The sequence below is a fragment of the Levilactobacillus yiduensis genome (genome assembly GCF_024718525.1).
In the GTDB taxonomy this organism is placed as follows: domain Bacteria; phylum Bacillota; class Bacilli; order Lactobacillales; family Lactobacillaceae; genus Levilactobacillus; species Levilactobacillus yiduensis.
Window position 1 is genome coordinate 115,343 of record NZ_JAMXAZ010000006.1, and the last position, 44,302, is coordinate 159,644.

The window sequence follows — 44,302 nt, forward strand, 5'->3', positions numbered from 1 at the left end:
ACCGCTTTGTCAGCTTCAACGCTCAATAGGTTTTCACCCTTCTTCACGTCATCGCCAACAGCTGGTAATTTGGCAAACTTGATGGTCCCTAATTCGTCTTGGCCTTCAGTGGTCAAACCGATCCGTGTCCCATCGTTCACTGCTTTGGTCCAGAAATACTTTACCATTTCACTCATGCTAAATAATCTCCTTCTACTTAAACGATTCGTTACGACTAAACATGTAACTCTTATAATGATACCGCATTGACATGATTAAGCCAATACCTATCAGGTTCCCAATTAAAGCGGACCCCCCTTGACTGACAAACGGCAATGGAATCCCAGTCAATGGTAACAGCCCAATGCTCATCCCAATGTTTTCAAACACGTGGAATAAGATCATCATGATGACCCCGGTCGAAATGTAGGCGTAGAACACGTTTTTCGTGTCGAACGTGACCCGAATCATTTGGTAGATCAATAAGAAATACAGGAAAATCAGGACACATCCGCCGATGAAACCGAAGTTTTCCCCAATAACGGAGAAAATCATATCGGATTCTCGCACGGGTACGTAGACGTGCGATACGTTGAAGCCGGTCCCGAAGATGCCTCCGGACCCAATGGCCTTCATACTTTGCCACAACTGATACCCGGTATCGGACGTATCTTGTGAGGGGTGTAACCAAGTGTCGACCCGGGAGAATTGGTAGGCCTGAAAGCCGACCTTTTCCAAAATCTTCCGCCCGGCATCAGTGGTCACCAGCGCTAACGCGGTCCCCCCAACGACGGCAATGGCACTAAACGCGGGGGCGATGATCTTCCAGGTGATTCCGGAAACCAAAATGACCCCACCCACGATGGCGAAGAACACCAGCATGGTCCCAAAGTCATTTTGCAACTTCAAGAGTAACGCCACTGGCAACGTCCACAAGATCAGCTTGCCGATCAACACCCAGTCGGTCCGAACGGTGTGAATCGGATTGGCGTTGTTGTGTTCGGTCACGACCCGCGCCAGCATCAAAATGAAGGCCGGCTTCATAACTTCTGACGGTTGGAAGGTCAACGAGCCAATCGCAAACCAGCTCCGCGCACCGGTGTTAACGTAGTACGCACGACTGTAGAAGATCAACACGGCCGCTAACAGGAAGATCCCCAAGCCGTATAGCAACGGGGCCACCTTCCACAGTTGTTCCGAATCAAATTGCATGATGATAACGATGGCGACGGTCCCAATGATGTACCATGCCAATTGGGAGACCACGGCCGACGTAATGCTGGTCGCACTACTATCGTGGGTCGCCGCCACGTAGATCGACGCAAGACCAATCAACGCCAACATGAGGACACAAAAGATGATGCCCCAGTCGATTCGTGATTCCGTCTCGCCTCGCCGTTCTGTCGCATTCTTTGCCACAATGATTGCTCCTTAATTCAAACTAAGATTTGTCCTAAGCCTAGTATAAAGGCCGAAGTGAAATTCGACGTTTCGCTCCGGCCAACTTTACTAAAATTTATTAACCGCGATGCAGGTGGTAGTCCTTCAACAGGAGTTCGACCCCTTCGTCAACGGTCTTGACGCGGTACACATCCCCGTCGTTCAGTTGCGCTTCCAACCGGTCTTCAACCGGGGTGACCGTCCCAATGGTTTCGTCACCGATCTTCAGCACGGACATGTTGCCGCCGTCTGGGAGCTTTTGCTCGTCAATGGTTACCTGTACAGATTTTTCTCGTTTGCTCATGCCAACTCTCCTTTATTTGTTAGATGACTCTTCATCTAAGTTCATCGCCTGGCGATAGGCCTTTTCTGCCGCCACGTTACGACGCAAGGTAAAGTGATCCGGAACCGGATCGACCCCACCGTGGACAAATGGCTGACAGCGCAAGATACGGGCAATGCCCATGAGGCCGCCCTTAATCGCGCCATGCTTGGCCAAGGCCTGCAACATGTAATTGGAACAGGTCGGATAGTACCGGCAAGTGGGCGGAAATAACGGTGAGATCCACCGCTGATAACCGCGCACCAGCCAAGTCAACAGTTGCCGCATCGTCAGGCCTCCCTTTCAATGAACCGTCTCAAACGCTTAGTTATTTTCTTTAGCCGTCTTGGTGTCCATGTGTTCCAGCAAGACACCGGCCCCTTTGGCCACGTTGTCCAATGGGTCTTCGGAAATGATGACGGGCACGGTCAACCGTTCGGAGAACAGCTTGTCGATGCCATCGAGCAAGGCGCCCCCACCGGTCAACATGATGCCACGATCAATGATGTCAGCGGCCAATTCTGGCGGTGTCGTTTCCAATACGGCCATGGCAGCGGACACGATTTGTTCCACAGAATCATGAATGGCGACTTCCACTTCGGCGGCGTTGATCGTCGTGGTGGTTGGCATCCCACTAACGGAGTCCCGACCCCGAACTTCCATGGTCTTTTCTTCGTTCCCAGGTTCTGGGTAGGCGGTCCCAATCTTGATCTTGATTGTTTCAGCAGTCCGCTCCCCAATAATCAGGTTGTGGTTATGCTTTAAGTAGTTCACGATTTCAGAGTTCATCCGGTCACCGGCCACCCGAATTGAGCGACTAGAAACGATGTCCCCTAAGGACAGAATGGCGATGTCAGAAGTCCCACCACCCATGTCAATAACCATGTTACCACTAGGCTTGAAGATATCCATGCCGGCACCCAAAGCAGCGACTTTTGGTTCAGCTTCCAAATAAACCTTCGCGCCACCGGACTTTTCAGCGGCCTGAATGATTGCCTTGCGTTCGATTTCAGTAATGTTCGTTGGTGCACAGATCATAATGTTTGGTTTGGATAAGAAGCCCTTTACACTTAATTTATTGATGAAATAGGAGAGCATGGCTTCGGTGATATCGAAATCAGAAATGACCCCATCCTTCAACGGACGAATTGCCCGGATATTACCAGGAGTCCGACCCACCATCCGGTAGGCTTCAGAGCCCACTGCTAATACCTTGTCAGTCTTCGTGTCGATTGCCACGACTGATGGTTCATTTAATACGATTCCTTTGCCGACCACGTAGATTAAAACGTTTGCCGTACCTAGGTCAATGCCAATGTCTTTCGCCATACTTATGCGTCCTCCTGAATTTTAATGCCAATTTTCAACATTTCATTATACCATAAACCGCGTGAACTCTAAACGGTTTCTCCACCGCTCCTGTAAAACTTCTCTTTACGTTGCTAAACTGACTTGTCGTGGCGACACTGATAGGCGCTGGTCGCCTTGCCGTTGCGTGAAATTCTAGGCTGGAACGCTGGGGAAGGCCGGCCCGAGCCAAAACCCGGTCTCGGCCCTTGCTTTGAGCCGAAGAACACGTCTCAAAGTCACCAATTTGCCAGCTGAGCCTAGATTTCACTTCACTCTCGGCTACAACTGGTATGTGTAACCAATCGCTAGTTTAAGCTCTAACGTCTTCTACATCTTTAGTTGCCCCGATACTGAGCGCTAACCACCATTTTCAAAGAAGTTATCCATGACACATTGATAGCTGGCCGCCTGCCGTTCGCTAGATATGAGTCGGAACGCGGTGGGCGCCGGGTCGAGCCACAGAGCGGTCTCGACCCTCAACTCGGAGCCGACAACCCACGTCTCCAAGTTGCCAGTTTTCTAACCGGCCAGAACCACCGCTAAGAAAACTCCCACGGCTGAACTCATATCTAGCGAACTCTCGGCTACGGTGGTGCATGTCAGCAGTATTTGGCTTACCTCATCCATTTCATCTGTCGGAGCCAGCTAGACGTGTAGCCAGCTGTGTCGATCCAGTTAGCTGCCGTTGTTTGCCAGGTTACTGGATGGGACGACTTGAAAGACTGGCGAGCTGTGCCAGGCTTCCAAGCGAGCCGGAAGCCCGCTCCTCGGCTGGAGGCGTTCCCCATAGCAGGCGGAACGTTTAGCTGGCGTAGGCGACCACGAATTTCTTGTGGAGATAAGAAAAAGGCGGCAATTGCTGCCACCTTCCAGTGAGTTAGTTATTTACGTGTGCGTTCTTCAGTACCACGGTGTCATCATCAGCCACGGTGACCCGTTTGACTTCGGCACCCAGGGCCGTTAACTTCTTGTGGAAGTCGTAGTAACCCCGATCCAGGTACTTCAGATTAGTTACTTGGGTGTAACCGTCAGCTACCAAACCTGCCAGCACTAGAGCTGCTGCTGCTCGTAAGTCCGTTGCAGCCACTTCAGCGCCGTTGAAATCAGTTGGACCGTGCATAACGACCGTCCGCCCGTTGACCTGGTACTTGGCGTTCATCCGCCGCAGTTCTTCCAGGTGCATGAAACGGTTTTCAAAGACGGTTTCTGTCATCGTACTGGTGCCTTCAGCAGCCAGCTGCAAAACCGTCATTTGTGGTTGCATATCCGTTGGGAAACCAGGATATGGCAACGTTTTAACGTCGGTTGCCTGTAATTTATCTGGGCCAATGACACGAATACCATTAGGCTCGTCAGTCACTTGGGCACCCATTTCTTGTAATTTGGAGATCAATGGCTTGTTGTGTTCCACGATACCGTCTTGAATCAAGACATTACCGTGCGTCAACGCAGCGCCGACCATGAAAGTACCAGCTTCGATACGGTCTTGAACCACACTGTGTTCCGTCCCGTGCATCTCTGACACACCGTCGATCCGCAACGTTTCCGTCCCGGCACCGCGAACGTGGGCGCCCATCTTGTTGAGGATGTTAGCCAAGTCCACGATTTCCGGTTCACGGGCAACGTTATCGATCACGGTCGTCCCCTTCGCCAGGCAAGCTGCCATCAGGATGTTTTGCGTCGCGCCCACACTTGGGAAATCTAAGTAGATATGGGCCCCTTTGAGCTGGTCAGCGAAAGCTTCAATGTACCCGTCGTGTTGTTCGATACGGGCACCCAGTGCTTCCAGGCCCTTTAAGTGTAAATCAATGGGCCGTGTGCCAATCGCACAGCCACCGGGTAAGGCAACCCGCGCATGGCCTAACCGCGCCAACAGTGGTCCCATGACCACGATGGACGCACGCATCTTAGACACGTACTCAAACGGCGCTTCACTAGAAAGTTGTTTAGTCGCGTCAATCGTGACTTCTCGTTTGGCCTCATCAAAATCAACGGACAAATTCAAGAAGCGTAAGACTTTATTCATCGTATACACATCAGACAAAACCGGAACATTTGCTAAGTGAGTGATGCCCTCTTCGCCCAGAATCGACGCTGCCAGGATTGGCAGGACGGCATTTTTGGCCCCTTCAATATGGACCACACCAGTTAAGCGGTTCCCACCATGAACAATAATTTTTTCCATGGGATACCTCCAAAGATTTTTATGGGTCTAACGTAACAGATAGCCCAGATTACGAACGTTATCGATGAAGTCCAAAAAGAACGAACTGCAAGCGAATCCAACTGCGACCGACAGCATCACGATTAAGACGCGTGATTGCCGCGGATAAAACGTCATCAATCGCTCAATGTGTAACGCAGAGATAGCCCAAAAGGCTAACCCGATGAAGAACAAGTGACTAATGATGGTCAGAATTCCCTGTAATCCAATGAGTGACATTCGCTCAATCCTTTCTAAACATTCTCACTAACTATAGCATAATTTTTCAGCCTTGTCCCCGAGATTCCCATAAAATCGGCGTTTGTAATATTACAAATGCCCTGATTCACTGTTTAAACCACCCAGTGGATTAGTTAAATCACCGTGATAACTGATAAGCCATTTATTTAACATGGGCAAAAACAACTGCTCACCCCGCACCACACCAGGCTTACCTGACGCTCACGGCTTGTCGTCATTTACCCCCTAATGCCGCCGGCAGACTATTAGTGAAGTATCCCAACTAAACCCGAAAATTAATTGATGGCCGTCGCTCGACCAAAAAAGATTGATATTGCGCTAATCCCTTGTCGCTCTAGTCATTTCAACGATTATGTTTAAATTTTCGTCAAATTTAAACATGAATGTCCTTATTTTTGACCCAACGCCCAGTGACACAATTCTTTCGGGTAAACTGGAAGTTCAACTCTGCAATTATAGTTGTATTGCTGGCTGTCGTACCGTCACGTGAGATTCTGGGCCGGAATCCTAGGGAAGGACTGGTCTGGGTTCGAGCCCGGTCTCGGTCCTTGCGTTAGCCGAAAAAGACGTCCCAGATTCCCCGGCTAAGCCTAGATTTCATCTCACTATCGGCTACCGGACATCAATGTCAGCGCAATCCGGTTGTAAACCGTTGGCCCAGCGACACCAATAATTACTGGCGTACCTGCCCTCAGAAAAATCGCTTCTGCCACACGTGCTGACGAATACCCATCGCTAGCCGCCACGGACAACCGACCACCGTAGCCGAGAGTCCGCTAGAGATGCGTTCAGCTGTGGGAGTTCCCTTAGCGGTGCGATTTTCAGCGCTTAGGGAACTGACACCTTGGAGACGCGGGTTGCCGGCCCCAAGGTGAGGTCCAAGACCGCTTTTGGGCTTGGACCGGCGCCCTCAGCGTTCCAACGCATCTCTAGCGGACGGTAAGGCGGCAGCTAGCAGAACCTGGTTTAGGTTTACAATCCTAAAAAAAACGACCGCCCACCCGCAAGGTGAACGGTCGCCAGAAACACGCGAACGTATTTTAAATTTAGTGCTTAGCCACGTTGATCCGGTTGATTGCTCGCCGCAACGCTACCTCAGCCCGTGCAAGGGAATCGGCATCGTGCGCAGCTTGCGCCTTTTCAATCGTTGCTTTGGCACGTTCCCGGGCACTTTCAGCCCGATTGACGTCAATATCGTCTTGACGTTCCGCACTGTCTGCAACAATGGTCGCCACGTTGTCAGAGAATTCCAAGAAACCACCGTTGACGGCGATCTTATCTTCGTTTTCACCTAACTTGACCCGCGTCTCATCGACCTCCAGAGAAGCGATGAGGGGCACGTGGTTATACATAATCCCAAGTTCACCAATGGTCGTCTTCACAACTAATAAGTCGCTCTTACCTTCGTAAACTTGGCCATCAGGGGTAACGATACTAACAGATAACACTGATTGATTATCAGCCAATTAGAATCCCTCCCTAGTTGTTGGCAACGGCGTCATTCATTTGCTTAGCCTTCGCAACGGCATCTTCAATCGCGCCACAGTTCCGGAAAGCGTCTTCTGGAAGGTCATCATACTTACCTTCAAGGATTTCCTTGAAGCTCCGAATGGTGTCTTCCAACTTGACGTACTTCCCATCCATCCCCGTAAACTGAGAAGCCACGGAGAATGGTTGTGACAGGAAGAATTGGATCCGCCGTGCACGGTTAACGATTGTTTGTTCTTCGTCGGATAATTCATCCATCCCTAAGATAGAGATGATATCTTGCAATTCATGGTACCGTTGCAAGACGTGTTGAACTTCCGTCGCCACATCGTAGTGTTCTTGACCAATAATTTCTGGGGCCAAAGCCGTTGAAGTCGAAGCCAAGGGGTCCACGGCTGGGTAAATCCCTTGTTGCGTCAAGGAACGTTCCAAGTTAGTCGTGGCATCCAAATGGGCGAAAGTCGTGGCAGGCGCAGGGTCGGTGTAGTCATCGGCAGGCACGTAAACGGCTTGGATAGAGGTGATTGACCCCTTCTTCGTCGACGTGATCCGTTCCTGTAACTGACCCATTTCAGTAGCCAACGTTGGCTGGTAACCAACGGCTGAAGGAATCCGCCCCAACAGGGCAGAAACTTCAGAACCGGCTTGCGTGAACCGGAAAATGTTATCGATGAATAACAGCACGTCTTGGCCCTTAACATCACGGAAGTATTCCGCAATCGTCAAACCGGTCAAGGCAACCCGCATCCGGGCACCAGGAGGTTCGTTCATTTGACCATAAACCATGGCCGTTTGCTTCAGAACCCCGGACCCCTTCATTTCCCAGTACATATCGTTACCTTCACGAGTCCGTTCACCAACACCGGTGAAGACGGAAATCCCGTTATGGCCTTGGGCAATATTATGAATTAATTCTTGAATTAAAACGGTCTTACCAACACCGGCACCACCGAACAACCCAATCTTCCCACCACGAACATAAGGTTCGAGTAAGTCAATGACCTTGATACCCGTTTCCAGGATTTCAGTCGTAGGGTTTAATTCGTCATACTTTGGTGCATCACGGTGAATTGGCATCCGTTTTGCGTCTGGTCCAAATTCGGCACCGCCGTCAATTGGATTTCCGAGAACGTTGAACACCCGACCCAGTGTGTCGTCACCGACAGGAACAGAAATAGAAGCACCAGTGTTTTCTACTTCCAGTCCCCGACGAAGACCATCGGTACCGTCCATGGCAATGGTCCGCATAACCCCGTCACCTAATTCCAAGGCAACTTCGGTTACAAGGACACTACCATCATCTTTTTTGATGTTCAGGGCGGTGTTGATGTCAGGTAATTCATCATTCAACGGGAATTCAACGTCGACAACAGGTCCGATAACTTGAACAATTTTACCAGCACTCATTATTCGTTAATTCCTCCCGTCATTAATTATTTAAGGCTTCTTGCCCACCAGTAATTTCGGTGATTTCAGTCGTGATCTGTGCTTGACGTGCACGGTTGTAGTGCAGTTGCAACGTCGCGATTAAATCATCAGCATTATCAGTGGCAGACTGCATCGCGTTGGTACTTGATGCATGTTCGGCCGTCTTTGCGTCCAAGATCGCACCGTAGACCAGGCTTTCCGCGTATTGCGGCAAAACGACTTGGAGCACCGCTTCATCAGAAGGCTCCGTGTCGTATTCGGCGGTCAACGGTGTTGCTTGCGTATCCTTTGCCGCGTCAGTCGTCATCGTTTCCTTGTCGACTGGCAACATCTTTTCTGCCCGGAAGCGGGAAGAAATTCGGTTAACAAAATGGTTGTAGCAAACGAAGAGTTCATCGAAGACTTCGTTGTTAAACATCGTGGTGACAGTCTTAACGATTTCCCGAACTTCATTGAATTCAGGCACATCGCTGACCCCACGATATTCGTAAGCCACGTTGACACCCCGGTGCTTGTAGAAATCAGCGCCGGTACCCCCAACGGCTAACACCATGTAGTCGTCTTGGTTTGGTGTCCGTTCGTTAATGAACGCATTTGCATCCCGTAAGACACTGCTATTGTAGCTCCCAACCATTCCGCGATCGGAGGTGATCACTAAATATGCGGTTTTCTTTACTGGACGGTTCGACTGTAGGCTACTTGAGGAATTATCATCCAATAGATGAGACTGCGAAAGATGCATGACGACAGCCTTAACTTTAGAAACATAGTCTTGGTAGCCGACTGCTTGTTTCTGAATCTTATTTAACTTCGCCGTCGAAACCATGTGCATGGCCGCCGTAATTTGGCGGGTCGCTTTCGTGGAATTAATCCGACGTTGAACGTCATGAATTGATTCAGCCATTATTTCTCACCATCCTTCCTTCAAGTATCTTAATCAGCCGCGTTAGCCGAGTCATCGGCCTTGGCAGTTGGTTGGAAAGTCGTGTCGAATTCAGCGATTGCCTTTTCCAGAGAGTCGCCTTCTGGCAAGTTCCCAGTCTTGGTAATCGTGTCTTCGAGGTCTTGGTGACTAGCGTCCATGTAATCAAACAGTTCGTTTTGGTAACGTAAGACGTCAGCCACTTCCAGCTTGTCCAAATGACCATGAGTCAAGGCAAACAAGATGATAACTTCCTTAGCAACGGGAACGGATTCATGCAAGCCTTGCTTTAAGACTTCCACGGTCCGGGCCCCACGTGCTAACCGCGCTTGGGTAGCGGCATCCAAATCAGAGCCAAATTGCGCGAAGGATTCCAGTTCACGGTAGGCAGATAAGTCCAACCGCAACGTCCCGGCAACCTTCTTCATGGCTTTGATCTGAGCGTCCCCACCAACCCGAGATACGGAAGTCCCGGCATCCATGGCTGGCCGAATACCTGAATAGAAGGAATCACTGTTCAGGAAGATTTGACCATCGGTGATGGAAATAACGTTGGTTGGAATGTAGGCAGAAACGTCACCGGCCTTGGTTTCAATGACAGGTAAGGCCGTCATCGAACCGCCACCAAGTTCATCGTTCAACTTAGCTGCCCGTTCCAATAAACGAGAGTGGGTGTAGAAAATATCACCAGGGTAAGCTTCACGACCTGGCGCACGCCGCAGAATCAAGGAAAGTTCACGATAAGCATCGGCTTGCTTGGTTAAATCATCATAGACGATCAACACGTGCTTGCCGTTGAACATGAACTCTTCACCCATCGCTGCACCGGCATAAGGCGCGATGTACAACATTGGGGCTGGTTCGGAAGGACTGGCGGTAACGACGATCGTGTAGTCCATGGCGCCGAATTTCTCCAGCGTTTGAACTTGTGACCGCACCGTTGAAGCCTTCTGACCAATTGCGACGTAGATACAAATCATATCTTGGTCTTTTTGGTTAATGATCGTGTCAATGGCGATTGAGGACTTCCCAGTCTTCCGGTCACCAATGATCAATTCACGTTGGCCACGACCGATTGGAACTAAGGCATCAATGGCCTTGATCCCGGTTTGCAGAGGTTCGCTAACCCCTTGCCGGTCCATAACCCCTGGTGCTTTATGTTCAATTGGCCGCGTCTTGTCCGTGGAAATGTCCCCTTTACCGTCAATTGGTTGACCTAATGGGTTAACAACCCGGCCAATTAATTGATCGCCAACGGGAACTTCCATGATTCGGCCAGTCCGCTTAACTGTATCGCCTTCAGTGATTCCAGTGAAATCACCCAAGATAACGATACCAACATCACTGGCTTCGAGGTTTTGGACCATTCCATAAACCCCGTTGTCAAATAACAGCAACTCACCTTGCAAAGCGTTGTTCAGACCGTGGGCCCGAGCGACACCATCACCAACGTAAGTAACCGTACCAGTTTCTTCAACTGAGATTTCATCCTTGTAGCTTTCTAATTGTTGTTTAATTAGAGCACTGATTTCCTCAGCTTTAATGCTCATGAAAGTTTCACCTCTTTATCACCGAATTCGTTATGCTAGCAGTTGCTGCCGTAAACGATTAATTTTAGTTCGTAGGCTACCATCGAGGACCGTGTCTGCGGCCTTGATAATAACACCACCAATCACAGCAGGGTCAACCTTGCTGCTCAAGATGACCTTCTTTGCCCCAACGCGCTTGGCGTAGACGGTCTCGATCTGTGACTTCTGTTCAGCCGTCAATTCGACTGCCGTCGTCACTTCAGCATAGACCGTGTCGTGGACATCGTCATACAGCTTTTGGAAAGCATCGATAATATCGACAAGGTTTTCCATCCGGCCGTAATCGTAGGTCATTTGAATCAGGTTTTTGATATACGGTGAAGCTTGCTTCAACAAAGGTTGGAGCAAAGCTTCGCGTTCAGCAACCTGCAGGCTAGCGTCTGAGAGCATCGTGCTCAACTGTGGGTTGTCCTGGAAGATACGCCGAAGTTCCACTAACTCTGTGTAGCCTGACTCCAGTTGGTCTTTTTCGGACAACAAATCAAATAATGCTTTGGAGTAGCGCTTTGCTACCGTTGCCCTATTAAGACTCATGTTGCTTCCCCAACCCTTCGATATAAGAATCAATTAATGCCTTTTGGTCGTCACCTTTTAATTCTCGTTGAATGATCTTGGAAGCAATCTCAATAGATAGGTCCGCCACATCGTTACGGGCATTGGACAGCGCGTCTTGACGCTCCTGTTCGATATCCTTTTGGGCATTTTGCTTCATCGTTTGAACATCCGCTTGGGCCTGCGTCACGATTTGTTCGCGTTGTTGTTGACCGTTAGTCTTCGCATCGCTCACAATCGTTTGGGCTTCAGAACGAGAATTTGCCAAAGCTGCTTGGCGCTTTTGCACCAGGTCGGCAGCATCGTTACGGGACTTTTCGGCGGAATCAATATCATTACTGATTTTGTCGGCCCGATCCTGCATCATCTTCGTGACTGGACCCCACGCTACAACCTTAATGATCCACATCAACAGTAAGAACGTGACGATGTAGAACAGAGAATCTCCAAAGTAAAGCGACTGACCAATTACTAAATGTGAGAGCATCTATTGACACCTCCTTTTGCTATCAGATATTTAAAACTAAACCGGTTCATTGTTACTACTTGTTCATAACCATCAAAGCAACAACGAAGGAAATGATAGGCATGGCTTCAACCAGCCCAACACCGATAAACATGTTCGTCCGTAATTGACCTGATAATTCAGGTTGACGAACCATACCTTCTAGCATCTTGGAAATAACGATACCATCACCGATACCCCCACCGACGGCGGCACCAAACATAGCAATACCAGCTGCAATAGCTCCCATAATCTTTGTTTCCTCCTTAAATTAGATAAAACTTATTCCTCGACTTCTAGCTTTTGAGAAATATAAACTGATGACAACGTGACGAAAACGAACGCTTGGATAGCTCCCAAGAACGCTGAGAACCCTTGCCAAGCCATTTCGATTGGCACCGCAACGATCATCGTCGCGATACCGTGTGAAGCTGCCAGATCCCAGATTACCCCTAATAGCATTTCACCAGAGAAGATAACCCCGAAGATACGGAGACCCAACGTCAGAAAGTTCGTGAATTCCTCAAAGATACTGATCGGAAGCCAGAACACGAAAGGTTTCAGGTAGTTTGTGAAGTGACGCTTATACCCTAATTTCCAAACGCCAGCAAACTGAGCAATCATCATGGTCATTAACGAGAACGTTAATGTGGTCATTGGGTCAGACGTTGGACTACGAACGATCGTCGCACCCCCACGCGTGGCCACTTGGATGAATAACCCCAATTCGTTAGACAGAAAGAGAAATAGGAATAACGTGAATCCCCACAAACCAAACTTACCGACATCGCCGGCTGGAATGGACCCCTTCAAAATTCCGTTGGTAAAATCAATCAGCCATTCCAAGAAGTTTTGCCCCTTGGTAGGCTTCATGGCTAATTTCCTGGAAGTGAAAAAAATAACTGCCACCATCAGCACAAATACGACTAGGCCGGATACAACGTTGGCAGTACTAAAAGTCAGTCCCAGAAATTGAAAGGTTGAAACTGGTTCACCATTCACCGAATATCACCTCTTTTCCACACTATATGAACGCATTTTCTCTGTTAAATTCCTCACTTATGTCAGGTATTTCTCAAGAAAAGCGGAATAGTGAACGAAGCGAGCGCTCCATTCAAATACACTGGAAATGATACCACCAATCCAGATAAAAGACAAAACAATTTTTCACAGGATAAACATTCCTGTGAGTAAGATTAAAATCCAGTTTTTAAAAGGATTGTTATCGTTTTCACAGTATATATGCGTGCGCACTCGCTATGATAAAATTTTTAGTCGATCAGGACCAGGTCTTGCCCCAGAAATCATTGACAGATCCACTGAGCAAGCGCTGGTTCTAACCGTCTAAAATGACGCTGAGCAGACGCCCATCGGTCACCTTGCACCATTCACCCAATGCTGAGAACAAAGCGACCAGCGGCGTCTATAACGGGCCTTGATGGCAGCTTAGTTGAGCCTGTTACCTGATAAACTCAACGAACTGATGGTCACCGGGACCAGCGCAGTTAAGTCATCTCACCCACCTGACATGGCGGTGACACAGTCTTTTTCCTAACAAAGAAGAGACTCGACCGCAGTGGCCGAATCTCTTTAACGTTTACTTCGTTCCAAACAACCGGTCACCGGCATCGCCGAGACCTGGCACAATGTACCCGTCTTCGTTCAGGTGATCATCTAACGCTGCCGTGTAAATATCAACGTCAGGTTGGGCTTCACGTAAAGCCTTGACCCCTTCTGGTGCGGAAACTAAACAAACGAACTTCATGTTCTTCGGATCAGCACCACGCTTTTCCAAAGCTTCGATGGCCATCATTGCTGACCCACCGGTGGCCAACATTGGGTCAACGATGAAGATTTGCCGTTGGTCAATGTCAGAAGGCATTTTTACGAAATATTCATGAGGCTGTAAGGTCTTCTCATCACGGTACATCCCGATGTGACCGACTTTAGCAGCTGGGATCAATTCCAAAATACCATCAACCATACCGATACCGGCACGTAAGATTGGTACAATGGCGACCTTTTTACCAGAGAGTTCCTTGGCAGTCATCTTTCCCATTGGTGTTTCGATTTCCTTATCTTTCAAAGGCATATCGCGCGAAACTTCGTAGGCCATTAAGGTCGAGATTTCGTTGACAACCTCCCGAAAACTGCGGGTCCCACAGTCTTTGTTCCGGATAATCGTCAGTTTGTGTTGAATCAACGGGTGGTCAAGTACTTGAAACTTCCCCATGAATGAGCGCTCCTTTATGATTTCTTACAATTGTACCATGAATTTCCGCTACCAAAACGGTTAATTTCAAATGAAAACGTTTTTACAACAAATTTTTTAGTCCAACGCTGATAAAGGGTGGGCACTGGTCAGCTCGTGGACCCGTTGCCGCACGTCTTCCAAGACTTTGTCATCAGTTGGGTTCAGTAACGTCTTAACGATCAAGCGTGCCACTTCGCGGGATTCATCAGCGTTGAAACCACGTGTCGTGATTGCTGGCGTCCCTAAGCGGATTCCTGACGTTTTGAACGGACTCAACGTTTCGTTCGGGATGGCTTCCTTGTTGGTCGTGATCATCACGCTGTCCAACAATTCTTGGGCTTGCTTCCCATTAAGATCGGTGGCTGACAGGTCAAGCGTCATCAAGTGGTTGTCCGTGCCGTCAGAAACGACCCGAACCTTTGGCAACTGGTTGAATTCGTCCGCCATCGCCTGGGCGTTGGCAATAATTTGCTTGCCGTAGTCGGTGAATTCCGGCTGAAGGTCTTCGAAGAATGCGGCGGCCTTACCGGCAATCACGTGTTCCAACGGCCCACCTTGCGTGCCGGGGAAGACCGCTGAGTTGATGCGCTTGGCATTTTCCGCTTGGGATAAGATCATCCCACCCCGCGGTCCACGCAACGTCTTGTGCGTCGTCGTGGTGACCACGTCAGCGATACCCACGGGACTAGGATGCAGACCCGCAGCGACTAAGCCGGCGATGTGCGCCATGTCGACCATCAAGTAAGCGCCAACTTCATCCGCAATGTCGCGGAAGGCATGCCAATCAATGATTCGTGAGTACGCTGATGCCCCAGCCACGATCAGTTGTGGCTTGACTTTAAGCGCCAAGTCACGAATCATGTCGTAGTCCAGGAGTTCCGTGTCCGGATTCAACGCGTAACTGTACGCATTGTACAATTTACCAGAGAAATTAACCTTAGCGCCGTGAGTCAAATGGCCCCCGGCATCCAGGCCCATCCCCAGAATAGTGTCGCCAGGCTTCAAAAATGCCGCATAGACGGCTTGGTTCGCCTGAGAACCGGAGTGTGGTTGGACGTTAGCGTATTCGGCGTTAAACAGCTTCTTAGCGCGGTCAATGGCCAGTTGCTCCACCACGTCGATGTACTGCGTGCCACCGTAGTAGCGTTTTCCCGGATACCCTTCGGCATACTTGTTGGTCAACACGGAGCCCTGAGCCGTGCGCACGGCTTCGCTGACGATGTTTTCCGAAGCAATTAATTCAATCGTTTCTTCCTGACGGTCTTCTTCTTTGGCGATAGCGCCCCATAATTCTGGATCTTTTTCTTTGAAATTCACTGGCAATTCCCCCTGAACTGTAATTGGTCCTATTTTACCAAATTTTTCACCTCAGTGGGACTACTTCGCATTATTTATTATTTTATAAAACGTACGGTGGGCCGTGCTGGCCGCCTACCGTCCACCAAATATGGGTCGTACCGCTGTGGACGGACGGGGTGAGCCAGGGAACGGTCTCGACGCCTCACGGCTACGTGGCAATTCACCTACTCAATGCAGATAAACGCCGTCATTTCAGCGATAATCCTGCTACCTTGTGGGTAATCACTGATGTTACCGACCAGCGACGATCCGAGATGGCTGTTGCGATGACAGCGATGTTAGCTGAGGACAGAAAAAAGAGAGTGGACTAAAAGGCGGTTAGCTGGCGAGCATTAAGGCTGATAAACGAATAATCCCGGGCTTGGATTGTTTATTTATCAGTTTTAAGCGGAACCAGCTGCCTTTTGGCCCAGGTTTCAACACCAGATATTCGGAGACACAAAAGGCCCGAGACTTTTGTCCCAGGCCCCCAAATCAATGCTTATTTTTCAAAATGTTGTTGGCCAGCTGACTTATTCAACCGGTTCATGTAAGCCGCACCTAGGCCTTCTGCCGCGAAGCCTTGGGCCAGGATACCGGTCACGGGTGATTCCAGGTCAAAATGCCGCAACCCAGCAAACAGCCGGTGACTGGCACTGGCCATATCGGCCCCCAGTGAGAAGGCTTCGGCGTTTGCTGGTAAGGTTTCATTGGCCAGCGTGCGGTCCAACGCCATCACACCGATGGTTCCGGACTGCTCGGCTGCCCATGCGAGTGCTGCGGGCCAATCCGCCTCGTCATCGACGATCGTGACCTGGGCGTTGGGCGCGTAATGCTTGTATTTCATCCCTGGTGCCTTAGGAATCTCGCCCTTGCCGACCTTGTGGTGGTTGGACTGAACCTGCCCAATCACGGCGGCCAGTTGTTCTTCAGTCACGCCACCCGGACGCAGAATCGTCGGAATGTCCGTGGACATGTCCAGGACCGTGGATTCAACCCCCACCTTGGTGGGACCATCGTCTAAAATGCCGGCAATCTTACCATTTAAATCATGATAGACGTGCTTGGCCAGCGTTGGGCTGGGCTTGCCTGAGGTGTTGGCGGATGGCCCGACTAACGGAACTCCCGCCGCCTTGATCAGGTCTAACGTGACCTGGTTAGCGGGGTTCCGAAAGGCCGCCGTGTCCAAGCCCCCGGTGACGGCCTTCGAAAAGGCACCCGGTTGGAGCTTGAAAATCAGCGTCAGCGGGCCAGGCCAAAACGCCTTGATCAGCGCTTCGGCCTTGGCGGACAGCGGTTGGGCATATTTCTTGACCGTGTCTTCGCCAGTGACGTGGACGATCAACGGATTGTCGCTGGGGCGACCCTTGGCCAAATAGACCTGCTTGACCGCCGCTTCATTGGTCGCGTCGGCGCCTAAGCCATAGACCGTCTCCGTGGGAAAGGCCACGAGTTGGCCGGCCTGGATAGCCGCGGCCGCCGCAGCGATTTCAGTTGGTTGAAAAATTTTGGTTTCCATATCGATTTCTCTAATCTCCCATCTAAATTCACAATTGCACGCGGACCATGCGATCATGGCCGTTGATGTCCGCCTTGATGGTCACCGTCGCTTGAGGAAAGGCCGTGGCAAATAACTGCCGCACGGCTGGTCCCTGCTGGTACCCAATCTCCGCAAAGAACTGCCCGTGTGTCGTCAGGTAATCCCCCAACAACTGGGCGAAGCGTTGGTAAAACGCCAGACCGTGGTTGGCCGCAAATAAGGCTGTCGCCGGTTCAAAGCGTTTGACCGAATCGTCCATCACCGCCAGTTCACTCCGGTCGATGTAGGGCGGATTGGACACGATGACGTCAAACCGCTGCCCGGCCACCGGTGTCAAGAGGTCACCCACCGCAAAAGTTACGGGGGTGTCGAGTGCCTGGGCATTATCCTGGGCCACCGCAATGGCCGCCGCCGAAATGTCCGTGGCGGTCACGTCCCAAGTCGGTCGCTCCGCCTTTAACGTCAACGCAATCGCTCCACTCCCGGTACCCACGTCTAACACGCGCTGCGACGTTGCCGGCAGCTGTAGCAGCCACTCGACGAGCTCCTCGGTCTCGGGCCGAGGAATCAACGTGGCCGGCGTGACGCGAAACTCGCGACCGTAAAATGGCGCGTGCCCCAAGACGTACTGGGCGGGCTCACCGTCACAGACCCGGTCAATTTGCCGGTGGTACGTCGCCAGTTGGTCACCGGCCAGCGTTTCTCGGTAGTGTTGGACCAGTTGGGTAAAGGACCAGCCTTGCCCTTCCTGCATCAAGTAGGCGGCAACGCTGGTCTCTTGGCCGGCCGCCGTCAGTTGGTGCTCGGCAGCCTTTATCGCCATCAAAATGGTGGTCTTAGCCATTGTTCTTTAAGTCTTCTAGCTTGGCCGCTTGATCGGATAGAATCAGGGCATCAATGATGTCGTCTAATTCCCCGTTCATGACGCGATCCAGCTTGTTCAATGTCAAGCCGATTCGGTGATCCGTTACCCGGTTTTGCGGGTAGTTGTAAGTCCGGATCCGTTCGGAACGATCCCCGGTCCCCACGGCAGACTTCCGTTCGGCGTTGTAGGCGTCTTCTTCTTGTTGTTTATAGTAGTCGTAGACCCGGGCCCGTAAAATGGTCATGGCCTTGGCCCGGTTTTGTTGCTGTGACCGTTCATCTTGCATGGCCACGACGATTCCGGTTGGCAAGTGGGTCATCCGCACGGCCGAAGAGGTCTTGTTGATGTGTTGTCCACCGGCACCAGAGGAACGGTAAACGTCGGTCCGAATGTCCTTGGGATCGATATCAATGTCCACGTCCTCTTCTTCCGGCATCACGCCGACCGTCGCGGTACTGGTGTGGACCCGACCGGCAGATTCCGTCGCTGGCACCCGTTGAACCCGGTGCGCACCGTTTTCGTACTTCAGCTTGGAGTAGACTTTGTCCCCGGTGATCATCAAGACGATTTCCTTGAACCCACCAACTTCAGTGGCGTTTTCATCGACGATTTCGATCTTCCAGCCTTGGCGTTCGGCGTACTTGGAGTACATGCTAAAGAGGTCAGCCGCAAATAAGCTGGCTTCATCCCCACCAGCAGCCCCGTGAATTTCCATGATGATGTTCTTGTCATCGTTGGGGTCTTTCGGCAACAGTAAGACCTTAATGTCGTCTTCGAGCTTTTCCTTTTGGGCCGTTAAGTCCTTGAGCTCTTCTTTGACCATGGCGTCCATGTCATCGTCAAGCTTTTCACGCAGCATTTCGTCGTCATCGGCGATTTGCTTGGTCACGTCTTGGTACTGGTGGTATTTGTCCACCGTTTCGCGCAGCTCCCCTTCTTCTTTGGACAGCTTCATGAATTTCTGCGTGTCCGCGATGACTTCGGGGTCACTGATCAATTCATTGAGCTCGTCGTAGCGGTCGGCCACGGCTTGGAGCTTGTCAAACATTTCATCCATTCGATTTAACCTCGTTTCAAAATTAACTTGCGTCAGGCAAAACGGTTCAACGACCGCCTTGCAAAATGTGTTGTCGCGTTGTCTTATTTTGGCCGCGACTTACCAATCTGGTCCAATGGTGGGTTGAAATAATGGCGCCGGCACACGGGGTAATACGCCTCGTTGCCGCCAATCTGAACCTGTTCACCCTCGTAAACGGGTTGGTTGTCGTGGAACCGCAGATTCATGATGGCCTTCTTGGTGCAAAACCAGCAAATGGTCTTCATTTCTTCGATCTTATCCGCATATAACAGGAGGTACTTGGACCCTTCAAACAGTTCGTTCTTGAAATCATTCTTTAACCCAAAGGTCATGACTGGAATGTGCAGCTCATCGACCACCTTGGCCAATTGGAACACGTGTGCCTTGGTCATGAACTGGGCCTCGTCGATCAACACACAGTTGGCCTGCGCATCAATGCGTTGTACCTCATCGTAGAGATTGGTTTCTTTAAAAATGGGATGAGCCGTCCGCTTCAAGCCAATGCGACTTGAGACGTGGCCGACCCCATCTCTGGTATCCAAGCCACTGGTCATAATGATGACCCGCTTGCCCTGTTCCTCATAGTTATGGGCGACCTTCAAGATTTCAATGGTCTTCCCGCTATTCATTGCGCCGTACCGAAAAAATAGCTGCGCCACGTTGCTCCCACCTTTTTGACAGTTTCTATCTATTATAGCCGATTACGCTGGAAAATTCGACTGTCGCGGCCAATTGGTGATAGATTTTTCTGCGAAACCGTTACCAGTCTGGTAGTGTCCTGATATTGGCAACCATGGCGGTACTGGTCGCCTTGCCGTTCGCAAAATAGGCATCGGAACGCGGTGGGAAGGACCGGTCTGAGCCAAAGGGCGGTCTCAGCCCTCGCTGGGAACCGTAGCCCGCGTTTCCCAGACGCCATTTTCTAAGAAGAACACTTAGAAAATCCCACGGCTGAACGCCTATTTTGCTTCACTCTCGGCTACACTTATTTTTATCAACAATATTGTTTTAGTACTTGCCCGCCAACAAATCAGGCAGTAGTCGCGATTGCAGGTGGCTGTCAGCATAATCCGTACATGAGACCTACCAAGACAATCAACAAGCTTCGGCACACTTGCAACTACTGTTACCTCAGTGGCTATACTAAATGGCAGGCGCAACGGGCTAGCGGCTAGTCGCTGACAACGACCTATGTAGCCGAGAGTTCGCCAAATATGGGTTCAGCCGTGGGAGTTACCTTGCCAGTGATTTCTGCTGGTTAGGTAACTGGCGTCTTTGAGACGTGGTCTTTCGGCTCAAAGTCGAGGCGTCGAGACCGCCCTTTGGCTCGACCCGTCCGCCCACCGCGTTCCGACCCATATTTGGCGGACGGTAGGTGGTAGATAACCTCCACCTCGTCAGCTGACCAACCCAACTCCTTGCGATTTGGGAAAGTTCAAGCAGAGTCCTCCCCTTAATGCCGAAAAAATGCTAAAATTAGGGCTTGAATATTATGGAACCCGACATTAAAAAATCTTGTCGCGATTAAGGAGCGAATTGCATGTCATTCAGAAGCGGCGTTGCCACCTTCGCGGGGAAATCCTCTTACTGGTTTCTCCACACGTTTCTACACGGGGGAAGTTCTCTCCCCGGAAAAATTACGTTAAAACTCGATCCCAACATTTTGCGGACCTTGGGCGCCAAGTATGACGTCATCGTGATCACGGGAACCAACGGAAAGACGTTGACCACGGCGTTAACGGTCTCCGTGCTCCGTGAAAAGTATCCCGATATCTTGACGAATCCCACTGGTTCCAACATGGAACAGGGAATCGTCACCACTTTCTTGAACGCCAAGAACCCGAAGACTGGCCGGCCACTGGCGGTACTGGAAGTCGATGAGGCCAACGTCATTAAGGTGACCCAATACATTGAACCGAAAGCTTTTGTCTTTACGAATATTTTCCGGGACCAAATGGACCGCTACGGTGAAATTTACACCACTTACCAAAAAATTCTTGACGGGGTGGCCCTGGCGCCTAACGCAACCATTATTGCCAACGGTGACTCCCCAATTTTTCATTCCAAGGAATTGCCAAATCCAATTCAGTACTACGGCTTTGACGACCAGCCCGACGGCGACTTCAAGGCCAAGCCCAACACGGATGGCGTGCTGTGCCCCAACTGTGAGCACATTTTGCACTACCATTCCCTGACCTACAGCAATCAAGGCAAGTATTTCTGCCCGAACTGTGGCTTCTCACGGCCGGAGCTAACTTACCGGTTGACCAAGTTGGGCGAGCAGACGCCAACGTCTTCGAAATTTGAAATCGACGGTCACCCCTTCAAGATTCAGGTCGGTGGGACCTACAACATCTACAACGCCCTAGCTGCTTACGCGGTGGGTCGTTTCATGGACGTGACGCCGGAACAGGTCAGTGACGCCTTCAACGCCAACCAACAAGTCTTTGGTCGCCAAGAGGTCATCAACGTGGACGGCAAGCGGGTCACCATCATCTTGGTCAAGAACCCCGTGGGATTAGACCAGGTGTTGCACATGATTGGCACGGACACGCACCCATTTTCTCTGGTGGGCCTGCTCAACGCCAACTACGCGGACGGTATCGATACCAGTTGGATCTGGGATGGCGACTTTGAACAGTTGGCCGACCGGGACATTCCGACCGTCATCACCGGGGGCGAGCGTTACAAGGACATCACGTTCCGGCTGAAGGTCGCGGGAATTCCCGACGACCGCCACATTGTGGAACCGAACCTGGAAAAGGTCGTGGACGAGATCAAGAAGGTCTCGACCGACCGCGTTTACGTGCTGGCGACCTACACCGCCATGCTGCAGATGCGTAAAATTTTAGCTGATAAAGGCTACGTCAAGGAGGGTCTCGGTCTATGAGTTACGAATTAAACGTCGCCCACCTGTACGGCGACCTGATGAACACTTACGGTGACGTCGGAAATATTCTGGCGTTGAACTACTATGCCAAGCAAATGGACGTTACCTTAAACGTGAAGGTTGTCAGCCTCGAGGAAGACTTCCACGCTGACGACTATGATCTGGCCTTCTTTGGCGGTGGCCAAGACTTTGAACAGACCATCGTCTCCCAAGATATCCAGACCAAAAAGGCTGAGTTGATCAAATTCATCGAATCCGACGGTCCCCTATTGGCCATCTGTGGCGGTTTCCAGCTGTTAGGCCATTACTATATTGGCGCTGACGGCGAAAAATTACCCGGCATCGGTGCATTGGACCACTATACGCTGGCCCAAGACCACAACCGCTTCATCGGTGACATCGTCATCAAGAACCAGGAGACCGGTGAGACCTACCACGGGTTTGAAAACCACCAGGGATTGACTTACCTGGGCAAGAGCGAACGACCACTGGGTAACGTCGTCTCAGGCAAGGGTAATAACGGCGAGGACGGTACGGAAGGGGCAATTTACAAGAACGTTTATTGTTCTTACTTCCACGGCCCAATTCTGACGCGTAACGGCGACATCGCCAAGCACCTGTTAGTGGCCGCTTTGAAGCGGAAATACCCGGACGCCGACTTCAGCCAGCAAGAGGCACTGCCGATTCCGGCAACGTTCTAAATAAGCTGGCATCAGTAGGCATACCAATCTTAAACTTAAAGAAAGTTCCAACCACCTTCGTCTAAATCACTGACGATAGTGATTGGAACTTTTTATTTATTACAAGTTGAACGGCAAAAATCGCCTAAAAATATTGCCGTGATAGAACTAGTTATGTCCAGGGGGATAGCTCAAACTGGCCGCCTACCGTCCGCCAAATATGGGTCGGAACGCTGTGGGCGGACGTGTCGAGCCATAAGGCGGTCTCGACACCTCGCCTTTGAGCCGATGGACCACGTCTCAAAGACGCCAGTTACCTAACCAGCAAATAGCGCTGCTAAGGTAACTCCCACGGCTGAACCCATATTTGGCGGACTCTCGGCTACACGGTGATTGCTAATTAACAATGCGTTTAACCCTTAGTGCCAGCTGATTCTACCATTGGTTTTTAATTAATGCACAGTCACTGACAAGCACCAATCCGCCGGAGTCAGCCAGTAGTGCAGCCGGCTGTGTCGACCCAGTTAGCTGGCGTTTTTGGCCAGGTTACTGGGTGGGACGACTTGAGAGACTGGCGAATTTTGCCAGGCTTTCAAGCGAACCGGAAGACCGCTTCTCAGGCTGGAGGTGTTCCCCAGAGCAGGCGGAACTGCTGGCTGACGGAGGCATTCTGGTTTCACTAGCTTTCATAGTTAGAATGCTATCTGGTTGAGATTTAAGAGCTTAGTCAGTCCTTAAACTTCAGTTCATTACGAAAAATCATGACCAACATACCGGCTTTTCTCGGCCAAATACGTGCCAATCACCGCGTTGCGTTGGTCCAGATACGGTTCGTTGGGGGCCACGGGATGAACGCGGTTGGTCAAGAACACCATCGCCTGCCGGGTCATTGGGTCGATCACCAGATACGTGCCGGTGAACCCCGAATGCCAGATGACCCGGTGCGACTGTGGCCACTGGGTTGCGGTCAACGCCCAGCCGAGTGAACGGCCAGCGTGACCATTGGGTGTCCAATCATGCGTTAGCTGATGAATGAAGGTCGGTGGCAGGACTGCCGGGGCCATTTCCGGCCGACAGTAGGCCTGACAGAACCGTGTCAGGTCAGCGACCGTACTGAATAGGCCCGCAGACCCGCACCGCCGCTGCAACACATAGCCCTTGGGGTCATGGACCTCACCACGAATCAAGCCACGCGTCACGGTCTGAGCCGTTGGGATACATGCCAGTGGCTCCGTGGGGGTAAACGTACTGTGGGTCATCCCCAGTGGCGTCAACACACGCTGTTGCACGGCCACCTGAATGGGGTCGCCTAAAATTTGTTCAACGATCCACCCGAGGAAAATGTAGTTGACGTCGGCATAGACCATTTTCCGGCCAAATGTCGGGCCGACGTGCAGGTGTAACAGCGCGTGGGTCAACGCCACAGCATCCAATTGGTTGCGGTTGGGGATGTAGCCCGTGATGCCCGACGTGTGCGTGAGTAAATGCCGCACAGTCACCCGCGAATCTTGCCACTCCGGCAAGTAGTCGTGCACGTGGTCAGTCAAGTGTAACCGGCCCGCCGCTAGCAGCTGCAGGACCACGCTTAACGTCCCCACGACCTTGGTCAGCGAGGCCACGTCGTACAGCATCCCCGGCCGCAATGGCTCAGTATGGGGCACAATGGCGGCAACACCGTACTGCCCCGTTTCCACGCGGTCGCCATCGATCAGGGCAAAGCTCACCCCTGGGACCACCTTTTCCGCGACCAGCCGTTGAAGGGCCGCTTTCGTTTCTACATACGCCATGGACCGCACCTCTCTCTTTCTCTGGGTCCATTGTACCCATCCCGACTGGCAAATGGCAATTCCAGTTTGTCTTAAACTAGCGGTTACATGCCCTGTAGTGCAAACTAGCCGCCTACCATTGTGGGCAAGACCAAGTCAAAATTGCGCTACGAGTGCGCACGCTAAGCAAACTTAAAATTTCCTAAACCTTTCTGAAAGCTGGTTACAATGCACGGCTGAATTTCGTTAGTAAAGTTAGAGAGAACGCCGTGCTGTATAAGGCGAATGCCACCAACAATCCCGCGTGCACAAAAAAACGCCCTGCCACCACTGGCAAGACGCTTTGTAAATACCCTTGAATTATGCCAAATCGTTACCCGTAAACTGACTATTGTAGAGGTCGGCGTAGAAACCATTGGCCGCTAACAAGCTGGCGTGGTTCCCGGTTTCGACAATGTGGCCGTGATTCATAACCACGATGTTCTCGGCATTTTGAATCGTGGATAACCGGTGGGCGACCACGAAGCTCGTCCGCCCTGCCAGCAAGCTTTGCATGGCGTGTTGAATCAGCATTTCCGTCCGGGTATCGACCGAACTAGTGGCTTCGTCCAAGATCAAGACGTCTGGATCCGCCACGAAGGCCCGCGCAATCGTCAATAATTGCCGTTGCCCTTGGGAAATGTTGGTGGCCGCTTCATTCAAGATGGTATCGTACCCATCTGGTAGTTGGCGAATGAAGGTGTCGGCATGAGCTGCCTTGGCCGCCGCGTACACGTCTGCTTCACTCGCATCCTCGCGACCGTACTTGATGTTGTCGAAGATCGACCCGGTAAATAACCAGGTGTCCTGCAGCACCATCGCGAAGTGCCGGCGTAAATCGGTCCGGCCCACGGCGTGCGTGTCCTGACCACGATACCTGATCTGGCCAGAATCGACATCGTAGAACCGTTCCAACAGATTGATGATAGTGGTCTTCCCGGCCCCAGTTGGCCCGACAATGGCGACCATATCACCCGGTTTGACCTTCAAATTAAAGTCTTCGATCAGTGGATTATTTTCCACATATCTGAAGGCCACGTTGTCAAATTCAATGACATTGCCATTAGTCGCCGTTTCAGCGGGGACCTCCGCCGTCTTGGTCTCAACCATATCGGTTTCATCCAATACGGCAAAGATCCGTTCGGCAGAGGCAATCGTCGCCTGAATCGTGTTGGTCAAGTTGGCCATTTGCGTGATGGGTTGTGAGAATTGGTTGGTGTATTGCAGGAAGGCCTGCACGTTCCCCAAGCTCACGGTCCCGTTGGCAACCTGAATCCCACCGATAACGGCGACAGCCAGATAGTCCAGGTTCTTCACGAAGTTCATCAGCGGGAAAATCAGACTGGAAACAAATTGCGCCTTCCACGCGGATTGGTAATACTTACGGTTGTGTTCTTCGAATTCTTCTTGAGCCGCTTCTTCACGGTTAAACGTCTTGACCACTGTATGGCCAGCGTACGTTTCTTCAACCGTGTTGTTCAACAGCCCCAGGTTCTTCTGTTGACTAGCGAAGAACCGTTGCGATTTTGGCGCCACGATACCGACCACTAAGACACTCAGTGGAACGGAGACCAAGGCAACCAACGTCAGCCAGCCGCTGATGGTCAGCATCATGTACAAGACCCCAAAGAAGGTCAGGACACTGGTCACGATTTGCGACAAGGTCTGTTGTAGCGTGCCCCCGATGTTATCCATATCGTTGGCCATCCGTGACATCAGGTCCCCATTACTGTGGGTATCGTAGTAACTGATCGGCAACCGTTGCATCTTTTCCTTCAGGTCACGCCGCAAACGGTAAACGACCTTTTGGGAGATCCAACTCATGATCAGCTGTTGGACGATACCAAATACCGCCGCTCCGGCATACATGATGCCGACGACCACCAGAATGTGGCCAATCTTGCCAAAGTCAACTGGCAGGCTGTGAATGGCGATACCGGCCTTTAGCTCGGCAGTTCCCTTCATCACACCCTTGAACAGTTCCGTGGTGGCTTCCCCCAAGATCTTCGGCGTCTTGATCTGCAAGACCACCGAGACGATAGCGAAGACTAACACCACGAAGATACCGGGAAGCCAGGCTTTCATGTAGCGGAACAACCGGAGAGTCGTCCCCCAGAATTTTTGTGGCCGTTGTTTGGTAGCGGCACCACGTCCATTACGCATCGACGGTATCCCCCTTCCGCAGTTGTGAGTCGAGAATTTCTTGATAAGTCTTGTTGGTGGCCTTCAATTCGTCGTGTGTCCCTTGGCCCACGATGTTCCCGCCGTCGATCACTAAGATCAAGTCGGCATCGGCAACCGTGGAGACCCGTTGGGCAACGATGACTGTGACACCGGCTTGAACCTGAGCATCTTGCCGCAGATCTTGTCGCAACAGCGCATCGGTCTTGAAGTCCAGTGCAGAGAACGAGTCATCAAAAATGTAGACGCTCGCCCGCTTCAGAATCGTCCGGGCAATGACCAACCGTTGTCGTTGACCACCAGAGAAGTTGTCCCCGTTTTGTTCAACGACACCGTCTAAGCCACCCTCTTCTTTAATGAAGTCGCTGGCTTGGGCAACGTCGAGTGCGTGCCAAATTTGGCTATCACTGGCGTCGGACATCCCGTAAGTCATGTTACTGCGGACCGTTCCGGAGAACAGCACCGCTTTTTGTTGCGTGATGGAAATCGCTTCGTGCAACGCCTTTTGGCTCAAGGCCGTCAGTGGCGTGCCGTTCAGCTTGATTTGGCCACTTTCTGGGTCAAATAACCGTGGAATCAGGTTGACCAGCGTGGATTTCCCAGAACCAGTCCCCCCGATAATGGCGACGGTCTGCCCCGCCGTGGCGGTAAAGTTCACGTCGGTCAAGGCTAATTTTTCTGCCCCCGTATACCGGAAGTTCACGTGATCAAAGGTCAGGCTGGCCGCCGATTGGTCCAACGCAACTGGTTGGTCCGCATCATTGATCTTACTCTTCAAATCCATGACTTCGTTGATCCGTGCCGCAGACGCCTGGGCCCGTGGCAGGAAGACGAAGACCATGGAGACCATCATGAAACTGATCAATAATTGGGTGGCATAAGTCATGAACGCGACCAAATTACCGACCTCCATGGCTTGGCTCCCAATCAGCTTGCCGCCATACCAGACGATCCCGATGTTGGTCCCGCTCACGATCAGCGTGATGACCGGTAACATCAGTGAGACGATCATGAAGACCTTGATCCCAGTTGACGTGTAATCCTTGTTGGCCCCTTCAAAACGGTCTTGTTCGAATTGGTCCTGGTTGAACGCCCGGATGACCCGGACCCCCGTCAGACCTTCACGAAAGACCAGGTTGATGCGGTCAATCTTCTTTTGCAAGCTCTTGAACAATGGCACTGCAAAGTACATGATCAGCCCGGTGAAAAAGGCCAATACAGGCAAAGCAACCAAGAAGACCATCGTCAGCCGCGGACTCTTGACGTAAGCCAAGACGCCAGCCCCCACCAACATGATGGGCGCCATCAGCATCATCCGTAGCATTTGGACCATGACGTTTTGAATCTGTACCACGTCGTTGGTCGTCCGGGTAATCAGTGACGCGTTCCCCACCGTTTCAAATTCTTCGGTGGACGCGTACGTGACTTTCTTAAATAAATCAGTTCGGATTCGTTGGCCCATCCGTTGCGACTGCGTAGACGCATAATACACGTTTCCGGCGGCTCCCAATACCCCAATGAAACTCAAGAGGAGCATCAGGCCACCCGTGCGCCAGATGTAGCCGATATCGTTGTTGGCGATCCCTTTATCGATGATGTTGGAAGTCAACGTCGGTAAGGAGAGATCACAGGCAACTTGAATAATCATAAACCCAACAGCAAGGACTACTGCCCACCAGTCCAAGTGTTTTCGGGCAAGTCGCATCATGAAATTTGGCCTTCTTTCTTCTAAGGTTACTCTGTAAAACATCAAAAATGCATATGCGACAATTATACTCGCTTGAATCGTGTTTGCAATCATGTATTACCGCTTAAATTAATCAGCGGTGACAAAAAATAATGTCCGTAATCATGGTGCTGGACCAGTATCCTGAGTGCAGTAGAACTAGTTGCTTACGGCCACATGGTCCGAACTGGCCGCCTACCGTCCGTCAAATATGGGTCGGAACGCGGTGGGCGGCCGGGGCGAGCCAAGGGGCGGTCTCGACGCCTCCCACGGCTGAACCATATTTGCCGGACTCTCGGCTACAGAAGATGCATCACTATCAGCCGGTTTCAGCCTTGGCATTTGTTTCACTAATTTCGGCAATTGCATTGGCAGAGAAACTAATTGACCTTTTCAGCCAACGGGCAAAGGTTACAAGTAAATAAGGCTCAGCTGACGAGGAGCAAGGCTATTAAATTAGTCCACGCCACCATCTGCGACTATCAGAGATTCCGGTAGTTATGGGAAACGCCGTCAATCTCCAAACACATTTGGCTTCGACCGGTCCTTCCCACAGCGTCACGGTCCAAGTTTGGCGAACGGTAAGGCGGCCAGCACGGACTAAATCACATTCAAAGACTAATTTTGTCCCCGTAAACTCAGACGTCACCATAAATCTAGCTAAGGCTTGCAACCTTCAGCTAGAAGACCAATCGGTGGCAAAACACCGCCATGTAAGCGTTTACGGAACGCTTTTTACCATTCATAAAGCTGGTAATGTTGTCAATATTTGTTACAATGGGGACACTGAAGGGAGTAAGAGCATGGCGAGCAACTCAGATTCAATCTATAACGTCTTAACCTATATTCACCGTCATCAAGATCAGGTTCGCTTTATCCAACAGCGCAATAGCAACGTCATCGCGATTGGCGTCCCCGACTCGGTGCCGGTAGCGAATCAGGAACTCTACTTCCCCGTTGGCCACCTGTTGGTCAACCGGATGGATGATGACTTTTTAGCCAAAAATGGTGAGCTGTTGAACGACTTCTTCGACCGCACGCGTAGTTCTAAAGAAGACTACCGCGAAGTCTGGATCACCACCAGTTACATCCCCACCGAGCACATGTACTTGGTGGAAATTTCTTTTGAATGATGACTTAAAAACGGGCAGCCCAGTAGCGGGTTGCCCGTTTCGTTTGTCCGCGTTTAGTTTGGTCACCTAAAGGTTGCAAGTACAAAAACACCTGATAATACGCAACTGACAAGGATCGTGAACATGAAATGAGTCCATGCCACCACCTGCGGCTGTCAGAGATTCCGGTAGCTATGGGGACCGCCGGCGGCCTAAGGAGCGGTCCGCCGACTCGGTTTGAAGCTTGACGAACCCCGTCAATCTCCAAACACGTCCACGCTGTAAGCTGAGAAAAAACGCTCAGCTAACACCGTTGTCACAGCAACCTACACCTCTGACTGCCTCCGGTCACGTCGGTGATTAACCACAAAATTAGCAGAGAAATCGCTGAAACGGCAACGTTCATCCACACTAGTGGGTAACCTGTCACGTAGCCGTGAGTGAGCTAAATTTGGACTCAGCCGTGGGAGTTTGCAAGTGAACTGCTTGGAAACTGGCGTCTTCGGCTCGAAGCGAGGTTGAAGACCGCCCTTTGGCGTCGACCGGTCCCTCCCACAGCGTCACGGTCCAAATTTGGCGAACGGCAAGGCGGCCAGCACAGAGTAAGGTGCGTTCATTGACCGCAAATATGGGTTAGCTGAAGATGGCGTGAGAAGCCCAGATGCCGCCGCCAATGACCAGTACCGCCACGATAAAGAAACGGAATAGTGCGGCAAAGGCGACCAGCACAATGGCGCCAATGATCAGCGTTCCCACAATCCCCAACAGCCAGCCGGCTAGGCCAAAGACCAACCGCAGTAGTGGAAACAGTAGCAACAATAACAATAGTAATAAGATCACGATGATCGCTCCATTCTACCCGGGGAATTCCCCGGTTAACTTGTATTTTACACGTTTTTTTCGGCGGGCACACGGCTTAACTATTTAAAAATTTGTAAACAAAAGGAACGGTCACCAATCGGCCCCGTTCCCGTCGTTATCATTTATCTAGCTAGCGGTAATGCGGTGCCGCCCCGTTTGCTTGGAGTGATACAGGTTGGCATCGACCCGCTTGTAAAAGTCCAGTGGGTTGCGGTCCCGGTCGTGCAGGACGGAGACACCCACGGAAATGGTGACGTTCAAGTCCTCACCATTGTAAGTCGTCGTCAGGTTCTTCACCGCGTCAAATACCTCTTGGGCGATTGGTCGCGCCCGATTTAAGTCGCGGTCAGGTAAGAGAATATTGAACTCCTCGCCCCCCGTCCGGTACAAGATGATGTCGCTGCCAAATGGCTTCAAACTCGCGGCAACCGCGTTAGCAACCTGCTTAAGCACCTCATCGCCGGCCAAGTGACCATACGTATCGTTGATGTGTTTGAAGTGGTCGATGTCAAACATGATCATCGCCAGGTCCCGTTGGTGCGCGGCGCTCTGGTGGAAATGAAAACCCACGGCGCGGTCATAAGCCGCATAATTTTGCACGTGCGTCAGCGCATCCCAGTTCGCCGACTGGAACAAGCGGTCCTTGATACGGCGGTCCTTATCTTGAATCTTGAAATAGCCGTACATCAAGGTGGCCAAGACCAGGTAGTCGGCAATTTCAATCCAGTAAGTCGTCCACGGCAGTTGGAAACGGAACTTGACAAACATCCAGAGTGCCAGGCCGAACGCCGTCGCTACCGAGATGTAGCGGGTGTATGGTGCCCGCCAGAGGTGTGTGCTTTGCTGGTAAGATAACCAGTAGAACAAGATGAAGATAAAGGTATACCCCCAAGACAAGATGGCCGTCACGTTACCGTTGAGCACCATGAATCCGACCCCGGCTAACAGAATCAGCCAGGTGGGAATCTTGAGTGCCAAGAAATACGCCACAAAGATCAAGAGAAGTAGTTGAAAGTTCGTAAACGTCCAAGACAGGTGGCTGTCGCGGACAATCATCTGCAAGGCGAAGACGGATACCACAGCACAGGTGGTCCCAATGATCACTTGAACATGTTTTAAATTGTATGGTCGCCGACTGGATTCAGCCTTCGCTGTGACCCAAGTAAAAATCGACCAGTACAGGGTGATAACTCCCAAGGTGAAGAAAATACTGGTAATGATGGGCGGTACAAGCCACATAGTCCATGACATGGAATAATCTCCTTGCTCAGTGATTTAATAATTAATCCAGTAATTGGTTCTCCAATCCTGGTACTAGTATAACGCATTAATTTGCTCTAACAACTACTATAAAACAATTCATATAATAAAACCATAACTATTTATATAAAACATTATGTCACGGGATGAACGATTTGCGCTTTTGCTAGTTCCCCCCACTCCTGTTTTTCTGGTCATTTCCCCTATCCGAATTCGTTAAAATAAAGTATGATGGGAGCAGACACTTGAAAGGAGGAACCATTCGACATGTACCGTTATTTTCTACAGCCCCAGTTAGATGTCACCAACAACTCACTGATTGGCTACGAAATGCTCATTCGCCAACAGGTCGACGGCAAATGGGTCTTGCCTCAAGACTTCGAGTCAATTCCTATCGACACCCAGGCCGACCTGATCAAACGCACGGCCCAAAAACTGCGGCTGAAGATTGGCTCAGTCTCCTACAACGTTAACCAGCGGCAATTCGTCGACTGCACGATTGCCCAAGCGATCGTCGACGCTCAGCTACAGATTGCCCCAGTGAATTTGATTCTCGAGGTCACCGAAGAAGAGACCGACACGGCTGTTTCGAACCAGCAAATTATCGATCAGGTTCACTTTTTTGACGACCACGCGATTCAACTTAGTCTAGACGATATCGGGACTGGTATCAATACCTTTGACCACATCAAACCGATTCTGCCCTACGCTAGCGAAATTAAATTTGCCATGCAAAATTTCCGGGCTGAGGGTCGCGCCGCAGAAATTCCGGATAACCTGGTTTTCTGGAAAAAGGTCGCCCAGGACTACAAGTTACGCTTGATTCTGGAAGGTGTGGAAAATGAGGCCGAAGACAAGATGGCCAATGACTTGGAAATCGACCTGCGGCAGGGCTGGTACTACGGGAAGCCCCACCTGTTCAAATTATAATTTTCGCAATACTTTTTATTAATAATATTATTTATTTTTAAGGCTACTAATCGGTTGTGCTAGGTCGCAATCTCTGGTAGTCTTTTACTTATCCCAATTATTTTAAAAATTCAGCTAGACTTGCTAAACACGGGTCTATTTAGGAGGCGTCACCACTGCATCTGCCAGTCAACCGGCACCGCTGCTCCACTTGCGGTCACCGACTTAACCCATTTCTCGCACAATGCCCCACCTGTGGCGCACCCCAGTTGTCACTCATGGCCGCGCTCTTCACGTGCCACGGCCAGCTCACCCGCGGCGCTTACTGGCAACGTATTGGCGTACTCACGGTACTCACCTGTGGTCTACTGATCACGCTCATGAGCACCGTTTTGCAATATCCGGCCTTTCGCCTGCAGCCCGCTTACCTGAACCCGGGCAAGGCACTGCTACTACTGGTCACGGCAGCTGGTTTGTTTACCTGCAGCCTCATCACGCTGGCCACCACCTTGCAGCGCCTGCATGACCGGCACCGTACCGGGCGCTTCTTAGGGTGGTTAGCACTACCCGTCATTGGTTGGGGGCTGGTCCTCGTCCAGCTACTGAGTCCGAGTCGGGGTCCCCGCACGCCCGTCGCCACTAGTTTCACCTGGCGACAACGCGTCCGGACCGGGCGCCTGCTGATCAGCGGTACCCTGCTGTACGCGGTCAGTCTTAACTTCGTGGGTATCGCCGCACTCAGAGGGGCCCACCCCGACCCACTCCCCACGAATTCAGCCGCACCGGCAGCGCCCACTGCGGCCAACCAGCTGATGCTGGGCCGCCACAACATTTCATTGGCGAACCACCGGACTTACCGCGTAGCCTATCGTAATCGCCAGTGGGCCCACACGACATTTGCCATTGACCGCATCACGGTCTACCGCACCTATGGCCCTTACCGCATCCCCAGCAACGACGGGCCCCTCACCATCAACGGTATCATTGGCGTTCACATGAAGATTCACGCGGGAGCTAACATTCAGACCTACCCCGTTGCGAAAACGTTAACCACAAACGACGGTCAGCGTCTCACCGCGGACCGCTCTAACAGCGACGTGTTCGCGGGCGACCTGAATCAGGGCACGCGGACGGCGGGAACGACTTACTATCTCATGCCCCGGCTAAACGAGGTGGCCGACGTGACTCGCATCGACGTGAGTTGGGACGCCGTGCTAAGGAGCCAGCCGCAATTCCCACAGACCTTCCATGCCAGCATCCCGTTGACCGCTAAAAAATAATGGCCCCTCGGTGTTGTCCGAGAACCCATTACTTTGTGACTCTTATCAACTAGGGACGTTCGTCAACTCCCAGTCGATTTCACCGGAGTAGTTGCCTTGCATGGCACTTCCGTTGATCTTCAGCAGAATGCCTTGATCATCAGACCAGTCGGCTGCAATATCAGTCTCCGTATCATCACCAGTTGCCTGTCCGGTGGCAATTAGCGTTGACATGTCATTGGACAAGGGGTGTTGCGTGCCGTCGCTGTCGACATAGATCAACTGGCCGTCTAGGGGCGTCTTCACGGCCGTATTGTCGTTCAAGGTCATGCCCGCCGTCCGCGCAACGAGCTGCCAGCCGGCCTTTTGCCGAGAATCAACGACCGCTAGCGCCCACTTAGCCGACCGCTTAATCACCGTCGCGGACCCACTCAGCACGGTCGGCTGAAACACCAATGGCCCACTGGTGCTACCGAACCCGTAGCCACTGGTTGTGACGTCAACCGAATCCGTATTAGAACGCTCTTCGGACGACTTATTGGTACTGTAAAGCTCGATGGTATTGACGCCCCTCTTTAGCAGACTGTCATCAACAGGATAGCTGAAGACCCATGGATCAACACCGGGCATTGCCAAAATATCAGTTAAGGCCTTGGATCCCTGATCAACGTGATTGACTACTAGATGAACAATGATGTCCTCAGGCTTCATAGCGGCCGCTCCAGCATCAAGTCCATAAGGATATTTGGCTTGACCCACAATTTGGGCAGGTTGACCTGACCCGTCCGCAACGTTTAACGTACTGTCTTCCGGACTAATGGTCATTTTTAAATTGGACGCCTTCACGTTAAAGGCAGGCAGACTTGCGGCGGCCGAGGCGTTAGACCCGTTGAAGTAACTGGTAGCCTCAGCCTCCGTTGCCGCATCGGCACCAACTGTCCCATAAAGGGTAATCTTGGCCTCATCTGAACCGGTCAACGTAAGACCGTTGCCATCACTACCTAGATTAACGGGCAGCGTTGTCCCATCACGTTTAGAAATATCCACCTCGGCTCGGGACCCATCGGGATTCTCAATGCTCCCAGACGTCAGGGTGATACTGTTGGGGATGTTCAGTGCGGCATTAACCTCTTCCCAATCTTTCGAACCACCGCTCCGCTTAAACGTATAAGCCAGTTTGACTGGCATTCCGCCAGAAATCGTCGGCGTAGAACTGGTATCAACCGGTGTATAATCATTCGAATCGTTGTCTTGGATACTGAGGGTGGCTGTGGCACTGTTCACAACGTCACCCGGTACTTGGTCAAAAACTACCAGGTTGTTTTCCGTACTTTCTCCCGTTGACCCCGTAAATCCCCAACGAACTTTGGTGCTTCCGTTTTCCAGCTTAAATTCGTCTAGTTTAAGGGGAACGGTTGCTTCATTGGCTGGTTGCTTCGGCTGGCCAGTATCGGAATTTTTGTCATCGTAAACATATCTCATTTTACCAATATTAGTACCATTAGTTGGGGGCGTATAGGTTAAGGTCACGTGATGCCACCGGTGATCCGTCATCTTATCGGTCGTGGCGTCAGCATTTTTCCCTTCGTCTAGGTAACCTAAATGTGTCATTTTGTAGAAATAATAAGTACCACGATAATCTGAGGAGAACAATGTTGGATACCAAGTAGTTGCCCCTAACAAGTTAGTTGCCCAAATATTCGTTTTCAATCCTGCTGCTCCCACCGCTGTATAGGTACTGGCACTGCCTGGGTAGTTCGAAGCGATATGGTTATTACTACTACTAATCGTTCCCGCCGCCCCCGTTGCATCGCCTGAAGAATCAAATTGATTGTAGTAATTTCCATTGTCAAATGATGACGGGTACGTGTCGTTTAAATCCCACTGGACTAATTTCAATGGATCTTCCTGGTTACGATGCGTATCGAATTCCAGTGCCCAGCTTCTATCAATTGCGTTTTGCCCTAAATCCATTTTCTGCCAACTTTGTGGGTCCATCCCCCAAACACCCATACTCTCCCCAACGCCAGGTGTAATGACAGTATTCTTATCTTTATCAAGCGCTGTCGACTTAGAAAAGGCCTTCACGCCTTGTGTGGAATTCTGCAGAACAAACGCCATGCCATCGCCTAACCCTTGATTGACAAACGCCTGCTCAGTACTGGTATATATCCACATGCCCGTTCTTTCCGGCTTGGCCAGGTCAAATACCGCGTCGCGCGACCAAATGGCTCCCCAGGAATTTTTCTCACCAGCCTGCGAAATCTTGATGGCGGAATTAGTTGTGCTCCCGGCATTAACAATCTCTGCTTTGTTGGTACCATTAGCTTCCACGCCATTATCGCCATTCCAAAAATAACCACTGTACTCGGACGAATTTAAATCGACCCCCTGTGGTGCTCCGGTTAAAGCGTCTTGATAATTATAATAGCGTGGCTCTGCCGCATCCGCGGGTATACTCGACCACAGCCCAAGCCCGGCCGTAGCCAAAGTTATTGCCGCCGTCACGATTCCTTTCTTCATGCACGTAACCCCCTCGTCCAGACGAACTGAACTTCTTTACTTTCCTCAACTTTTTGCCCTGCTTCGTTTATGAAAATTTTTATTTTTTATTGTCCAAGCGAAAACACCCATTAGCGTACTGAGATCTTGTTAAACTTACAAGATGCCGCTGACAAGTGCTTGGTTAAAATATTTAACGTTCCTAATAGATATAGTGTACCATCAACCGCCCGAGATAGTAAGGATAATTATCAATCATTTCTTGCTTGGTTTGTTTTTTATAATTGTTTTAATATCAGCGTTTTAAGCGGATTCACAAATTCAGATAACTTAGATAGCATAAGATTTGGTTTTCATGTGATAACTTCATTTTTCTTCACAAACATCTTATTATGTAACTATAATTTTTAAGCTTAAATGTAAGCTCTCCAATACCCAAGCTGACAAACAACAAATGTATACTATCGGGTTAGCCGAATGTCTATCAGTTTTCTCCAATCCTGTCACTATCAAAAAAATCGTTGCCGTGACAGTACAATCTGTCTCAAGCAACAACCACTAAAGATTGGCCAGCACGTACTACCTGTTTCTCAGAGTTTACCCGCGCCTAAACTGGTCTAGTCCACACAATTTACCCGCAACTAACGCATCCAAATTTTATGATAACGAAAAAGCCCACAAGCGCTGTTTTACCAACGTTTGTGGACCATTTATCACCCGCACGGGGCTCGAACCCGTAACTCCGCCTTGAGAGGGCGACGTCTTAAACCAGTTTGACCAGCGGGCAATGTTATCAACTAGCAGTATCTAATTTACGCTATTCTCCCAATATTGTCAATCCTTGAATGAATAAAATTACACAGAAATGGGAATTCATACAGGAATTCGTCTTTTTTCGGCAAAACTGGTTGACACCAAAAGCGTAACAAGTTACTATTAAATAGTTGTTTACGCAACGTAGATTCTTATTGGGTATTCGCCAAATTGGTAAGGCAGCGGACTCTGAATCCGTAATTTACTGGTTCGAGCCCAGTATACCCAATCATAGATTAATCACAAGTCATCATGGTAGCTGCTCAAGCCCGCCATGATGGCTTTTCTTTTACTTCCTATTGTGAATAGCAACTACGAGTTGACTACCAAAGACGTAGTCAACTCGTAGTCAAAAACATCGTTACTTTCTTAGCAACCAGCTTTTCCCATCCGTATACCCATAATCATTAAAAATTTAAATAGTTGGCGAGTTTTTCCGTAGCCTCGTTCCGCTCCTTGTCGGTCACAGCAGTGTAAATGTCTAAGGTCGTCTTGTAGCTGGCGTGTCCCAGTTGGTCTTGCACTGATTTGATCGACGCCCCTGCTTCAAACGCTAGGGTTGCGTAGGTATGCCGGAAAGCATGCACGGTGACGTGCCTCAATCCATACTTCTTGAGTGTATGCTCCAACCACTTTCTGGGCTTCGTCGGCTGGCACATCTCGTTGTTTTCGTTGGCAAAAACCAGATTGTTCCCTCGGTTGCGTCGTCGCTGGTCAAGTTGCCACCGCTGTAGAATACGACACGTCTTCGGGTCAATATAGACGGTTCGATTGCTGCGGATGGTCTTAGGCGATTGGACGAGCAACCGGGCGTTGTCGCCCCGTGATTGCGTCTTAGAGACCGTCACCGTGCCCTTGTTGAAATCAATATCAGACCACAGCAAGCAGAGCATTTCAGACTTGCGCATACCACTGAACGCCGCTAACCGGAAAAACACGTTGGCCTGCGGGTCGTTGGTATCATCATTCAAGCATTCAAAAAAGTGTTCAAGTTCAGCCCGGTTAAAATAGTTTTCCAAATTCTTGCGGGAACGATTATCCTTGTTAACGGGGATGATAACCCGTTTCGCCGGGTTGTCTTTGATGAGTTCCATGTTGATGGCAAAGTCCAAGACACTGGCAGCATAGTCTAACAGCGTATGGTATTTCGTCAATCCCGCTTTGAACCACCCGTTAATAGCATTTTGGCAAACCGCCATACTGATCTGCTTGACCCGGTAGCTACCGAATACGGGGAGGATGTGCAACCGAAATAGCCGCTTAGTGGTCGCCCACGTACTTTCTTTTACCGTGTTCTGATATTGCGGGAACCAACGCTCGTAAACCTCTTTAAAAGTTGTATCGTCCCGTTCATCCGGAAGGCCATTGGTCATTGCGTCACGCCTTAGACGCGAGCTAACCAATTGGGCTTCCCTTTTCGTCTTCAAACCACGACGAGTCGTTCGGCGCGGCTTTCCCGTGAGTGGATCAATTCCCAAGTAAACCTGAACGCGGTAGCGGGTATTTCCGTTCCTGTCCTGATACTTCTGGATGCTAGCCATGATATGACCTCCTATAGACTTTGGCAGGGCAACGACGTTTCCAAATATCCCCCCTATTATCCATCTGAAGGCCCTTTTCTGAAAGTCAGGAGAATCCCCGTGATTTTATTTGAATTGGCGGACACGCCATTTCATTGGGTTTGGCGTCAGCTTATCCGTGACGATTAACCGACTGGTGAAATTTCCACTTGCATTATCGAACACTTGTTCGTATAATAACTGAAGAGGTGATGATCATGAAGCAACTTGCCATCAACGGTAAACTCATTAGCGAGCCTAAAGTGCTCAAACTCAGCCCCCTGCTCATCTTTGCCAAGATCACTGATGACGCAGGCCAACAGCAAAACTGCTTGATTCACCAGCACGGGCTTAATTTTCTTTACCAAGCGACTGCGGGCGCCCACGTGGCGCTGTTTGGCCACTACAACCAGCGCCACCAGTTTGTGATTACCCATTTCACGGTTATCGCTAGCACAACCGCTGCGGCTTCTTAACAATTAAATTGAACGACTAAAAACCACGAGCAACACCCCGCCTAATCAGGCAAGTGTTTGCTCGTGGTTTTGCTTTCCCAAGTGTCAGTCATCTGAGCTTGGGAAAGTGAAATCAGCCGCGGTCAGGGAACTTTTGTGTGGAAAGACCGACCGCCGTCAGATTCCCAATGAATTCAGCTAATTAGCTGCTTTCGGCATTGCCACACCCGCGGGGATGCAGCAATGGACTAACTAGCCCCCATAATTGTCGTTGTAATTGTGACCCTTGGGATTGGTTTGCTTAGCCAGCTTCTTGCTGGTGTAGTAATACTTGGTGTCAACTGGTCTGGACGGCAAAATCGTGTCATGTAAAACTTTGACTTTTTTGCCCTTGACCTTAGTCGTCACAACCTTGTATTGTTCCAACGCCCGCTTGTAACTCATGTTTGGCAGGTAGTCTGTATCCCAACCGCCGATGCGCGTCTTGCCACCAGACTTGTAGGCAAAGTACCAGTTGTCTTTGCCCTGCTGCAGTTTCTTGGCTGGATCATATTGATGCAAAATATACTTGTCCTTGCGAACTTTGCTAGTATCCCAACCGTTCCAGCTGACGTTAACCTTCTTCGCCGTGAACTTCAGTTTACTGTAGACCAGCTTGCCCTTTGCGTTCTTCTCGTAGTGATACCAAGTCCGCCGCAAAGATTTAGGGAAGGTCTTCAACGACTTTTTGGCCTTGGCATCTGCCGTCATGCCGGGTGTGGCGACGGTCACAGCCGCGCCCATGGTAGTCGCCACCATGATGGCGCTAAAGATTTTCATTAGTTTCATGTTTGTTAGCTCCTTTAGTCTAAATTAAATTCACAATAAATCAGTTTAAATCATTTACTGCTGTGCTGAGTGTCTGTGCAAACGTCCCCATGCTCGAAGCAGTCTCATCAGTATTATCAGTGACAGGTTCAAGTTTGTCTAAGGAATTAGCCATTGCATCTAGACTTGCGCGTTGTGAACCAGAAAAGCGGTTCTTAAAAACATTGTAGACGTTAATCAAAGCGTCCCTATCTTTGGCAACAACTTTAGCATTCCCGTCTTCGCCATAGTATCCGTCGGTCCAGGTATACTCGATCGATGTAGCCATGTCCCCATAACTACGGGTGTAAGGTTCAGATTTATCTCCCCCATTGACTGGCATCAATGCCTTCATATAAGCCGTATAAGTATTGTTCAACCGCTTTTGCTTATTGAACGGTGCCTTCCCAGCTGTCAAATACTTCTTGTAGATCCAACCGGCCTTCTTCCCAGACTTGATGTAAGCCAGGGTTGCCTTCTTACCATGGTTCTTGATAACGGCTTTCTTCGTCGCCGTCCAAGTCGTGTAGCGGTACTTGCTCATCTTGTATTTGCGATGGGTCAGCTTGGCACTACTATAAATGTTGCCCTTCTTACCGTGATACGTCTTGTGAGCGAACTTACTGGTTGAGATGACCTTGACCTTGCTCTTAGCGCTCGCCGGCGTAGTCAAGCTTGGTGCGACTAACACGAAACTCAATGCTGCAATGAGACTTACTTTGAATAATTTCTTCATAATTTTCCAGTCCTATCTAGAACGGTATGTTCTTATATAATTTTTTGAGATTCTTCTTGTCATACTTCGTTGGCTTATCAGCCTTAAACGTTGTGTTGTTCATGATACTATCATAATGATTCGTCCAATTTAGGCCTAATGCATCTCCAATCGCCATTCCAGCCCAACCACTTCGCTCAGCCTTATCAAAGTACATATCCTTCATCAGCTTTCGGGACAGTTCTAGCGGATACCCAATATCCTGGGTTTGACTAACGGTGCCATCCTTTTCTTCCGTGATGAAATAACTTCTTCCATACGTATACGGACTTTTTTTCCCAGCACTCTTAGTCGTCGTCAAAACCAGCTCCGCTTCAGAAGCGCGGCTCGTCTTGACCAGCTTCACGACCTTCAGGTTATTCCAGTTTTTGACCGCCTTACGCCACACACTCTGGTAATAGCTTCCCGTAGAACTAATATGATACGAGATTGTTTTTTGGGGAAATCCTGGTTTGGCCTTAGCCTGGGCGCTAACTGACCCTATACCTAGGCAACCAAGTCCGACGATGACCACTAGGCTTAGCAAAACTCTTTTCCTCAGAGATAACATACTTTGCCTCCCAACTACTTCCCAACTACTTCCCAACTACTTCCCAACCTTAAAACTCTTATTCGCCGACAACATCATAAACGCCTTCAATCCGCTCTTACTGGTGTACCCGGCCCGCAGCGTGACCTTCTTGACCTTCTTCGTCTTGAAAGTCTTCTTAAACGTCAGCTTCTTGGTCAGCTTGGCGTACTTGATGCCATTCTTGGTGATGATTCTCACCTGCTTAGCTGGCGTGAAAACACTCAGTGGAATGTTCGTGACGACCAGCTTACCGGACACCTTCAGTGACTTACCCGACTTAGTACGCTTAGCCTTCACGTTGGTCAGCTTGTACGTCCAGCGGTTCTCCTTAACGCCATCTTGCGTGATCAGCCCTAGCTTAGCGGCTTGGTGGGGCGTATACGTCTGGCCCTTGTAGGTCACGATTGTCTTGCCATTGACAACCGTTTCAACGGATGACACCTTCTGTTGCTTTGCTTGAGCCACCGTTCCTGGACTCTCCACGGCGACGGCGCCTAAGGTTACCGTTACCAGCAACCCACTGACGAGTTGTCTCAACCTCATATGTAAGTTCCTCCTTCTACTGCGCAGTGGTCACACCCACTGCCGCCTTGTTGCGGGAGCTACGGACGGCCATCCCCCATCACTGGCGATCAGCCGACCGGTTCCCCCTAAACAATCTAAATCATACACTATGAGGGTGACACACTATGACACTTGAAAAATATTTTTACCCAAAAACGCCTTTTTCGCAAAAAAAATCGCCCATTCAGCCAATTAATCCACTGAATAGACGATTATCACATCATTATTTTATTTTTCGGCGATACCAGGTCCACAGTCCCGCACCCATCAAAATCACGAAACCCAGACCAGTCAGCCAACTACCGAGCCGTAACCCCGGCGTGTGGTAGGTCAACCGCACCCGGTGTCGGCCCGCAGCCAGTCGCGCACCGACAAAACCGACGTTGACCTTTTTCAGCGGCGTTGGCTTGCCGTCAACGGTCAACTGCCAACCCTTGGAATACGGAATCGACGTGGTCAAGACCGTTGGCCGTGTCGCCTCGGCAACACCACTCACCTGATTGTCCGTGACCCGCAAGTGCTGCAGACCGTTTCGTTTAAGCCCCGCCATGCGTTGATGATAGGACTTGCCAAATGGCACGGCAATCAGCTTGGCTGACTTGAACGTCAACTGCTTGACCCCTTTGAACGTCAGACGGATCGTTCGGCGGGGCTTCGTCGTGTACCCCAGGTTCAGTAGGACGCGCCGTTTCGGCTGGTAATCCGACAGGTTGCCCTGCCCCAGCTGACTGAAGCTAGTCACATTTTGCTTACTACCCACGGTCATCGTGTAGGCGCCGTCGCCCACGTTCCACAACGCATTGCGCAGACGGTTCAGGCGGGCGATCCCCGTGAAGGCCTGGTTCTTAAACGCCTGGGTATTCTGCGAGCCACGATACTTGTCAGCCACACTGAAGTCTTGCGCCTGGATGCCCGTCAGCTCCAGATAAAGCTCCGTCTTACGGGTCTGATGGGGTGCCGTGACGTGCAGGTTAACGGTCAGCGGGTGGTTTTGATTATCACTGGTCAGTTGCCGCAGCCCCGCCTGATTACGTGCTTGATTGCGCTGAATTATCCGGCGATTCTCCCGTGCCAACCGCTTTAACCGTGCTTTGTCATTCCGAATATTGACGGAACGGTCCGGGTTGTATTTCCGCAGAGACGGCCGTTGCGGCAGCAAGTCGTCCGGCAGTAGCTGATTGCCTTGTTGCCGGAACTTGACGACCTGCTGCAGGCTATCCAACACCGTCTGCTTATCCGTCGTCGCGGTATAGCCGATTTGCCGTGCCCGACTGTGGTAATGCGCCGTGGGCACGCCCGCAACCCGACCACCAATCAGAGCGCCAGTCGTCAATGCCTGCTCACGGTCGATACCGTTTAGCTGGTTAAATTGGGGGGGCGTCAACCGCTGCCGTTGCAGATATGCCAGCGGTAAGGCGTTGGCCGATTGCAGCACCGTCGTGGCGTAATTATTCCCCAGGCCATGGACCGGGCGATCGCGGAACTTGACCACTTTACTGTGGCGTTTCACCGGGCGATATCCCTCCGGCAGGGCCTGCATCCCCCACTGATTGCTGCGGGCAAAGATCGTGCGCACGCCCAACAGGTTGTTCAGCGTGGTCCGACTGTCGGCCTGGTTGATGGGTTTGTTCATTTTAAATTGCGAATTGTCCACTGCCTGGCTGAAGTCGCCAACTGCCGCGTTTTGCACGGAGAAATAACTCATGATGTCGTGGACGCCCAGGTTCATGCCCATGTTCGTCTTGGCTTCATTCGTGTAATTGTAATACTTGCTGGTGGCGGTCCGACTGAAACCAGACTGCTGCTTCACGTAGGCCTCGGCACCATCGTAAATGTCGCGTTGGTACCGACTAGCGACCCCGCGCGGCAGCAGCTGTTGACTGGCCCCACCAGCGTTTGGATTGAAATACCCGTAGCCGTTGACCACAATATTGAGGGCCAACAGTGGCAGGAGCACGCGGGTCCATTGCCACAGCGTCCATCGACCCCAGGTTCCCCACAACAGGGCGCCTAGCGTCAGTAGGAGTAGCCCATAGATGACGAAATCATGGGGATGGTTATCAAAGACAAAGCCATTGGCCGCCCAAATGGCCACCAGTAAGCCGACCACGCTCCAGCTCAACGTCCGTAGATCTGCGCGCGTCAGACTGGTCAGGTGATCCAAGAAGGCCATCGTGGCCAGGCCAAACGGTAAGGCAGCTAGTAATAACCAGCGCTGTGACGGCGTGGTCCCACCGTTCATCAAAGCCGGTATGGCAGGCAGGAGCGTGCCTACCCCTAGCAGTACCAGACCCACATTTAGCCATAGATACCGCCGGAAGTGCCGCAGCACGTAGACAACGCCTAAGAACGTGTTTAGAATCTTTTCAAGAGTATTCGCAGGAAGGCTAAGCTAATCATCATCTTACTGGTGTTCAGCT

At 50.8% G+C, this 44,302-nt stretch carries 39 protein-coding genes and 2 tRNA genes (1 of these 41 only partly in view); 7 read left to right on the forward strand and 34 right to left on the reverse strand.

The genetic code is table 11. The features are described from left to right. From NGM66_RS05280 to NGM66_RS05380, 21 genes are all read right to left on the reverse strand, one after another. Positions 1-176: the 5' portion of a glycine cleavage system H family protein gene (locus tag NGM66_RS05280; RefSeq protein WP_208910243.1), read on the reverse strand. The gene continues 127 nt to the left of window position 1, outside the view; the window shows 176 of its 303 coding nt (coding positions 1-176); its start codon is at positions 174-176; its stop codon lies off the left edge, out of view. Positions 177-192: 16 nt separating this feature from the next. Further along, entirely contained in the window at positions 193-1,398 is a 1,206-nt protein-coding gene (locus NGM66_RS05285) for an FtsW/RodA/SpoVE family cell cycle protein (RefSeq protein ID WP_208910245.1), read from the reverse strand. A 100-nt stretch (positions 1,399-1,498) separates the two neighbouring features. Beyond that, on the reverse strand, positions 1,499-1,723 hold the full coding sequence (locus NGM66_RS05290) for a DUF2969 domain-containing protein (protein WP_208910247.1): 225 nt from the start codon (positions 1,721-1,723) through the stop codon (positions 1,499-1,501). A gap of 12 nt (positions 1,724-1,735) precedes the next feature. Beyond that, a complete protein-coding gene (gene yidD / locus NGM66_RS05295) occupies positions 1,736-2,029 on the reverse strand; it encodes a membrane protein insertion efficiency factor YidD (RefSeq protein ID WP_208910250.1) in 294 nt (97 codons plus the stop codon). A gap of 36 nt (positions 2,030-2,065) precedes the next feature. Then, complete coding sequence (locus NGM66_RS05300; RefSeq protein ID WP_208910252.1) at positions 2,066-3,070, reverse strand: rod shape-determining protein; 1,005 nt, start codon at positions 3,068-3,070, stop codon at positions 2,066-2,068. 898 nt (positions 3,071-3,968) lie between these two features. Continuing rightward, positions 3,969-5,276 (reverse strand): UDP-N-acetylglucosamine 1-carboxyvinyltransferase, encoded by a 1,308-nt coding sequence (gene murA, locus NGM66_RS05305; protein WP_208910254.1) that lies wholly within the window; start codon positions 5,274-5,276, stop codon positions 3,969-3,971. Positions 5,277-5,303: 27 nt separating this feature from the next. Continuing rightward, positions 5,304-5,534 (reverse strand): DUF1146 family protein, encoded by a 231-nt coding sequence (locus tag NGM66_RS05310; protein WP_125575367.1) that lies wholly within the window; start codon positions 5,532-5,534, stop codon positions 5,304-5,306. A gap of 1,067 nt (positions 5,535-6,601) precedes the next feature. Then, on the reverse strand, positions 6,602-7,021 hold the full coding sequence (locus NGM66_RS05315) for a F0F1 ATP synthase subunit epsilon (RefSeq protein WP_125575368.1): 420 nt from the start codon (positions 7,019-7,021) through the stop codon (positions 6,602-6,604). Between the two features lie 13 nt (positions 7,022-7,034). Then, positions 7,035-8,450 (reverse strand): F0F1 ATP synthase subunit beta, encoded by a 1,416-nt coding sequence (atpD, locus tag NGM66_RS05320; RefSeq protein WP_208910256.1) that lies wholly within the window; start codon positions 8,448-8,450, stop codon positions 7,035-7,037. A 22-nt stretch (positions 8,451-8,472) separates the two neighbouring features. Then, entirely contained in the window at positions 8,473-9,375 is a 903-nt protein-coding gene (locus tag NGM66_RS05325) for a F0F1 ATP synthase subunit gamma (protein WP_208910259.1), read from the reverse strand. 29 nt (positions 9,376-9,404) lie between these two features. Next, a complete protein-coding gene (gene atpA, locus NGM66_RS05330) occupies positions 9,405-10,943 on the reverse strand; it encodes a F0F1 ATP synthase subunit alpha (protein ID WP_208910261.1) in 1,539 nt (512 codons plus the stop codon). 30 nt (positions 10,944-10,973) lie between these two features. Then, a complete protein-coding gene (gene atpH, locus NGM66_RS05335; protein WP_208910263.1) occupies positions 10,974-11,516 on the reverse strand; it encodes an ATP synthase F1 subunit delta in 543 nt (180 codons plus the stop codon). Continuing rightward, on the reverse strand, positions 11,506-12,021 hold the full coding sequence (gene atpF / locus NGM66_RS05340) for a F0F1 ATP synthase subunit B (RefSeq protein WP_208910265.1): 516 nt from the start codon (positions 12,019-12,021) through the stop codon (positions 11,506-11,508). The genes atpH and atpF overlap by 11 nt, the downstream gene beginning before the upstream one ends. Before the next feature lie 55 nt (positions 12,022-12,076). Next, on the reverse strand, positions 12,077-12,289 hold the full coding sequence (gene atpE, locus NGM66_RS05345; protein ID WP_125575374.1) for a F0F1 ATP synthase subunit C: 213 nt from the start codon (positions 12,287-12,289) through the stop codon (positions 12,077-12,079). 32 nt (positions 12,290-12,321) lie between these two features. Continuing rightward, positions 12,322-13,041, reverse strand: a complete 720-nt coding sequence (gene atpB / locus NGM66_RS05350; RefSeq protein ID WP_208910267.1) for a F0F1 ATP synthase subunit A — start codon at positions 13,039-13,041, stop codon at positions 12,322-12,324. A gap of 595 nt (positions 13,042-13,636) precedes the next feature. After that, positions 13,637-14,272, reverse strand: coding sequence for a uracil phosphoribosyltransferase (gene upp, locus NGM66_RS05355; RefSeq protein WP_208910270.1), 636 nt, complete (start codon positions 14,270-14,272; stop codon positions 13,637-13,639). A gap of 96 nt (positions 14,273-14,368) precedes the next feature. Then, on the reverse strand, positions 14,369-15,610 hold the full coding sequence (glyA, locus tag NGM66_RS05360; RefSeq protein WP_208910272.1) for a serine hydroxymethyltransferase: 1,242 nt from the start codon (positions 15,608-15,610) through the stop codon (positions 14,369-14,371). 523 nt (positions 15,611-16,133) lie between these two features. Continuing rightward, positions 16,134-17,150, reverse strand: a complete 1,017-nt coding sequence (locus tag NGM66_RS05365; protein ID WP_208910277.1) for an L-threonylcarbamoyladenylate synthase — start codon at positions 17,148-17,150, stop codon at positions 16,134-16,136. A gap of 28 nt (positions 17,151-17,178) precedes the next feature. Next, positions 17,179-18,015 (reverse strand): peptide chain release factor N(5)-glutamine methyltransferase, encoded by an 837-nt coding sequence (gene prmC, locus NGM66_RS05370; RefSeq protein WP_208910281.1) that lies wholly within the window; start codon positions 18,013-18,015, stop codon positions 17,179-17,181. Further along, positions 18,008-19,093: a peptide chain release factor 1 gene (prfA, locus tag NGM66_RS05375; protein WP_125575380.1), complete on the reverse strand. Its 1,086-nt coding sequence runs from the start codon at positions 19,091-19,093 to the stop codon at positions 18,008-18,010. The genes prmC and prfA overlap by 8 nt, the downstream gene beginning before the upstream one ends. Positions 19,094-19,176: 83 nt before the next feature. Next, positions 19,177-19,773, reverse strand: a complete 597-nt coding sequence (locus NGM66_RS05380; RefSeq protein WP_208910282.1) for a thymidine kinase — start codon at positions 19,771-19,773, stop codon at positions 19,177-19,179. Between the two features lie 881 nt (positions 19,774-20,654). Here NGM66_RS05380 and NGM66_RS05385 point away from each other — a divergent pair. Both NGM66_RS05385 and NGM66_RS05390 read left to right on the forward strand, forming a co-directional pair. Next, positions 20,655-22,004 carry a Mur ligase family protein gene (locus tag NGM66_RS05385; protein WP_208910283.1) on the forward strand — a complete coding sequence of 450 codons (1,350 nt, stop codon included), beginning with the start codon at positions 20,655-20,657 and terminating at the stop codon, positions 22,002-22,004. Further along, a complete protein-coding gene (locus NGM66_RS05390; RefSeq protein ID WP_208910285.1) occupies positions 22,001-22,705 on the forward strand; it encodes a type 1 glutamine amidotransferase in 705 nt (234 codons plus the stop codon). Before NGM66_RS05385 ends, NGM66_RS05390 begins: the two co-directional genes overlap by 4 nt. Before the next feature lie 728 nt (positions 22,706-23,433). Here NGM66_RS05390 and NGM66_RS05395 read toward each other — a convergent pair. The 3 genes from NGM66_RS05395 to NGM66_RS05405 all read right to left on the reverse strand — a co-directional run bounded on the left by NGM66_RS05395 (position 23,434) and on the right by NGM66_RS05405 (position 28,378). Beyond that, positions 23,434-24,471, reverse strand: a complete 1,038-nt coding sequence (locus NGM66_RS05395) for a serine hydrolase domain-containing protein (RefSeq protein ID WP_208910287.1) — start codon at positions 24,469-24,471, stop codon at positions 23,434-23,436. Positions 24,472-24,810: 339 nt separating this feature from the next. After that, positions 24,811-26,652 carry an ABC transporter ATP-binding protein gene (locus NGM66_RS05400; protein WP_258115429.1) on the reverse strand — a complete coding sequence of 614 codons (1,842 nt, stop codon included), beginning with the start codon at positions 26,650-26,652 and terminating at the stop codon, positions 24,811-24,813. Then, a complete protein-coding gene (locus tag NGM66_RS05405) occupies positions 26,645-28,378 on the reverse strand; it encodes an ABC transporter ATP-binding protein (protein WP_208910295.1) in 1,734 nt (577 codons plus the stop codon). The genes NGM66_RS05400 and NGM66_RS05405 overlap by 8 nt, the downstream gene beginning before the upstream one ends. 821 nt (positions 28,379-29,199) lie before the next feature. Here NGM66_RS05405 and NGM66_RS05410 point away from each other — a divergent pair. Next, positions 29,200-29,529: a hypothetical protein gene (locus tag NGM66_RS05410; RefSeq protein ID WP_208910296.1), complete on the forward strand. Its 330-nt coding sequence runs from the start codon at positions 29,200-29,202 to the stop codon at positions 29,527-29,529. A 612-nt stretch (positions 29,530-30,141) separates the two neighbouring features. Here the strand turns inward: NGM66_RS05410 and NGM66_RS05415 are convergent. Both NGM66_RS05415 and NGM66_RS05420 read right to left on the reverse strand, forming a co-directional pair. Beyond that, positions 30,142-30,348 carry a hypothetical protein gene (locus NGM66_RS05415; RefSeq protein WP_125575388.1) on the reverse strand — a complete coding sequence of 69 codons (207 nt, stop codon included), beginning with the start codon at positions 30,346-30,348 and terminating at the stop codon, positions 30,142-30,144. Positions 30,349-30,495: 147 nt separating this feature from the next. Beyond that, the gene (locus tag NGM66_RS05420) at positions 30,496-31,620 is read right to left on the reverse strand and encodes a GGDEF domain-containing protein (protein ID WP_258115430.1); all 1,125 of its coding nucleotides are present in this window, start codon (positions 31,618-31,620) and stop codon (positions 30,496-30,498) included. Between the two features lie 276 nt (positions 31,621-31,896). Between NGM66_RS05420 and NGM66_RS05425 the strand changes: the two genes are divergently transcribed. Together NGM66_RS05425 and NGM66_RS05430 are read left to right on the forward strand one after the other, a co-directional pair. Beyond that, a complete protein-coding gene (locus NGM66_RS05425; protein ID WP_208910297.1) occupies positions 31,897-32,559 on the forward strand; it encodes an EAL domain-containing protein in 663 nt (220 codons plus the stop codon). A 257-nt stretch (positions 32,560-32,816) separates the two neighbouring features. After that, positions 32,817-33,818 carry a DUF805 domain-containing protein gene (locus tag NGM66_RS05430; RefSeq protein WP_258115431.1) on the forward strand — a complete coding sequence of 334 codons (1,002 nt, stop codon included), beginning with the start codon at positions 32,817-32,819 and terminating at the stop codon, positions 33,816-33,818. A 45-nt stretch (positions 33,819-33,863) separates the two neighbouring features. Here NGM66_RS05430 and NGM66_RS05435 read toward each other — a convergent pair whose 3' ends face one another. Both NGM66_RS05435 and NGM66_RS05440 read right to left on the reverse strand, forming a co-directional pair. Further along, a complete protein-coding gene (locus NGM66_RS05435) occupies positions 33,864-36,320 on the reverse strand; it encodes an L-type lectin family protein (protein ID WP_208910300.1) in 2,457 nt (818 codons plus the stop codon). A gap of 692 nt (positions 36,321-37,012) precedes the next feature. After that, positions 37,013-37,086 (reverse strand) — tRNA-Glu (locus tag NGM66_RS05440). 182 nt (positions 37,087-37,268) lie between these two features. Between NGM66_RS05440 and NGM66_RS05445 the strand changes: the two genes are divergently transcribed. Continuing rightward, positions 37,269-37,341, forward strand: a tRNA-Gln gene (locus NGM66_RS05445). 178 nt (positions 37,342-37,519) lie between these two features. Here the strand turns inward: NGM66_RS05445 and NGM66_RS05450 are convergent. Further along, entirely contained in the window at positions 37,520-38,653 is a 1,134-nt protein-coding gene (locus NGM66_RS05450; RefSeq protein ID WP_208910302.1) for a site-specific integrase, read from the reverse strand. Positions 38,654-38,889: 236 nt separating this feature from the next. Here NGM66_RS05450 and NGM66_RS05455 point away from each other — a divergent pair, with 236 nt between their 5' ends. Next, positions 38,890-39,147: a hypothetical protein gene (locus tag NGM66_RS05455; protein WP_208910304.1), complete on the forward strand. Its 258-nt coding sequence runs from the start codon at positions 38,890-38,892 to the stop codon at positions 39,145-39,147. Between the two features lie 231 nt (positions 39,148-39,378). Here the strand turns inward: NGM66_RS05455 and NGM66_RS05460 are convergent, their stop codons facing one another. From NGM66_RS05460 to NGM66_RS05480, 5 genes are all read right to left on the reverse strand, one after another. Further along, a complete protein-coding gene (locus NGM66_RS05460) occupies positions 39,379-39,954 on the reverse strand; it encodes a hypothetical protein (protein WP_208910305.1) in 576 nt (191 codons plus the stop codon). 40 nt (positions 39,955-39,994) lie between these two features. After that, entirely contained in the window at positions 39,995-40,708 is a 714-nt protein-coding gene (locus tag NGM66_RS05465; protein WP_208910306.1) for a hypothetical protein, read from the reverse strand. A gap of 16 nt (positions 40,709-40,724) precedes the next feature. Next, positions 40,725-41,135, reverse strand: a complete 411-nt coding sequence (locus NGM66_RS05470; RefSeq protein ID WP_208910307.1) for a hypothetical protein — start codon at positions 41,133-41,135, stop codon at positions 40,725-40,727. Between the two features lie 198 nt (positions 41,136-41,333). Beyond that, the gene (locus tag NGM66_RS05475; protein WP_208910308.1) at positions 41,334-41,861 is read right to left on the reverse strand and encodes a hypothetical protein; all 528 of its coding nucleotides are present in this window, start codon (positions 41,859-41,861) and stop codon (positions 41,334-41,336) included. Between the two features lie 244 nt (positions 41,862-42,105). Further along, positions 42,106-44,244, reverse strand: a complete 2,139-nt coding sequence (locus NGM66_RS05480) for a YfhO family protein (protein ID WP_258115433.1) — start codon at positions 44,242-44,244, stop codon at positions 42,106-42,108. Positions 44,245-44,302: the final 58 nt, after the last annotated feature.

What these genes read in the sequence shown, in the direction of transcription:
- NGM66_RS05460 (WP_208910305.1), bottom strand. Translation starts at nt 39,954, where the DNA reads ATGAAACTAATGAAAATCTTTAGCGCCATCATGGTGGCGACTACCATG.
- atpH (WP_208910263.1), bottom strand. Translation starts at nt 11,516, where the DNA reads ATGAGTCTTAATAGGGCAACGGTAGCAAAGCGCTACTCCAAAGCATTA.
- NGM66_RS05365 (WP_208910277.1), bottom strand. Translation starts at nt 17,150, where the DNA reads ATGGAAACCAAAATTTTTCAACCAACTGAAATCGCTGCGGCGGCCGCG.
- NGM66_RS05290 (WP_208910247.1), bottom strand. Translation starts at nt 1,723, where the DNA reads ATGAGCAAACGAGAAAAATCTGTACAGGTAACCATTGACGAGCAAAAG.
- NGM66_RS05325 (WP_208910259.1), bottom strand. Translation starts at nt 9,375, where the DNA reads ATGGCTGAATCAATTCATGACGTTCAACGTCGGATTAATTCCACGAAA.
- NGM66_RS05310 (WP_125575367.1), bottom strand. Translation starts at nt 5,534, where the DNA reads ATGTCACTCATTGGATTACAGGGAATTCTGACCATCATTAGTCACTTG.
- prfA (WP_125575380.1), bottom strand. Translation starts at nt 19,093, where the DNA reads ATGGATGAAATGTTTGACAAGCTCCAAGCCGTGGCCGACCGCTACGAC.
- NGM66_RS05420 (WP_258115430.1), bottom strand. Translation starts at nt 31,620, where the DNA reads ATGTCATGGACTATGTGGCTTGTACCGCCCATCATTACCAGTATTTTC.
- prmC (WP_208910281.1), bottom strand. Translation starts at nt 18,015, where the DNA reads ATGGCTAAGACCACCATTTTGATGGCGATAAAGGCTGCCGAGCACCAA.
- NGM66_RS05455 (WP_208910304.1), top strand. Translation starts at nt 38,890, where the DNA reads ATGAAGCAACTTGCCATCAACGGTAAACTCATTAGCGAGCCTAAAGTG.
- NGM66_RS05450 (WP_208910302.1), bottom strand. Translation starts at nt 38,653, where the DNA reads ATGGCTAGCATCCAGAAGTATCAGGACAGGAACGGAAATACCCGCTAC.
- atpE (WP_125575374.1), bottom strand. Translation starts at nt 12,289, where the DNA reads ATGGGAGCTATTGCAGCTGGTATTGCTATGTTTGGTGCCGCCGTCGGT.
- NGM66_RS05390 (WP_208910285.1), top strand. Translation starts at nt 22,001, where the DNA reads ATGAGTTACGAATTAAACGTCGCCCACCTGTACGGCGACCTGATGAAC.
- yidD (WP_208910250.1), bottom strand. Translation starts at nt 2,029, where the DNA reads ATGCGGCAACTGTTGACTTGGCTGGTGCGCGGTTATCAGCGGTGGATC.
- NGM66_RS05405 (WP_208910295.1), bottom strand. Translation starts at nt 28,378, where the DNA reads ATGATGCGACTTGCCCGAAAACACTTGGACTGGTGGGCAGTAGTCCTT.
- atpF (WP_208910265.1), bottom strand. Translation starts at nt 12,021, where the DNA reads ATGCTCTCACATTTAGTAATTGGTCAGTCGCTTTACTTTGGAGATTCT.
- NGM66_RS05425 (WP_208910297.1), top strand. Translation starts at nt 31,897, where the DNA reads ATGTACCGTTATTTTCTACAGCCCCAGTTAGATGTCACCAACAACTCA.
- NGM66_RS05395 (WP_208910287.1), bottom strand. Translation starts at nt 24,471, where the DNA reads ATGGCGTATGTAGAAACGAAAGCGGCCCTTCAACGGCTGGTCGCGGAA.
- upp (WP_208910270.1), bottom strand. Translation starts at nt 14,272, where the DNA reads ATGGGGAAGTTTCAAGTACTTGACCACCCGTTGATTCAACACAAACTG.
- murA (WP_208910254.1), bottom strand. Translation starts at nt 5,276, where the DNA reads ATGGAAAAAATTATTGTTCATGGTGGGAACCGCTTAACTGGTGTGGTC.
- NGM66_RS05300 (WP_208910252.1), bottom strand. Translation starts at nt 3,070, where the DNA reads ATGGCGAAAGACATTGGCATTGACCTAGGTACGGCAAACGTTTTAATC.
- atpD (WP_208910256.1), bottom strand. Translation starts at nt 8,450, where the DNA reads ATGAGTGCTGGTAAAATTGTTCAAGTTATCGGACCTGTTGTCGACGTT.
- NGM66_RS05410 (WP_208910296.1), top strand. Translation starts at nt 29,200, where the DNA reads ATGGCGAGCAACTCAGATTCAATCTATAACGTCTTAACCTATATTCAC.
- NGM66_RS05400 (WP_258115429.1), bottom strand. Translation starts at nt 26,652, where the DNA reads ATGCGTAATGGACGTGGTGCCGCTACCAAACAACGGCCACAAAAATTC.
- NGM66_RS05430 (WP_258115431.1), top strand. Translation starts at nt 32,817, where the DNA reads ATGGCCGCGCTCTTCACGTGCCACGGCCAGCTCACCCGCGGCGCTTAC.
- atpA (WP_208910261.1), bottom strand. Translation starts at nt 10,943, where the DNA reads ATGAGCATTAAAGCTGAGGAAATCAGTGCTCTAATTAAACAACAATTA.
- NGM66_RS05385 (WP_208910283.1), top strand. Translation starts at nt 20,655, where the DNA reads ATGTCATTCAGAAGCGGCGTTGCCACCTTCGCGGGGAAATCCTCTTAC.
- NGM66_RS05475 (WP_208910308.1), bottom strand. Translation starts at nt 41,861, where the DNA reads ATGAGGTTGAGACAACTCGTCAGTGGGTTGCTGGTAACGGTAACCTTA.
- NGM66_RS05435 (WP_208910300.1), bottom strand. Translation starts at nt 36,320, where the DNA reads ATGAAGAAAGGAATCGTGACGGCGGCAATAACTTTGGCTACGGCCGGG.
- NGM66_RS05465 (WP_208910306.1), bottom strand. Translation starts at nt 40,708, where the DNA reads ATGAAGAAATTATTCAAAGTAAGTCTCATTGCAGCATTGAGTTTCGTG.